The sequence below is a fragment of the Streptococcus cristatus ATCC 51100 genome, assembly GCF_011612585.1.
Lineage (GTDB): Bacteria > Bacillota > Bacilli > Lactobacillales > Streptococcaceae > Streptococcus > Streptococcus cristatus_H.
Window position 1 is genome coordinate 459,538 of the sequence record NZ_CP050133.1, and the last position, 57,671, is coordinate 517,208.

Genomic DNA, 57,671 nt, shown 5'->3' on the forward strand with positions numbered 1-57,671 from the left:
TGCCTCATCACCTGCTCAAGCTATGGAGGCTAGTGACGCTCTGACTCGTTCGATTTCTGGTATCTTTGCGGTTGCTGAAAATTACCCAGATCTTAAGGCAAATACAAACTACTTGAAACTTCAGGAAGAGTTGACAAATACAGAGAATAAGATTGCTTATTCTCGTCAGCTTTATAATTCAGTAACCAGCAACTACAATGTCAAAATGGAGACTTTCCCAAGCAATGTCATTGCAGGTATGTTTGGCTTCAAAGCAGCAGACTTCTTGAAGACACCAGAGGAAGAAAAGGCTGTTCCTAAAGTGGATTTTAGCGATTTGGGGTAGGTGGCCACTATGTTGTTTGACCAAATTGCCAGCAATAAAAGGCGCACTTGGCTTCTCCTCGTCGCCTTCTTTGCTCTTTTAGCTTTGATTGGGGCAGCTGTCGGCTATCTTTGGCTTGATTCTCCCTTTGGTGGGATAGCCATTGCTTTCATCATCGGTGGTATTTATGCTGTCAGTATGATTTTTCAGTCCACAGAGATTGTCATGTTGATGAACGGTGCGAGGGAAGTTTCCGAGGAGGAGGCGCCTGAACTCTATCACGTTGTACAGGATATGGCCATGGTGGCTCAGATTCCTATGCCTCGGGTCTTCATCGTAGAAGATGCCTCGCCCAATGCCTTTGCGACTGGCTCAAAGCCTGAGAATGCGGCTGTGGCTGCGACAACTGGATTGCTTGCCCTCATGAATCGTGAAGAGCTTGAAGGTGTAATGGGGCATGAAGTCAGTCACATTCGTAATTATGATATTCGCATTTCGACGATTGCAGTGGCGCTTACAAGTGCTGTCACGATGCTATCTAGCATGGCTGGGCGCATGATGTGGTTTGGCGGTGGTGGCCGTCGAAGAAACGATCGGGATGATGACAATGGCTTAGGAATTGTTTTGATGATTGTCTCTCTACTAGCTCTTCTTTTGGCGCCGCTTGCTGCAACATTGGTGCAGTTGGCTATTTCCCGTCAACGTGAGTATCTGGCAGACGCTTCAAGTGTTGAGCTGACCCGTAATCCTAAGGGCATGATCAATGCCCTGTTGAAGTTAGACAATAGCCAGCCCATGGAGCACCATGTAGATGATGCTAGTGCAGCCCTCTATATCAATGATCCTAAGAAGAAGGGTGGCTTGCAAAAGCTCTTCTACACTCACCCACCAATTTCTGATCGGGTAGAAAGATTGAAAAATATGTAAGAAGGAAGTCTAGGCTTCCTTCTTTTTTGTATGGAATTGCGACGATTTTTACTCTAGTTGTTTTTGAGACTGAGTAGAAGGCAGACACCGCTAAGTAGAGAGAAGACCAACCAAGCGCTTCCCATATTCCAAAGGCCGAGACTAGTGAAAAGCATGCTTCCTAGCGGAATGGAAAAGGTAAAGAGCATGGTGAGAAAGTTGGAGGTTTGGGCTAATACTTCTGGAGGAAGTTTACTCAGCAGCATGCTGTTGATTTTAGGATTGATTTTTCCAGAGATGTACATGAGAAAGGTAAGAAAGAAAATTCCCAAGAGAGCAGGAGCTTGGAGTAAATTGCTGATGCCTAAGAGGAGGAGAGCTAGCGAGCACCAAACGACGAGTCGCATCAGAGAGAGCTTGGAAAAATAATCATTTGAGAAGGCACTGGCAGAGATAATCCCAATCACTGTGCAGGACTCGATAATGAGCAGAGACTGGCTCAGGTTTAGTCCCCAAAATGGGTGATCCAATAAATAGAGATTGTAGAGTCCCATGATAGAGCCGGCCAGTGCATTTAAGAGGAGGACTTGAAGCAGCACTAGCAGGAAGTTTCCAATTTTTTCTTGTTCAAAAATCATTTGGACATTCTGGTAAAGGTCTTTCATCTGAGCCTTGAAAGGAAGCTTTTCCTCTGTAACAGCAGGGGCATCATGGGTGAGTTTTTGGCGAATCAGATAAAGAGTGCTTGAGGAAAGTAGGAAGCAGAGGGCATTAATGAGGGCAACCATAGCGAAATTCTGCTGGCTGATACTAAGTAACCAGACACCCAAGGCTTGCCCAGCAAAATTTCCTAAAAAAGTGAGAAGTTGAGTGAAGGAGTAAGCTTCCATCAAATCTTTCTCTTCTATATTTTTCTGTAAGATAGGCATCTGTAGGCCACTGCGATAGTCGCTGATAATGTCAGAAAAGATATTGAGAAAGCAGACGGTAGCAAAGGCGAGGTAGGAGGCGGACTTGGTTAGGAGGGCGACTAGGGTGAAGAGGAAGGCCTGCAAATAACCTAGATGAATAAGCCAGCGGGCCTTTTGAATGGTTTTGTCAGCTTTCATCCCGACAAAGACTGTGAAAAAGGTAGGAACAAGAACGATAAAATTGGCAATACCAACGGCAAACTTGGGTTGGGGCATGCTAGAAGCAAATACGATAAAGACGATATTATAGATAGAAGAGCCTAGGATATTAAAGATCCGTGACAGACTGATAAAGGCAAATAGTCTATTTCTTAAAGCAAGTTTCATAATAAATCTCCTTTGGGGACGAATCAATTTCGGAATGGTAAGAAATTCCAACTCGCAATGCATTGGTAGTTATGATTATAGCAAAATGTGGCATGCCCGCAAGGCCTTTTCGCTGACTGGTAGAAGCTCGTAGGCCAAGTGGTAAATATCTGAAAGTGACTTGCAAAAGCTATAAGGTAGCCTATCAAAAGCTGATATATTCTTTTAGATTTTTTTTTATACATGAATGTGATATAATAGATAGGATATGACAAAAGAATTTCATCACATTACTGTACTTCTTCACGAAACGATTGACCAGCTTGATGTTCAGCCAGATGGCATCTATGTTGATGCGACCTTGGGCGGAGCTGGTCACAGCGAGTATCTTTTGAGCAAGCTGGGAGACAAGGGGCATTTGTATGCTTTTGACCAAGATCAGACTGCGATTGACAATGCCAAAAAACGTCTGGCTCCCTACATTGAGCGGGGCATGGTGACCTTTATCAAGGATAATTTCCGCAATCTAAAGACTCGTTTGAATGAAGTAGGGGTCGAGAAGATTGATGGAATTTGTTATGACTTGGGCGTATCTAGTCCGCAGCTGGATGAGCGGGAGCGCGGTTTTTCTTATAAGCAGGATGCTCCGTTGGATATGCGGATGAATCAAGAAGCTGCCTTGACAGCTTACCAAGTTGTGAATCAATATCCTTATAACGACCTAGTCCGTATTTTTTTCAAATATGGTGAAGATAAGTTTTCCAAGCAGATTGCCCGTAAGATCGAGCAAGCGAGAGAAGTCAAGCCAATCGAAACGACGACAGAGCTGGCGGAAATTATCAAATCAGCCAAACCTGCTAAGGAACTGAAGAAAAAAGGTCATCCAGCTAAACAGATTTTTCAGGCCATTCGGATTGAAGTCAATGACGAGTTGGGGGCGGCCGATGAATCCATTCAGCAGGCTATTGACTTGTTGGCTGTAGGTGGTCGTATTTCAGTGATTACTTTTCATTCGCTGGAGGATCGTCTGACTAAGCAACTGTTTAAAGAAGCCTCAACCGTAGATGTTCCCAAAGGTCTACCCTTCATTCCAGATGATTTGCAGCCCAAGCTGGAGTTAGTTTCTCGCAAACCCATTTTACCAAGCAAAGAAGAATTAGAAGCCAATAATCGCGCCCATTCTGCGAAGTTGCGCGTGGCTAGGAAGGTGCATGAGTAAGTTTCATGGCAGAAAGAAAGCAACACCCTATTCAAAAACGGATTCGGAAATTTTCTCGAGTCGAAAAAGCCTTCTATGGCTCCATTATTTTAACAGCGATTATCCTTGCAGTCAGTATTGTGTTTATGCAGACTAAGTTACTGCAGGTCAATCATGATTTGACTGAAGTTAATGCTCAGATTGAGTCAGAGCAGGCTGAATTGGATAATATTAAGCAAGAAGTGAATGAATTGACACGTTATGAAAGGCTGTCCCAGTTGGCCAGCTCTCAGGATATGAAACTCCAAAAGGGAAATCGTAAGACAGTGAGTACAACCAATGAGTAATAGATTTTTAAAAAATATTCAGCGATATGCTTTAAAAAATAGACAAAGCCCAGAATACAATCGACGAAAAGTTGGAAAAAGTATGAGTGCCTTGGCCGTCTTTCTTTTTTTCATTTTCTTAATTAATTTTGCGACGATTATCGGGACAGATCAGAAATTTGGTGTTAATTTGTCAAAAGGTGCCAAGCAAGTACACCAAAAGACAGTTGTTGTCGCTGCCAAGCGAGGAACGATCTATGACCGCAACGGTGTCCCGATCGCTGAAGATGCAACAACCTATAACATTTATGCTGTTATTGATAAAAATTACAAATCCGCCGCTGGCAAGGTCCTCTATGTAGAAGAATCTCAGTATGAAAAGGTTGCTGAGATTCTTAATCAACATCTAGGAATGGATAAGGACTATGTTAAGCAGCAGCTTGCGCAAAAGGATTTAAAGCAGGTTTCTTTTGGTTCTCAAGGAAATGGGATCACCTATAGTACTATGAGCTCTATCCGGCAGGCGATGGAGAAGGAAAAGATAGAGGGAATTGATTTTACAACCAGCCCTAACCGCAGCTATAGTAACGGTATCTTTGCTTCGCAATTTATCGGTCAGGCTCAGATGCAAGAGGATAAAGATGGTAACAAAACTCTTGTAGGGAAATCCGGGATGGAGCAGTCGCTAGACCGTATCTTAGGCGGTCAGAATGGTCTGGTTACCTATGAAAAAGACAGCAAAGGCAACATTATCCCAGGTTCAGAGGAAGTTTCTGTTAAGACAGAAGACGGAAAAGATGTGTATACAACCCTCTCTGCCCAGCTACAGACATACTTGGAAACGCGGATGGATGCCTTCCAAGAAACAGCTAAAGGAAAATTTGTCAGTGCGACTTTGGTCAGTGCCAAGACAGGCGAGATTTTAGCAACAACTCAGCGTCCGACTTATAATGCGGATACCAAAGAGGGCCTGAATGTAGATCATTTGAAAACTTGGAATAGCTTCCTTTACCAGACGCAGTATGAGCCTGGATCAACGATGAAAGTTATGACTCTAGCCTCAGCGATTGATAATGGGTCCTTTAATCCAACCGGAACATACGATAACTCGGAATATAAGATTGCAGATGCTACCATCCGCGACTGGGATGTAAACATGGGGTTATCAACAGGACAAGTCCTGACCTATGCTCAAGGTTTTACTTACTCTAGTAATGTTGGGATGACACGCATTGAGCAAGACATGGGAGATGCCAAGTGGATAGACTATCTATCAAAATTCAAATTTGGCTTACCGACTCGTTTTGGTATGGGCTATGAAGAATATGGTGCCTTGCCTACAGACAATGCTGTAACCATTGCTATGAGTTCCTTTGGACAAGGGATTGGGGTAACCCAAGTGCAGATGTTACGTGCCTTTTCGGCTATTTCAAATGATGGTGTTATGTTAGAGCCGAAATTTATCTCTGCTATTTATGATTCACGAACAGGTAGTGCCCGTAAATCCCAGCCAGAAATCGTTGGTCATCCAGTTTCAGGAAAAGCAGCGAAAACGACTCGGGATTATATGATTCAGGTCGGAACGGTCCCTTATTATGGAACACTGAATATCGGCGGAGAACCGGTTATCAAGGTTTCTGGGCAAGATGTGGCCGTGAAATCTGGAACAGCCGAGATTGCGTCAGCTAAGGGCTATTTGGAAGGGGAGAATAATTACATTTACTCCGTAGTAGCCATGACACCAGCTGAAAGTCCAGATTTCATTATGTATGTCACTGTTCAGCAGCCTGAAGTTAAATTTTCACCACTTTTCTGGCAGGAAGTTGTTAATCCAGTCTTGGAAGAAGCTGTGGCACTTAAAGATAGCTTGAATCTAACTGGCGATAGCCCTGCTTTGGAATTGGTTGAAAAAGAAACAACCTACAAAATGCCATCTATCGATGGTTTGACCAAACAACTGAAGTTAAAAAATCAAATCAGCCCAGGAGGCTTGGCTGATGAGCTTCGCCGCAATCTAGTACAGCCAGTCATCCTAGGAACAGGCAGTGAAATCAAGAAGATTTCTGTAAAAGAAGGGCAAGAACTGAAAGCCAATCAACAGATTTTGATTTTAAGTGATAACTTTGAAGATTTGCCAGATATGTATGGCTGGACCAAGGAAAATGTGGAGCAATTTGCTGAATGGCAAGGGCTGGAAGTCAATTTTAAAGGCAAAGGCTCAAAAGTTGTCAAACAGAAGGAAAAGGTCAATACAGACCTGAAAAAATTGAAAAAAATAACCGTTACATTGGGAGACTAGCATGTTAACAGCAATTATTGCAGGAATTCTGACCTTTATCCTAACGCTTGTTGGGATTCCTGCCTTTATCCGTTTTTATCACAAGGCTCATATTTCAGGCCAGCAAATGCACGAGGATGTCAAGCAACATCAAGCTAAGGCTGGAACGCCGACGATGGGGGGAACCGTCTTTCTGGTTGCTTCTGTTTTGGCTAGTTTTGTGACAGCTTTGCTTTCTCAACAACTATCCAACGGTTTGATTATGATTCTCTTTATCTTGGTTCTCTACGGAATCGTTGGCTTTTTGGATGATTTCCTCAAGGTCTTCCGTAAGATCAACGAAGGCCTGAATCCTAAGCAGAAACTAGCTCTGCAGCTGGTAGGGGGAGTTATCTTTTACTTCTTCTACAATCAGCACGGGGCAGGTGACTCTCTCAATGTCTTTACGATTCCAGTGCAGCTAGGTTTCCTCTATATCTTCTTCGTCCTCTTTTGGCTGGTTGGTTTCTCCAACGCTGTCAATCTGACCGATGGAATTGATGGCTTGGCTAGTATCTCCGTTGCGATCAGCTTGGTGGCCTACGGGGTCATTGCTCTGGAGCAGAAGCGCTTTGACCTTCTGATTGTCATTATCAGCATGATTGGTGGTTTGCTGGGCTTCTTTGTCTTTAACCATAAGCCAGCTAAAATCTTTATGGGGGACGTGGGTAGTCTTGCTTTGGGCGGTATGCTTGCTGCCCTCTCCATTGCCTTGCATCAAGAGTGGACCTTGCTTCTCATCGGAATTGTCTATGTCTTTGAGACAACTTCTGTTATGATGCAGGTGATTTATTTCAAGCTGACGGGTGGCAAGCGGATTTTCCGTATGACGCCAGTCCATCACCACTTTGAGCTTGGTGGCTTTTCTGGTCATGGCCAGCCTTGGAGCGAATGGAAGGTCGACTTCTTTTTCTGGGGCGTAGGCCTCTTAGCTAGCTTGCTGACTTTGGCCATTCTATATTTGTAATATGAAGGTGGGTGTAAGCCCGCCTTTTCTTGTCCTGAGCCGAGCAGAAAAGATATTTTTTTGGTATAATAGGTAAGATTAAGAGTAAACAGAGGAAAAAATGAAATTTACAGAATTTAACTTTAAAGATTATATTCAGGCAGCCCTCAGGGACCTGAACTTTGTGGAAGCAACAGAGGTTCAAGAGAAGCTGATTCCGGTGGTGTTATCTGGCCGAGACTTGGTCGGGGAGTCCAAAACTGGATCAGGCAAGACCCACACTTTTTTGCTGCCTATTTTCCAGCAATTAGATGAAGAGGCGAACAGCGTCCAAGCGGTGATTACAGCACCCAGCCGAGAATTAGCAACCCAAATCTATCAGGCTGCCCGTCAGCTGGCTAGCTTTTCGGAGCAAGAGATTCGATTGGCCAACTATGTCGGCGGGACTGACAAGGCTCGTCAGATTGGCAAGCTAGAGTCTAGCCAGCCCCATATCGTCATTGGAACACCAGGGCGGATTTATGATTTGGTTGAGTCAGGCGATTTGGCTATCCACAAGGCTCATACCTTTGTTGTGGACGAGGCTGACATGACGCTTGATATGGGCTTTTTGGAGACGGTCGACCGGATTGCAGCTTGTCTGCCCAAAGACCTGCAGTTTTTGGTTTTCTCGGCCACCATTCCGCAGAAGCTCCAACCTTTCTTGAAAAAATACCTGTCTAATCCAGTCATGGAGCAGATTAAGACCAAGACTGTGATTGCTGATACCATTGATAACTGGCTCCTGTCAACCAAAGGGCGAGATAAGAATGCCCAGATTTATGAGATCAGTCAGCTCCTCCAGCCTTATCTGGCGATGATTTTTGTCAATACCAAGACTCGGGCGGATGAATTGCAGGCCTATCTAACTGCGCAAGGTCTAAAAGTGGCCAAGATTCACGGCGATATCCCTCCACGGGAGCGTAAGCGTATCATGAATCAGATCAAGAATCTAGACTTTGAATACATCGTAGCGACGGACTTGGCGGCTCGGGGGATTGACATTGAGGGCGTTAGCCATGTCATCAATGATGCCATTCCGCAAGATTTGTCTTTCTTTGTCCACCGCGTTGGTCGGACTGGACGAAATGGCCTTCCCGGCACAGCCATTACCCTTTATCAACCGAGTGACGATTCAGATATTCGAGAGTTGGAAAAGCTGGGCATCAAGTTTACTCCTAAGATGATCAAAAATGGGGAATTTCAAGATACCTACGACCGGGATCGCCGCGCTAATCGGGAGAAGACCAAGGAAAAGCTGGACACAGAAATGATTGGTCTGGTCAAGAAGAAAAAGAAAAAAATCAAGCCAGGCTATAAGAAGAAAATCCAATGGGCGGTTAATGAAAAGCGCCGCAAGACCAAGCGAGCTGAAAATCGTGCACGTGGTCGAGCAGAACGCCAGGCTAAGCGCCAGATATTCTAGCCATAAATTCTTTCTATGGACGATATAGAAAAATTATATTTTAAAGACCAGTGAAACTATGATAGACTAGGATTACTGGTCTATTTTATTGTCATTTCCCACTTAGCTATTAAAGGTTTAAAGATTATCTATTCTTGATGCCAAATAGTTTGCATCTGGGTCAAATTATGATAGAATAATGCATTATCGAGAAAGAGAAGTAATTAAAATGTTTACAACTTATATCCTAGCTGCAAACTGGTATGAAGAGCTCTTGAAGCTCCTTCCAGACGGCAAATTATTTAGTTTACGAGCTGTTTTTGATGCCATTCCAGCGATTCTAAAAACCTTACCTGTCACACTTTTGTTGACACTGGGTGGGGCATTTTTCGGCATTATCTTGGCCATGATTTTTGCAGTGGTCAAGATTAACCGCACAAGAATTTTGTATCCTATTCAGGCTCTCTTTGTGAGCTTCCTCCGTGGGACGCCCCTTTTGGTCCAGCTCATGTTGACTTATTTTGGGATTCCGCTCCTGCTAAAAGCCATCAATCAAAAGTATGGGACGGCTTTTAATATCAATGCTATTCCTGCCTCAGTCTTTGCCATTATTGCCTTTGCTTTCAATGAAGCGGCCTATGCTAGCGAGACGATTCGAGCAGCTATTCTTTCAGTGGATCCGGGTGAGATTGAGGCGGCTCGCAGTCTGGGCATGACCAATCGCCAAGTTTATCTGCTGGTCATCATTCCTAATGCAGCAGTTGTGGCAACACCGACTTTGATCAACTCCCTCATCGGCTTGACCAAGGGAACATCTCTGGCCTTTAGTGCGGGTGTCGTGGAAGTCTTCGCTAAGGCTCAAGCTATCGGTGGCTCCGATTATCGTTATTTTGAGCGCTTTATTTCCGTTTCCATTATTTATTGGATTGTCAATATCGTGATTGAGCAAATCGGTCGTGCGATTGAAAAAGCTATGGATATCAAGGCGCCAGCCAATCTGGAAAAAATGGAGCAAGCGCAAGGAGGTAAGATTTGATGATTAAAATTTCCCAGTTAAGTAAGGAATTTTCTGGACAAAAGGTCTTGGATAATCTAAGTTTGGAAATTCAAAAAGGCGAAGTCATTGCTCTAATAGGATCCTCAGGTGCTGGCAAATCAACCTTCCTGCGCAGCCTTAACTATCTGGAACAGCCAGACAGCGGAAGGATTGAAATTGATAACTTCAAGGTGGATTTTTCAACTATTTCACCAGATGAAATCTTGACTCTGCGTCGAAAATTGGCCATGGTTTTCCAACAGTTCAATTTATTTTCCCGTCGAACGGCTCTGGAAAATGTCAAGGAAGGTCTGCGAGTAGTCAAGAACTTGTCTGACCAAGAAGCGACTAAAATTGCCAAGGAAGAGTTGGCAAAGGTTGGCCTGTCTGACCGTGAGAATCATTATCCCAAGCATTTATCAGGCGGTCAAAAACAGCGAGTGGCTTTGGCACGGGCCTTGGCCATGAAGCCAGATGTTCTCTTGCTGGATGAGCCGACCTCAGCCCTTGACCCAGAGCTAGTCGGTGAGGTAGAGAAATCCATTGCTGACGCTGCTAAAGCAGGACAAACCATGATTCTGGTCAGCCACGATATCTCTTTTGTTTCTCAGGTAGCAGATCGGGTGCTTTTCTTGGATAAGGGGCATATTATCGAGTCAGGCAGTCCAGAGGAGATTATCAATCATCCTAAGGAAGCGAGAACCAAAGAATTCTTTGCTAGTTACAAACGGACTTATATTTGATATAATAGAAAAAGTGAAAGCTCAGTTGGCTAGACCAGCTGGGTTTGTTTTCGACTAAAACCTTTTTAAGGCAACTGATTATTGAGGAGCTGACATGTTAATTAAGATTTTTTCTCTCTATATCCAAAGTCTCATCTATACGACAATTCTGGTAGGCCTTGCCGATGGTTTGTGGCTTTTATTGCAGCGGCTCGGTCGCAAGGATCGGACGCTTGCGGTAGGTCAAAGCCAAATTTACGATCTTCTTTTGATTACAATTATGACGATTCCAATTTTGTCTTTTGCGATTTTTGGTTTACTGGTTGTTCTTAAAGCTTAAATACTTGTAAAAGATTAGTTAGTTTGTTAGAATAAAAGTAGTTACAACAAACAGAAAGGAAAAAGATGATGTTCGATACAATGATTATTGGAGCTGGTCCTGCGGGAATGACAGCAGCCCTCTATGCTGCTAGAAGTAATCTAAAAGTGGCCTTGCTTGAACGCGGTATTTACGGCGGTCAGATGAATAATACTGCGGAGATTGAAAATTATCCCGGTTATGCTCGTATCAGCGGACCAGAGCTGGCTGAAAAGATGTTTGAGCCCCTAGAAAATCTAGGCGTAGAGCATTTGTTTGGTCAGGTTGAAAAAATTGAAGACCATGGTAACTATAAGAAAATCATTACTGAGGATGGAGCCTTTGTGACCAAGACAGTGATTTTGGCTTCTGGCGCCAATCATCGTCATCTAGGAGTTCCTGGCGAGGAAGAATACAATAGCCGCGGCGTTTCCTACTGTGCGGTCTGCGACGGTGCTTTTTTCCGTGATGAGGATCTCTTAGTGGTTGGAGGCGGCGATTCTGCCGTTGAAGAAGCGATTTTCCTCACGCGCTTTGCAAAGTCTGTGACCATTGTTCACCGTCGTGACCAACTGCGGGCGCAAAAGCTCTTGCAGGAGCGAGCCTTTGCCAATGAAAAAATCAGCTTTATCTGGGATTCCGTCGTAAAAGAAATCAAAGGAGACGACCGTAGGGTAACCAATGTGGTTTTTGAAAATGTTAAAACGGGACAAAGCAGCGAGTCAGACTTTGGTGGCGTCTTTGTTTATGTCGGCCTAGATCCTGTTAGCGACTTTGTCAAAGATCTGGGTATTTGCGATGAAGCTGGCTGGATTGTGACGGATCAACATATGAAAACAGCTATTGACGGCATTTATGCTATTGGTGATGTTCGTCAGAAAGACCTACGCCAAATTACCACAGCCGTTGGAGACGGAGCAGTAGCAGGCCAAGAAGTTTATAAATACATCACAGAGCATTAAAGAGGAAGAGGATGGGAATCAGACCAAAAAATGATTGATTTTTTGGTCTGTCCCAGCTCTTTTTTATTTTTGTTTACGAATTACATAATAGAAAGAATAGGTTTCAAATCAGTTTTGGATTAAACGAAACAAATTTGTTACCAATTTGTAATAATTGTCCTATTATGCTACAATAAAGGTGTGCAACTCTAAAAAGGATGGAGAAAGCGTATGAAAACAAAAGGATTAGTTTATCTAGCTAGTACAGCTATTTTATTAGCAGCCAGTGCTAATAGCGTTTTTGCTGACGAAACAAATCAAGCAGCAAATGATAGACAGCAATCAGAGCCCTCAGTTGCTGTGACCAATCGAGATACTTCTAAACAGGCTGATCTAGCTAGTAAGCCTTCAGAAGTAGATTCTGAGACAAAGAAAGATAGCAGTACACAGGAAACCTCTTTAGGTAAAGATGAAAAGGTCGCTTCAAGTTCCTCTGAAAAGAATGGTAACTCGTCGCTTGAACAGTCTAAGAACGATTTGGTAACAGTCCCTTCAGAAGATCTTTCTTCAGGAAGAGCTTCATTTAGATCTGTGACAGCTTCTTCTGATAAGCCACAAGAAGCAGAAACAAGGGCAGAATCTGAGCCAAAAGCGAGAGTTTCTCGTGCAGTTGATGACAAGCCTCAAGGCACTATCAATATTACAAATGTCGATCCAAATGCTGGTACCTTCGATGTGCATGTAACCAACATTTCATCCCCTAAGCCCATCAAAAAAGTCGCCCTACCAACTTGGTCCAGTGTGAATGGTCAGGATGATATTATCTGGTACGATGCTAAACGACAAGTGGATGGCACCTATAAAATTAGCGTTACAGCTCGTGACCATAAGATGTCCACAGGTGAGTACAATATCCACCTCTATTATCTCTTGGAAGATAATCAGTTGGTCGGTGTAGGCGGTACAAAAACAACTGTTACCATCGGCAAACCACAAGGAAAAATTGATATTGTCAATAATAATCCAGACACAGGCAGTTTCGATGTTGTTGTCTCAGGAGTTTCTAATCCTTATGGTGTGAAAAAAGTTGTTGTTCCTGTTTGGTCTAGTGTCAATGGCCAAGACGATCTAGTTTGGTATGAGGCGCAGCGCCAGACCAATGGCAACTACACTGTCACAGTCAAAGCTTCCCACCACAAGAACTCTCTAGGTGAGTACAATATCCACCTCTATTATCTCTTGGAAGATAATCAGTTGGTCGGTGTAGGCGGTACAAAAACAACTGTTACCATCGGCAAACCACAAGGAAAAATTGATATTGTCAATAATAATCCAGACACAGGCAGTTTCGATGTTGTTGTCTCAGGAGTTTCTAATCCTTATGGTGTGAAAAAAGTTGTTGTTCCTGTTTGGTCTAGTGTCAATGGCCAAGACGATCTAGTTTGGTATGAGGCGCAGCGCCAGACCAATGGCAACTACACTGTCACAGTCAAAGCTTCCCACCACAAGAACTCTCTAGGTGAGTACAATATCCACCTCTATTATGTTCAGGATAATGGCCAGTTGGTCGGTGTAGGTGGTACAACGACTACAGTTTCTAAGGCTCAACCTAAAGGAACGCTGAAAATTGAAAACAATAATCCAGATACAGGTAGTTTCGATGTTGTTGTTTCTGGTGTTTCCAGTCCGTATGGTGTCAAGGAAGTCAAGTTACCGACCTGGTCCAGCGATAAAGGTCAAGATGACCTGATCTGGTATACAGCAGTCAAGCAGGCGGATGGTACTTATCGAGCAACTGTCAAAGCAGTGAATCATAAGAAATCAACAGGCGAATACAATGTCCATCTCTACTATATTCAAGATGACGGTCAGCTGGTTGGTGTAGGTGGCACTCGAACAACAGTTAGCCTATCTCAACCTAAAGGAACCTTGAAAATTGAAAACAACGATCCAGCTACTGGTAGCTTTGATGTCGTTGTCTCTAACGTTTCCAATCCTTTTGGTGTCAAGGAAGTCAAGCTGCCGACTTGGTCTAACGATAAAGGTCAAGATGATCTAGTCTGGCACACAGCAATCAAACAGTCTGATGGTACTTATCGAGCTCGCATTCAGGCTCGTGATCATAAATATTCTTTGGGAGACTATACTGTTCATCTTTACTATATCCAAGATGACGGTCAATTAGTCGGTGTAGCAGGCACTCAGTTTAGTTTAGCAGCCAAGCCTAAAGGAACCTTGAAAATTGAGAACAACAACCCGGATACGGGCAGCTTCGATGTTGTTGTCTCCGATGTTGTCAGTCCTTTTGGTGTCAAGAGCGTGCATCTGCCGATTTGGTCTAGTGATAAAGGCCAAGATGATATTGTTTGGTACACAGCGACCAAGCAGTCCGATGGCACCTACAGAGCCAGCATTCAAGCCCGCAACCATAAGATGTCCACTGGTGAGTATCATATCCACCTCTACTATCTTCAAGATAATGGTCAGATGATTGGGGTTAGTGGCACAACAACCACTGTGTCTGTCGCTAAACCAAAGGGAAATCTCACGATTGCCAATAACAATCCAACAACAGGTAGTTTTGATGTTGTCGTGAGCGGAGTGAGCAGTCCAGAGGGAGTTCGTGAAGTGCTTCTGCCAACTTGGTCTAGCACTAATGGTCAGGACGATATTATCTGGTATCGAGCAGTCAAGCAAGCTGATGGTACCTACAAGATGAATATTAAGGCAAGCGACCATAAATATTCTACAGGTGAGTACAATGTCCATCTCTATTATGTAGGGAATAATGGCCAGTTGGTCGGAGTTGGAGGAACCAAGACGACCGTATCTCTAGGAACTCCAAAAGGTAAGCTGACTATCCAGAATAATAATCAACAGACAGGTACCTTTGAAGTGGTGGTTTCTGAAGTTGAGAATGCTTATGGTGTCAAGGAAGTTAAATTGCCAACCTGGTCAAGTGCTAACGGTCAGGACGACATTATTTGGTACACAGCAGTCAAGCAAGCCGATGGTACTTACAAGGCGCAGGTCAATCTACGTGACCACAAGTATTCTACAGGCGAATACAATATCCACCTTTACTATGTTCAGAATGATGGCCGAATGGTTGGGGTCGGAGGCACGAAGACAACAGCAAATGTAGCTTCAGAACACATTAAGCCAACGGGTCAAATCACCATTAAAAATAATAATCCTCGATTAGGCACGTTCGAAGTTGTAGTCACTAATGTTTATAGTCCAAAAGGAGTCAGGGAAGTTAGCCTGCCGACTTGGTCAAGTGTTAATGGTCAGGATGACATTGTTTGGTATCGGGCTCAAAAGCAAGCCGATGGTAGTTATAAGGCCCTAGTACGCACCTCTAGCCATAAATATTCTACTGGGGAATACAATATTCACCTCTATTATGTTCAAAATGATGGTAGTTTGGTAGGCGTTGGTGGAACGACTACAACGGTCAGCAGAGGAGTTTATGATACGCCATATTATTCACAACGTGATCCTAGATGGGCTGGTTTATATTATGGGAAATATAATTTAGCAGCTACTGGCTGTGTTCCTACCACATTAGCGATGACTATTTCTGGTATTACAGGTCAAACTGTTTTACCAACAACCGTAGCGGACTACCTTTATCATCATACGGACTCCTTTAACAAAAATGGTCTATTTGGAACGTCAAGTAAGGGGATTGTCCAAGGGGCTCAGAACTGGGGACTGACCACAGATGTCTTGCATTCATCAGCAGCCCTTAAAGAAGCTTTGGCAGCAGGCCATCATGTCATGGCGGCTGTTGGCAATAGCGTCTTTGCTAGCTATCCTGTTACCCATGAGATAGTCTTAAGAGGCTATCAAAATGGCCAAACCCAGGTCTATGATCCTTATAATGCTAATAATAACGGTTGGTACTCAGTGGATTATATCTTTGGTTCAAAGAGCGGAGCGCCTGAAGATAATACAGAAGGCTCACCATTTATCTCTGTGAGAGCTTAGATTGCAGCTGATCACAAAATAATTTATAAGGGACTTTAGCACATGTTCGTATGCTAACAGTACCTACATTCAGGAGGTTTGGACAAAAGAGTCCTAGCCTCTTTTTTATGGCTAGATTGTAAATATCATGCAAGAAAAAAACTCACAGAGCCTCAACTAGTGTAAACTCTAAGTCGCTAGACACCAGCTCCACTAGGAGATTCTATGAGTTTTTATCGTCTTATCATATTGGAAGATGATTTGCGTATTCATCTTGAATGCTTTCAAAAGTGCCAGTTGCAACTTATGCTCTAACAAATGCCATTCCAAGCACACTTCCCCAATAATATTTCCATCTTGTTTTTTCAAGATATTTTTTAAATGAGGTTAATTCATCGGACTTATTCTTCAGCACCTCGTCACATACAAAAGGATACAACTTAAATGCCAAATAACTGATTTGGTCCCCCTTCTGCAGCCCTTTAGCACTAGTTAGGAGCTCTTCCCGTAACTTTGAGCTAATGATGATACTATCGTTATTATAGATTCTGTCAATCTGTTGGTAGTATTCATCTCTCTTCTTGCGATTTTTAGTAAACATCATAACTAACATCTCCTCACAACTCTAAATATATAATTGGTCGGGTAAAAACAAGAAAACTAGAAAGTGGAGCTTACAATCCTTGGATCGTATCATTCCACAGTGGATCACATAATAATAGCATTGTCCTAGCAGATTTGAGACTTTCCTGCACTTTATAAGACAGGTGTGAACACTTGATTTTATGTCATTATAGCAAATATTTCATTACTTATCAATTTTAAATGTGTAATCGCCAACTAAATTTTGATAATAGAAGCAATAGACCTATAGTGTTTAAGGAAAACAATTTGCTGGTCATTCGACGCTATCAAAAGCTAGTATAAACGAAGGAAAAAACGTTTTTAAGCTCCACAAGAAGATTTTAAAGAATTGGTCTGGATGGAGTGGATTGCGAATTGAGCAGAGTGATTTGGTCCATAAACCTTTTTCTCTAAGTGTGATTCCCTGCTTCTGCAATTAGCATTTTAAAAAATTATCTTTTAGTGGTATAATAAGGGTAATATCTTAGAGAAAAGAGTTCATTTATGACAAATTATGCCGTTATTTTGGCTGCGGGTAAGGGTACTCGCATGAAATCAGATTTGCCAAAGGTCTTGCACAAGGTAGCAGGGATTTCCATGCTAGAGCACGTTTTCCGTAGTGTTAGTGCAATTGAGCCTGAGAAGACTGTCACTGTTATCGGACACAAGGCGGAGCTGGTCGAGCAAGTCTTGGCAGGTCAGACCGAGTTTGTTCGTCAGACCGAGCAGCTAGGAACTGGTCATGCGGTTATGATGGCCGAGCCTGTTTTGGAAAATCTAACTGGTCAAACCTTAGTTATTGCTGGCGATACTCCCCTGATTACGGGAGAAAGCCTGAAAAATCTGATTGATTTTCATATCAATCACAAGAATGTTGCGACAATCCTGACTGCTGAAGCGGACAATCCTTTTGGCTATGGCCGGATCGTGCGCAATCAGCACGGAGAAGTCATCAAAATCGTTGAGCAAAAAGATGCTTCTGACTTTGAGCAGCAAATCAAGGAAATCAATACAGGGACTTATGTCTTTGACAATGCCCGTCTCTTTGAGGCCCTCAAGAATATCAATACCAACAATGCGCAGGGAGAATACTATATCACAGATGTGATTGGCATTTTCCGTGAAAATGGGGAAAAAGTTGGTGCCTATACGCTGAAAGACTTTGACGAAAGTCTCGGTGTCAACGACCGCGTGGCTTTGGCGACAGCTGAAAGCATTATGCGCCGCCGGATTAACCAGCAGCACATGATTAACGGTGTCAGCTTTGTTAATCCAGATGCGACCTATATTGATGTAGATGTAGAAATCGCACCAGAAGTGCAAATCGAAGCCAACGTGACTTTGAAAGGTCAAACCAAGGTTGGGGCAGAGACGATCCTGACCAATGGGACTTATATTGTAGACTCAGAAATTGGTCAGCGAGCTGTTATCACCAGCTCTATGATTGAAGAATCTATCGTTGCAGATGGGGTGACGGTCGGACCTTACGCTCACATTCGTCCAGGTTCTAGTCTGGCCAAGGATGTCCATGTCGGCAACTTTGTTGAAGTTAAGGGTTCTTCTATTGGCGAAAATACCAAGGCTGGTCATTTGACCTACATTGGAAACTCTGAAGTCGGTGCTAATGTCAACTTTGGTGCGGGTACGATTACGGTCAATTATGATGGTCAGAAGAAGTACAAGACTATCATTGGTGACAATGTCTTTGTCGGTTCCAACTCGACCATTATTGCCCCAGTTGAGCTGGGTGATAACTCACTGGTCGGTGCGGGTTCTACCATTACGAAGGACGTACCAGCAGATGCTATTGCTTTGGGACGTGGTCGTCAGATTAACAAGGAAGATTACGCTAAGCGACTTCCTCATCATCCTCAAAATAAGTAGGTTCAGCCATGAAATTTGAAGAAAAGACCGTCCAACGGACGGAAATTTATCAGGGACCGATTTTTAAAGTGGTTCAGGACCAGGTAGAGCTGCCAGAAGGCAAAGGTCAAGCCCAAAGAGATTTGATTTTTCATAATGGTGCAGTGGCTGTGATTGCTATCACTCCGGAAAATAAGATGATTTTAGTCAAGCAGTACCGTAAGGCCATTGAAGCGACTTCATACGAGATTCCAGCTGGGAAGTTGGAGCTAGGAGAAAATGCAGATCCGCAAGCGGCTGCCCTCCGAGAATTAGAAGAAGAGACGGGCTACACTGGGCAGTTGGAGTTGGTCTATGATTTCTACTCTGCCATCGGTTTTTGCAATGAAAAAATCAAGCTCTACAGCGCTAGCCATTTAACAAAGGTCGAAAACCCTCGTCCTCAAGACGAGGATGAAACATTGGAACTTTTTGAGGTCAGTCTGGAAGAGGCGGAGCAGTTGCTGCAAAACGGTGATATCTGCGATGCCAAGACCATCATGGCCCTTCAGTACTGGCAACAAAAAAATCTGAATAAATAGGAACGTAGATCAATGGGAAAAGCTTTATTAACAGATGAAATCATTGAGCGAGCCAATCGTGGAGAACATATTGATGGTCCCTTGCTGATGGACGATGAAGAAACTAAGGTCATTTCTATTGCTAGAAAAGGAACTTTCGGCTATGCTGCTCCACGGCAAGCTGTCAATCAGGATACTCTGCAGATTGAAGTTGAACCGACAGTTATCAAAAGTCGTCGAATCGAAAATCAAAAACGAAGTATTTTTCAGGCTAAATTAAACAAAATCCTGTTCTGGATTGTGCTTCTTTTGATTGGATTAATTGCGGCCATTATTTGGCTATGATAAAGAAGGGGAGTGACGGAAACGAGAAAATGAAACTCTGCTTCCTCTCCCTCTTTTTAATGTAAAAAAGGAAAGAATAAATCATGAAAATCGGAATTATCGCGGCTATGCCTGAGGAATTGAAGCTGCTGGTAGAGCATCTGGAGATGGCTGAGAAACACCAGCGCCTAGGGCATGTTTATTATACTGGTCGGATTGGCCATCATGAGGTTGTCCTGGTGGAAAGTGGAATCGGCAAAGTCATGTCAGCCATGAGTGTAGCTGTTTTAGCCAATGACTTTGAGGTGACGGCGGTCATCAATACGGGTTCCGCTGGAGCAGTAGCTTCGGGCTTAGAAATTGGAGATGTAGTGGTGGCAGATCGTTTGGTCTACCATGATGTGGATGTGACAGCTTTTGGCTATGACTACGGTCAAATGGCACGGCAACCCCTCTACTATGAAGCCAGTCGCTACTTGGTTGAGGAGATGAAAGCCGTGCTGGAAAAGACCCAGCAGACGAGCCGAGTTGGCTTGATTGCGACGGGAGATAGTTTTATCGCTGGACAGGATAAGATTGACCAAATTAAGGAGCATTTTCCTGATGTTTTGGCAGTTGAGATGGAGGGAGCAGCCATTGCTCAAGCCGCTCATTCTCTTGGTTTGCCTTTTATGGTCATTCGTGCGATGAGCGATACAGCCAGCCATGATGCCAATATCACTTTTGATGAATTTATCCTAGAAGCAGGCAAGCGTTCAGCCGAAACTCTGATTCAATTATTGAATAACTTAGAGTAAAAAAAGACTTCAGAATGATTATTCATTCTGAAGTCTTTTTTGTAGGATTAATTTATTTGACGATGGGTTGTTTGTTAGAGTCTAAGGTAAAGCCTTCTCCTAAGATTTCATGGGCTTCTGTAATGGTTGTAAAGGCAAATGGATCGATGTCATTGATGAGTTTCTTCATTTGCTGCATTTCGTTACGAGAGACAACACAATAAACGATTTGCAAATCTTGCTTGCTATAGAAGCCCTGTCCTTGCAGATAGGTAACGCCTCTTCCAAGTTTTTCATTGATCGCTTGAGCCAGTTCTATTGGTTTGCTTGTGACAATCAGGAAGCCTTTGCCAGCGAAGCCACCTTCAGCAATCAAGTCAATAACACGAGAGGTGATAAAGACAAACATGAGCGTATAAGAAACCATACGCAGATCTTTGAAGACTAAAAGAACCAGAGAGATCACGATAAAGTCCACTGTCAGCATGAGGCGGCCCATGGAGATGCTGGTATATTTATTGAAAATACGAGCTACAATATCGGTCCCACCAGTCGTTCCTCCAGCGTTGAAAATAATGCCTAATCCGACTCCCAGAATAATTCCCGTTCCAAGGCAGGCTAGTAAGACATCGCCATCCAAGGAAGAGAAGAAATAGTCTTGTAAATGTTTGGAAGCAGGTAGCAATTCGAATAGTTTAAGCCAAGCTGATACAGAGAAAGTCCCTAAAATACTAAGGTAAAGGGTGCGATTTCCCAGTAATTTCCAAGCGAGAATAAAGAGTGGAATATTGATGACCAAATTGGTGGTTGACACAGGAATCTTGAAGAGGTAGTAGACAATCAAGGTGATCCCCGTTGCTCCTCCCTCATATAAGTGAAAAGGAATTACCAAATAATGAATCCCAAAAGAAAAAATTCCAGCCCCCAGAATGATGGCCAGTATATTTTTAAATTTAAACATCAGACTCTCCTAAGAATTTTCTGACTCTATTTTATCAAAAGTTTTCATTTTTGAAAATAATATGAAATAGTTTTCGAGAAATTCTTCTATGGGCTTTTGGGATAATTTTTGGTACAATAAAGCATAGACTAAAATAGGGATTTCTGTATCCATTGGCAGAATGAATGTAAAAGGAAAACGATGAAAAAAGGTATTTTTATATCGCTAGAGGGACCAGAAGGTGCTGGGAAGACCAGTGTTTTAGAGGCCTTGCTTCCTCAGCTGAAAGAGATGGGCTGTGAGTTGCTAACGACGAGAGAGCCTGGCGGTGTGGCTATTTCTGAGAAAATCCGCGAGGTGATTTTGGATAAGGGGCACACAGCCATGGATGCTAAGACGGAGTTGCTGCTTTATATTGCCAGCCGACGTCAGCATCTGGCGGAGAAAGTTCTGCCTGCCCTAGAGCAAGGGACATGGGTCCTGCAAGATCGGTTTATTGATAGCTCGGTGGCTTATCAAGGCTATGGACGGGGCTTGGCAGTTGACGATGTGGAATGGCTCAACCAGTTTGCGACTGATGGGCTCAAGCCGGATTTGACCCTTTATTTCGATATTGATGTCAAGGAAGGTCTGGCTCGCATTGCTCGAAATAAAGAGCGCGAAGTCAATCGTTTGGATCTGGAAGGTCTCGACCTGCACGAGCGCGTGCGTCAAGGCTATCTGGCTATTTTAGAAAAGGAACCAGAACGTGTCGTTAAGATAGATGCTAGTCAGCCGCTAGAGCAAGTAGTGGCCGACAGTTTGGCAGTTATTAAAGAACGTTTTATTAAAGAAAAATGACAGTAGAAGAATTACGTCAGGCCCAGCCTCAGCTTACAGAAACTTTTCAGAAAATCCTAGAAGCAGGGCGGCTCAATCATGCTTATTTATTTTCGGGGAATTTTTCTAGTTTTGCCATGGCTTTGACCTTGTCTCAGAGTCTCTTTTGTGAGAACCGTCAGGGAGTTTGGCCCTGCGGTATTTGCCGGTCCTGTCGCTTGATTGAGAGTGAGGATTTCTCAGATGTGACGGTTGTGCGGCCAGTGAATGGTATTATCAAAACGGAGCGCATTCGTGAGTTAGTGAGAAATTTCTCCCAGAGCGGTATGGAGGGCAACAGACAGGTCTTTATCATCTGTGATGCAGATAAGATGCACGTCAATGCCGCTAATTCCCTCCTCAAAGTCATCGAAGAGCCCCAAAGTGAGATTTACATCTTTCTTTTGACAGCCGATGAGCATCTGATTTTGCCTACCATCAAGAGTCGAACGCAGATTTTTCACTTTCGGAAGAATCAGGTAGCTCTCCAGCACCAGCTGGAAGAGGCTGGCTTAATCAAAAGTCAGGCTGAGTTGCTGGCTGCATATAGCCAGACCCAGGAAGAGGCCGATCAGTTGGTTTCCAACAAGTCTTTCTTTGAGCTGGTCAGTGAGAGTCAGAGATTTGTTAAGGCTGCCTTGACCAATGAGAATCAGGCTTATCTCCAAGTGGCCAAGCTAGCTAAACTGGCTGAGGACAAGGATAAACAGGAGCAGATCTTTAAAATTTTGGAGGTCTTGCTAGCCAAGGAACTTGGAAACGAGGCAGGTCGCAAGAAACTGGAAGATCTCTTAGAAGCAAAGAAGATGTGGCGAGCCAATGTGTCTTTTCAAAATGTTCTGGAATACATGATTTTAAAAGCCAGTGCCCAAGCAAGATAGGAGCAGATAATGAATAAAAAAGAACTATTTGATGCCTTGGATGATTTTTCTCAGACGCTTTTAGTGACCCTTGCCGAGGTAGAGGCCATTAAGAAAAATCTCAAGAGTGTCGTGGAGGAGAATATCGTCCTCCAGTTAGAAAATGATAAGCTGAGAGAGCGGCTAGGTGAGGTAGAGCAAGCAGCACCGGTTAAAATCAATAAAAATCGGGACAACCTCCGCAAACTGTACTACGATGGTTTTCATGTGTGTACAGATTTCTATGGTCAACGCCGAGAAAACGATGCGGAGTGCATGTTCTGCGATGAGTTGTTATTCAGGGAGTAGAAATGCAGATTCAAAAGAGTTTTAAGGGACAGTCGCCTTACGGCAAGCTGTATTTGGTAGCGACTCCCATTGGAAATATGGACGACATGAGCATTCGCATGGTCAATACCCTCAAGGAAGTGGATGTTATTGCGGCTGAAGATACTAGAAATACGGGCCTTCTGCTCAAACACTTTGGGATTGAGACGCGGCAGATCAGCTTCCATGAGCACAATGCTCAAGAAAAGATACCGGTCTTGCTGGACTTGCTCAAGTCAGGGCAAAATCTAGCCCAGGTATCCGATGCTGGCTTGCCTAGCATTTCGGATCCAGGTCATGATTTGGTCAAGGAGGCTATTTCTGAGGACATTGCTGTGGTGACGGTTCCGGGGCCCAGTGCTGGGATTTCCGCTTTGATTGCCAGTGGTTTAGCGCCTCAGCCTCATATTTTTTATGGTTTCTTGCCTCGTAAGTCTGGACAGCAGAAGGAATTTTTCGAGAGTAAAAAGGCTTATCCAGAGACACAGATCTTTTACGAATCTCCCCATAGGGTCAAGGCTACGCTGGAAAATATGTTGGAAGTCTATGGGGACCGCCCGGTGGTCTTGGTTCGGGAATTAACCAAAATCTATGAAGAATACCAACGAGGAAGGATTTCTGAGTTGATAGACTATCTTGCGGAGACTGCACTCAAGGGCGAGTGCCTCCTGATTGTGGCTGGTGCAAGTCTAGAGAAGGAAGACAAAGCGGATGCAGATCTCTTGGCTGAAATTGACAGCTTGGTCCAATCCGGTAGCAAGAAAAATCAGGCTATCAAGGAAGTGGCCAAAAAATACGGGCGTAATAAAAGTCAGCTCTATGCCCTTTATCATGAAGAAGACAGAAACTAGTCCTATTCGACTAGTTTTTTGTTCAAAATCCTCCTTTTGTTCGGGAATTTCCCCAAAAGAAAAATATCTTTGAAAGAATTATAGAAATTTTCTGAACATTGTGATATGATAGACAAAATACATTTTTGGAGGTAGGATATGACCATTTACAATTTTTCTGCTGGACCGGCAGTATTGCCCAAGGAAGTCTTGAAAAAAGCTCAGGCTGAGTTTTTAGACTATGCCCAAAGTGGCATGAGCGTGATGGAGCTGTCCCACCGATCCAAGGAATTTGACGACATTATCAAAGAAGCGGAGAGCTTGCTGCGTGAGCTCATGGCTATTCCGGACAATTACCGCGTGCTCTTCCTGCAGGGGGGAGCTTCTACTCAGTTTTCCATGATTCCCCTTAATCTCGCCAAGGGAGGCAAGGCCTATTACCTAGTAGCCGGATCTTGGGGAAAGAAAGCTTACACAGAGGCAGTCAAGCTGGCTAAGACCGTGCCTTTTGAGCCTATTCTCTTGGCTTCGTCAGAGGACTTAAATTACACGGAAATTCCTTCTTTCGATGAAAAGGAGATTGATCCGCAGGCGGCTTATGTGCACCTGACAACCAATAATACTATCGAAGGAACGGCCATCTACGACCTGCCAGCGACTAATGGCGTGCCGATTGTGGCGGACATGTCTTCTAATATCCTGGCTGCTCAGTACCGAGTAGAGGATTTTGGTTTGATTTATGCTGGGGCTCAGAAGAATATCGGACCTGCCGGCGTGACAGTGGTCATCATTCGTGAGGATTTGCTCAATGATGAGCCTGTTCTGTCTAGTATGCTGGACTACCGCATTCAGGCGGACAATGACTCTCTCTACAATACACCACCAACTTTCGCCATCTATATGGCCAAGCTGGTTTTTGAGTGGGTCAAGGAGCTAGGTGGCGTAGCAGAAATGGAAAAGCGCAATCGTGAAAAATCTGGCCTTTTGTACGACTTCATTGAGCAGTCTGACTTTTACCGCAGTCCAGTCCGTTATAAGGAGCAACGCTCAGTAGCCAATATTCCTTTCGTTTCTCCAAGTCCAGAGCTGGATGCTAAGTTTAACAAAGAGGCCGCAGCAGCAGGCTTCAAGAATATCAAGGGGCACCGCAGCGTGGGCGGCATGAGAGCCAGTCTTTACAATGCTTTTCCGCTCCAAGGTGTCAAGGATTTGATCGCCTTTATGCAGAAATTTGAAGAAGAAAATTCTTAAGAGAGGGAAACTATGGTCTTTAGTGTCAAAACATTTAACAATATCAATCAAATTGGACTCAAGGAGCTGGGCAACGCTTTTCAGATTGACGGAGACAAGTCTGACAATCCGGATGCTTATATTCTGCGCAGTCAAAACCTGCATGGACAGGATTTTCCAAGTAATCTAAAAGCTATTGCGCGGGCAGGTGCAGGAACCAATAATATTCCTGTTGACCAAGCAACAGCTCAGGGAATCGTGGTTTTCAACACACCTGGAGCTAATGCCAATGCGGTGAAAGAAGCTGTCTTGGCTTCTGTCCTCCTGTCAGCGCGTGACTATATCGCAGCTAACAGCTGGGCTAATGGCCTCTCTGGCGACGATGTTCCTAAGCAAGTGGAGGCTGGCAAAAAGCAGTTTGCTGGGACAGAGATTGCAGAGAAGACTTTGGGAGTCATTGGTCTGGGAGCTATCGGCGGCCGTATTGCTAACGATGCCTATCGTCTGGGAATGAATGTCCTTGGCTATGATCCTTATGTATCTATTGAAACAGCTTGGAATATCTCTAGCCATGTCAAGCGGGTAGCAGACATTAAGGAAATCTTTGAAAAGAGCGACTACATAACTATCCATGTGCCCCTGACTGATGATACACGCGCTACTTTTGATCAGCCTGCTTTTGGTCTTATGCAAAAGGGAACAACCCTCATCAACTTTGCTCGTGGCGAGCTGGTGGATAACGTTGCCCTCTTTGAAGCCATAGAAGCTGGTGTTATCAAGCGCTATATCACAGACTTTGGTGTGGAAGAGCTACTCCGTCATCCGCAGATTACAGTCTTTCCGCATCTGGGCGGATCAACCGAAGAAGCTGAGCTTAACTGTGCCATCATGGCCGGCAAGACTATTCGTCGCTTCATGGAAACGGGAGAGATTATCAACTCAGTGAATTTCCCTAATGTCCGTCAGGCACTCTCAGCGCCTTATCGGATTACCCTGATTAATAAAAATGTACCGAATATTGTAGCTCGGATTTCAACGGCGGTCAGTGATTTGAATATCAATATCGACAATATCATCAATCGTTCCAAGGGTGATTATGCTTATACTTTGCTGGATCTGGATGAGTCGGACGAAGGTAAGATTCAGGAGCTGGTTGATAAATTTGAGAATAGCGACAATATTGTGCGCGTGCGTTTGATTAAAAAATAATCGAAAATAGAGGTGTTTCTTCATGGAATGCGTCTGTATCAGCCGATGAGCCTTTCGCTTGTCGGCTTTTTCTGACGATCCTTGGCTTGACAAGAAGAAGCTAGCTGGGCTATCATAGGGACGGAGGAAAAACAATGTTACAATTTATCGAATACCCAAAATGCTCTACCTGCCGCAAGGCCAAGGCTGAGCTCAATCAATTAGGAGTGGACTTTGAAGCGGTAGATATTGTCCAAAATACACCTAGCCGGGACCAGCTCCTAGACTGGATTCAGAACTCGGACTTTGAGCTCAAGGCTTTTTTCAATACTAGTGGTCTCAAATACCGTGAACTGCGTCTCAAAGAAAAAGTTCCGGATATGACAGCTCAGGAAGCTGCTGATTTATTATCGACAGACGGCATGCTGATTAAGCGACCACTGCTAGTCCAAGATGATCGGATTGTGCAAGTTGGTTACCGAACAGAATACAAAGAACTAAATCTTTAGTCCAAGATGGGAAATTTCCTGTCTTTTTATATTTTGCTGAAACAATTGAATTTGGCTAATCCATAGAGGCGCAGTATTTGATATGATTTCTAAGAAAGTCCCAATCAAAATCCTATAAAAGTTCTTCTTTTTATGAGAAAATAGAGGAAAAGATTGGAGGGATGTTTATGGCAGAAATTTATCTAGCGGGCGGTTGTTTCTGGGGCTTGGAGGAATATTTTTCTCGGATTGAAGGCGTTGAGGAGACGACAGTAGGCTATGCCAATGGACAAGTAGAGTCCACCAACTACCAGCTCATTCACCAGACGGACCATGCGGAGACGGTGCACTTGATTTATGACGAAGAAAAAATCAGCCTGCGGGAAATTTTGCTCTACTATTTCCGAGTCATTGACCCCTTATCTATCAACAAACAGGGTAATGATATTGGCCGTCAGTATCGGACAGGTGTTTACTATGTCCGTGAGGAAGATCGCACCACTATCGAGCAGGTTTTTGCTGAACAGGAGGAGCAATTAGGACAAAAGTTGGCTGTAGAGCTAGAGCCCTTGCGCCATTATATCTTGGCCGAGGATTATCATCAGGATTATCTCAAGAAAAATCCGACGGGTTATTGCCATATCAATGTCAAGGATGCTGAGCAGCCCTTGGTAGATGCGGGCCATTATCCTAAGCCTAGTCAGCAGCAACTCAAAGCAGTGCTAAGTGAGGAGCAGTATCAGGTGACCCAGCAGAGCGCAACGGAGCGCCCCTTCCATAATGCTTACAACGCGACTTTTGAGGCAGGGGTTTATGTTGATGTGACAACTGGCGAACCACTCTTTTTTGCGGCTGACAAGTTTGAATCTGGTTGTGGCTGGCCTAGTTTTGCCCGTCCTATCGCTCGCGAGGTTATCAAATATTATCAAGATTTGAGCCATGGCATGGAGCGAATCGAAGTACGGAGTCGTTCAGGAAATGCCCATCTGGGTCACGTCTTTACCGATGGTCCGCAGGAGTTAGGTGGCCTGCGCTATTGCATCAATTCAGCAGCTCTGCGATTTATTCCCAGAGAGCAAATGGAAGAGGAAGGCTACGGCTACCTGCTACCCTATATGGACTAATACTCATTTTTGTCGCTTGTCAACCTTTTCAAAATCTAGCTAAACTAGACAGAAATAATCAGCCAATTTCCTCTTTTCTAACGCTCCAAGCATTTATATATGTAAATACCATAGAAAAGTGTATAATGGTTAGGAAAAGATAAATGTTATGGAAGGAATGCAAAATGGAGAAATTGGATATTACTACAATGTCTGATTATAAAAAGGTAGAAGCTGTTATTCAATTACTAATCGATGGAGTTTTGACCAGCTATCGTGTGGCGACAGATGCCAATATCAGCAAAATGAGCATCTTGACACTGGTCAAAGGTAGCAGCAAGATTAAGAATATTACTTATCAAACGGCTATTGCTCTGATTAATTGGTACGAAGAAAATCATGAAAAATATGGTATTACTATTCAATAAGTAGCCGATTTTACAGGGAAATATATAACTAGAATTCTATGAGTGCTTGCTTGTGGGATTCTTTTACTGAAGGAAAGAATAGCCTTTCCATTATTGCAGGAAAGGCAAAAATTTCATATAATGGAAATAAGAAAAATGAGCGTAGGAATGTCTGCTGGTTGTAGCAGCCCGCTAAATTTTTTATAAGGAGAATTCAATGTCACAATTATCTGTTAATGCCATTCGCTTTTTAGGAATTGACGCAATTGAAAAGTCTAAGTCAGGTCACCCTGGTGTCGTGATGGGTGCTGCGCCAATGGCTTACGACCTATTTACTAAACAACTGCGTATCAATCCAGAAGAGCCAAATTGGATTAACCGCGATCGCTTCGTTCTGTCTGCAGGACACGGCTCTATGTTGCTTTATGCCTTGCTCCATCTGTCTGGCTTTAAAGATGTCAGCATGGAGGAAATCAAAAACTTCCGCCAATGGGGCTCTAAGACACCAGGTCACCCAGAGTTTGGTCATACGGCTGGAGTTGATGCGACGACTGGACCATTGGGACAAGGGATTTCTACAGCGACTGGATTTGCTCAGGCAGAGCGTTTCTTGGCTGCCAAGTATAATCGTGAAGGCTACCCGATTTTTGACCATTACACTTATGTCATCTGTGGTGATGGCGATTTGATGGAGGGAGTTTCAGCTGAGGCGGCTTCTTACGCTGGCCTGCAAAAGCTGGACAAGTTGGTTGTTCTCTACGATTCAAATGATATCAACTTGGATGGGGAAACTAAGGATTCCTTTACAGAAAATGTTCGTGCCCGCTATGAAGCCTATGGTTGGCATACTGCTTTAGTCGAAGACGGAACGGATATTGCAGCGATTGATGCAGCTATCAATGAAGCGAAAGCTTCTGGCAAGCCATCTTTGATTGAAGTTAAGACGGTTATCGGTTACGGTTCTCCAAACAAGCAAGGAACCAATGCAGTTCATGGTGCTCCTTTAGGAGCAGAAGAAGCGGAAGCCACACGTCAAGCCTTGGGTTGGGACTATGCGCCATTTGAGATTCCTGAGGAAGTCTATGCAGATTACCGTACAAATGTGGCAGAGCGTGGTGCAGCGGCATACGATGCTTGGAAACAGCTGGTAGAGGACTACAAGCAAGCCCATCCAGAATTGGCAGCAGAAGTAACAGCTATCATTGCTGGTCAGGATCCAGTAGAAATCAAACCAGAAGACTTCCCAGTGCTTGAAAATGGCTTCTCTCAAGCGACTCGTAATTCTAGTCAGGATGCCCTCAATGCAGCAGCTAAGGTGCTTCCAACTTTTCTCGGCGGTTCTGCTGACTTGGCTCATTCTAATATGACCTATATCAAGGAGGATGGCCTGCAAGATGATGCCCACCGTCTCAACCGCAATATCCAATTTGGTGTGCGCGAGTTTGCTATGGGAACAATTCTCAACGGTATGGCGCTTCATGGTGGACTTCGCGTTTACGGTGGTACCTTCTTCGTCTTCTCAGATTATGTTAAGGCAGCTGTCCGTTTGTCTGCTCTGCAAGGTTTGCCAGTGACTTATGTCTTCACTCACGATTCAATTGCGGTTGGTGAAGACGGTCCGACTCATGAGCCGATTGAGCACTTGGCTGGTCTGCGTGCGATTCCAAACTTGACTGTCCTTCGCCCAGCAGATGCACGTGAAACCCAGGCAGCTTGGTATTTAGCCCTTAAGAGCCAATCTACTCCGACTGCTCTGGTCTTGACCCGTCAAAATCTGACAGTCGAAGAAGGCACAGACTTTGACAAGGTCGCTAAAGGTGCTTATGTAGTCTACGAAACAGGAGCAGATTTCGATACTATCTTGTTGGCTTCTGGTTCTGAGGTTAATTTGGCTGTTGCAGCTGCTAAAGCACTTGCAGCAGAAGGCGCTAAAATCCGCGTGGTCAGCGTGCCATCAACAGAGCTTTTTGACGCTCAAGATGCAGCCTACAAAGAAGAAATTCTGCCAAATGCAGTTCGTCGCCGTGTAGCGATTGAGATGGCAGCTAGCCAGCCTTGGTACAAGTATGTCGGTCTAGACGGTGCAGTTATCGGAATCGACCAGTTCGGTGCATCTGCTCCAGCAGGCAAGGTTCTGGAAGAATACGGCTTTACAGTTGAGCACGTAGCAGAAGTTGTTAAAAATCTTGAATAAAAGACATAAAGTCAGGGTGCTAGGCATCCTGATTTTTTTGGAAAATATTTTCCTGCCTTGTCAAACGGGCCAAAATCTGCTATAGTAATTAGTAGATGAATTCCAAAGGAGAAGAGAAATGAATCCAACAATGATGATTATTTTTTTTGTTGTACTAGTAGGGATGATGTATTTCCAAGTACGGACACAGAAAAAGCAAGCTGAAAAACGTATGGAAAGCCTTAATAAACTGCAAAAAGGCTATGAAGTCATTACTATTGGTGGTCTTTACGGGACTGTTGATGAAGTTGATTCAGAGCGTAAGACTGTTGTCTTGGACGTAGACGGTGTTTTCTTGACATTTGAATTAGCAGCCATTAAGACTGTTTTGCCACTGACAGAGGGTATCCCAGCTGCTGCGGGAGTGGAAGGTGATATCGCTGTATCTGATGAAGATACTGCAATTGAAGAATAGAATATAGGACAGTCTAGAGGCTGTCTTTTTTATTTTAAGGACATATTGTAAACTCATCTTTTACAATATTATAGTTGTGCGATACAAGCGAAACCTGCCTGCATATACTACCAGCTATTCATCATCAGCTCTGATAGACGAAAAATCAGCTCTCCTGCCCACATTTAAAGGATTTATGATATAATGAAATGATAAAACTTTAAATAGGATAAAAAATATGTTTAGTTTTAAGAAAAAAGAAAAGCTCGATGAGGCCTTGCTTGTTCCCAAGCATATAGGCATTATCATGGATGGCAATGGTCGTTGGGCTAAAAAACGTATGCAGCCGCGCGTCTTTGGACATAAGGCAGGTATGGAAGCCTTGCAAGAAGTGACGATTGCAGCTAAGGAGATGGGTGTGCAGGTCTTGACAGTCTATGCCTTTTCAACGGAAAACTGGACGCGACCAGAAAAAGAAGTGTCCTTCATTATGAATTTGCCGGTTGAGTTTTATGACCGCTATGTGCCAGAATTACACAGAAACAATGTAAAAATTCAAATGATTGGCGACACGAAGCGACTTCCTAAAGCAACCTTTGAGGCCTTGGAGAAGGCTGAGGAGCTGACTCGCTTGAATACGGGGTTGATTTTGAATTTCGCCCTGAACTATGGCGGCCGAGCTGAAATCAATCAAGCGGTTCAGAAGCTTGCCCAAGATGTTTTAGATGCGAAAGTTCAGCCAGCAGATATTACAGAGGAAATGCTTGGAGATTACCTCTATACCAGCAGTTTGCCTGCAAGTTTACGGGATCCTGACTTGGTTATTCGTACGAGTGGCGAGCTGCGCCTTAGCAATTTCCTGCCTTGGCAGACAGCTTATAGCGAGTTGTATTTTACAGATATCCTTTGGCCGGATTTCGATGAGAGGGCTTTGAAGGATGCGGTTGTAGAGTATAATCGTCGCAATCGACGCTTTGGCGGTGTATAAAGGAGGGAGAAAAAGATGAGTTTAGATTTACAAAGACGTCTTCTTTTTGGAGGAATTGCTCTAGCAATTTTTATTCCTCTAGTGAAGATGGGAGGGATTCCCTTCCAGATCAGTGTTGGCCTTCTAGCTATGCTAGCAGTGCATGAATTGCTTAAGATGAAGGGGCTTCCGACAGCGACCTTAGAGGGCGGATTGGCTATGCTGGCAGCTTTCGTCTTGACCCTGCCACTTGAAAATTACTTGAAGTTTTTGCCCGTGGATGGCAATGTGATGGCTTATGGCTTGGTTGTTTTCGTCTTGCTAGGAGCGACTGTTTTAGGTTCCTCTTATAGCTTTGAAGATGCGGCTTATCCGATTGCTTCTAGTTTTTATGTTGGTCTAGGCTTTAATGCTTTGATCGATGCCCGTTTGGTGAATGTGGACAAGGTTTTGCTGGCTCTCTTTATCGTCTGGGCGACAGACAGTGGAGCCTACCTGGTTGGTACTCGCTACGGACGGAGAAAATTATTGCCAAAGATATCGCCAAATAAAACCATTGAAGGCAGTTTAGGAGGCATTATCTCAGCGGTGCTGGTTTCTGCGATTTTTATGTCTGTCCGTCCACAAGTTGCCACTCCATATAGCTTTGTGACCATGCTGCTCTTGACAGTTGTCTTTAGTATTGCTGGCCAATTCGGTGATTTGGTAGAGAGCGCTATTAAGCGTCACTTTGGTGTCAAAGACTCAGGGAAGTTTATTCCTGGGCATGGCGGTGTTTTGGATCGCTTTGATAGCTTGCTTTTTGTCTTTCCACTGATGCACCTCTTTGGCCTGTTCTAAGGAGTTTGGTGGCCAAGCAGCCGAAAGCCTTCTTGGCTTAATGAACAATCTTAAGAGAAAGATTAGACTTATGCAGATTATTACATTTATTATTATTTTTGGGATCATCGTGGTGGTTCATGAGTTTGGACATTTCTACTTTGCCAAAAAATCAGGCATTCTAGTTCGTGAGTTTGCCATTGGGATGGGTCCGAAAATCTTTGCTCATATTGGCAAGGATGGAACAGCCTATACGATTCGGATTCTGCCGCTCGGTGGTTATGTCCGCATGGCTGGCTGGGGCGAGGATTCGACAGAAATCAAAACAGGTACGCCAGCTAGTCTGACCTTGAATGAAGATGGGAAAGTCGTCCGCATCAATCTGTCTGGCAAGAAAATCGATCAGACAGCTCTGCCTATGAATGTGATCAGTTTTGATTTTGAAGAAAAGCTGGAGATTACAGGGCTGGTCTTAGATGAGACCAAGACTTATTCTGTTGATCACGATGCGACCATTGTTGAGGAAGACGGAACGGAAGTTCGGATTGCTCCGCTGGATGTCCAGTATCAAAATGCGACTATTTGGGGACGACTCATCACCAATTTTGCTGGCCCCATGAATAATTTCATTTTGAGCATTCTAGTTTTCATGCTCTTGGCCTTTCTTCAAGGCGGTGTCCAAGATGAAAATAGCAATCATTTTCGGGTGCTAGAAGGTAGCGCTGTTGCCAAGGCAGGGGTGAAAAGCAATGACCAGATTCTGAAAGTCAACAATTATGAGATTGCAAACTGGGACGACCTAACCAAAGCCGTGTCAGCAGCGACGAAGGATAAGGCAGATGCACCAACATTGACCATCACTTATAAGAGTGACGGTCAGACTCGTAAAGTGGACATTGAGCCTAAAAAAGAGGGTGACCGCTATCTATTGGATGTTTCACCTGCTATCAAGACTGGTTTTTGGGACAAGGTAGTCGGAGGCTTTACCGCTACTTGGACGACTACAGGTCGGATTTTGACAGCCTTGAAAGATTTGATTTTTAACTTTAATTTAAATAAATTGGGCGGTCCAGTTGCTATTTATAATGTCAGCAGTCAGGCAGCTCAGCAAGGTCTGCCGGCTATTCTGAGTCTCTTAGCTATGCTGTCTCTTAATATCGGGATCTTTAATTTAATTCCGATTCCGGCTTTGGACGGTGGAAAAATTGTCCTCAATATCCTTGAGGCTATCCGTCGCAAACCCTTGAAACGGGAAACAGAAAGCTATGTTACCCTCGCAGGGGTAGCTGTCATGGTTGTCCTCATGATCGCTGTGACTTGGAATGATATTATGAAATTGTTCTTCTAACATTTAAAAAATTGAAAAATATTCTATGAAGGAGTTTTGTTTTTATGAAACAAAGTAAAATGCTAATCCCAACGCTGCGCGAAATGCCAAGCGATGCTCAGGTTATCAGCCACGCCCTTATGTTGCGGGCTGGCTATGTTCGCCAAGTTTCTGCGGGAGTTTACTCTTACCTGCCACTGGCTAACCGTGTTATTGAAAAAGCTAAAAAAATCATGCGGGAAGAGTTTGATAAGATTGGTGCAGTTGAAATGCTGGCGCCTGCCCTGCTTAGTGCAGATCTCTGGCGCGAGTCAGGTCGTTACGAGACCTACGGTGAAGACCTCTACAAGCTGAAAAATCGCGAAAAATCAGACTTTATCTTAGGTCCGACACACGAAGAGACCTTCACTTCCATTGTCCGTGATTCTGTTAAATCTTACAAGCAATTGCCACTCAATCTCTATCAAATCCAACCTAAGTACCGCGACGAAAAACGTCCACGTAACGGCCTTCTTCGTACTCGTGAGTTTATCATGAAAGACGGTTATAGTTTCCATGCCAACTATGATAGTTTGGATGTAACTTATGATGAGTACAAATCAGCCTATGAGAAAATCTTCACTCGCAGCGAGCTAGATTTCAAAGCCATTATCGGTGACGGTGGTGCCATGGGTGGTAAGGACAGCCAAGAATTTATGGCAATCACACCTGCTCGTACAGATCTTGACCGTTGGGTCGTTTTGGATAAGTCAGTTGCCTCGTTTGATGAAATTCCTGCAGAAGTACAAGAAGAAATCAAGGCAGAATTGCTTAAATGGATGGTTTCTGGGGAAGATACCATTGCCTACTCTAGCGAGTCTAGCTATGCAGCCAACCTAGAAATGGCAACCAATGCTTACAAACCAAACAAAAAAGTAGTGACTGAAGCAGAGTTGGTGCGTGTAGAAACTCCTGACTGCAAGACCATTGATGAGGTAGCAGCTTTCCTACAAGTTGATACAGAAGAAACAATTAAGACCTTGGTTTACATGGCTGATGAAAAGCCTGTCGTAGCCCTCCTTGTCGGCAATGACCAACTCAACGAAGTCAAGCTGAAAAATCATCTGGGAGCTGATTTCTTTGAAGTCGCTAGTGAAGAGGATGTTCGTCAGATCTTGGGCGCAGGCTTTGGCTCACTAGGCCCAGTCAATCTGCCAGAAGATGTGACCATTATCGCAGACCGTAGAGTCCAAGACCTTTCTAACGCTGTAGCAGGAGCCAATGAAGATGGCTACCACCTGACTGGTGTTAATCCAGGCCGTGATTTTAGCCCTGAATATGTGGATATCCGCGAAGTTCGTGAAGGTGAAGTGTCTCCAGACGGTCAAGGTATCCTCAAGTTTGCTCGTGGGATCGAGATTGGGCACATCTTCAAGCTGGGAACACGCTACTCTGACAGTATGAATGCCAATGTCTTGGACGAAAATGGCCGTGCAGTGCCGATGATTATGGGCTGCTATGGTATCGGTGTCAGCCGTCTCCTCTCTGCTGTTATGGAGCAACACGCTCGTCTCTTTGTCAATAAAACTCCTAAGGGTGAATTCCGCTATGCTTGGGGTATCAACTTCCCTAAAGAACTGGCACCATTTGACGTTCACCTGATTCCGGTCAATGTCAAGGATGAGGAAGCTCTTGCTCTGACTGACCAAATCGAGGCTAACTTGTTAAACGCTGGTTATGAAGTCTTGGTGGATGATCGCAATGAGCGTGCGGGTGTTAAATTTAGCGACAGCGATTTGATTGGTCTCCCAATCCGTGTGACAGTTGGTAAGAAAGCCGCAGAAGGCATCGTCGAAGTCAAGATTAAGGCTACGGGTGATACCATTGAAGTCCATGCTGATAATCTGCTAGAAACTCTGTCTATTTTGACAAAATAAAAACAACTGCCAGTTTTGTCTGGCAGTTTTCTTTTGCTTATTGGACCTGAAAATGCTATAGTAGGGAAAAATGGATTGGAGGAATGAATGATGGGATTATTCAGTGGTTTATTGGGCAATGCTTCTCAGAAAGATATTGAAAAAACAGAAAGAGAATTGGAGAATATTCTGACGCCAGCAGAAAATGTGGAGTTGGCTTTCAGTCTTATTCGTGACTTGATTGTCTTTACAGATAAGCGCTTGATTTTGGTGGACAAGCAGGGAGTGACAGGTAAGAAAACGGCTTATAAGTCTTATCCTTATCGCTCCATTTCTCGTTTTTCAGTGGAAACGGCTGGCCACTTTGACCTAGACGCTGAGCTGAAAATCTGGGTTTCCAGTGCTGAGGAACCAGCCGAAACCTTAACCTTCCGAAGTGATAAAAGTGTCATTGCCATCCAAAAAGCGCTGGCGGAAGCAGTATTGAGATAAAAAGCGGTTTCAACCGCTTTTTTTGCAAACAAAAACTAACCATAGCTTATTAGCTTGGTTAGTTCATAAATAAAGTTTGACGATCTGGAATACTTCCTATCTAGTTGTCTTCACTAGGGAAAGTTTCACCAAAATGCAGCTCAGAGTATGGAGTTTCAAAATGACCTCCGTCATAAGTTACCTTGACTGAAGTTATTCCAAAGTCAACGATTATTGGTTTTGTAGCTGTTATAAAGACATAGCGATTAGCGTTTTGTTTTATATCATAGACTTTTGCTGCTCCGTAAATGGAATCGGAAGCATAGATATCTCCATTTTTAGTCGATTTGCTTATTTCAATGGTCTTCTTAACAGGAGAGTAGGATAGATTATAAGCTTCTTTTTTTCCAATGCCTTGTGTAATAAAAGTTTCGTTGTCATCACTTTTAGCTTGAAAGTGAATAAAATTTTTATCAAAACTTTTCTGAGCGTTGTTCATAACGAGAAATACATTTACTCCCCATGCAGCTAAGCCCAAAATAAGAAGAGAAGCGATACCAATAAAAACAGTTTTTTTAGTTAAGCGCATAAAAGCTCCTTGAAAATCATGCTATTGGAGAAGTGAAAGCCAATAGCTTGCTCTAAAAAATTTTTTCTACGTTTTTTCTTGCTGGTGAACTAAGGACTTGGCTAGCAAGACAGGATAGTTTCTAAAGTAAAAAATAAGTCAGAAAAGATTTCATTCTTCTGTGAATCCTTGAGATAGCAGAAAAGCAAAGAAATCTTCGGGCTTTTCCTTAAGTTTTTTGAATAGGTTATCTTTAGTTGTTTCCCCTAAAGCAGCCATGACTTGTTTTTCTTTTGCTTTGCTGAGATCAAAGTGGGCAACTTGTGCAACGGTTTTCTTGTCCTCTGAAACTTTGACTTCAAGTGTGACTCCATCTAACTTGCTGAATTTATCATAAAAGTCACCAGCTTTTAATTCTTCTTGATAAATGTTGCTGATTTCTTCAGGACTCTTACTTTGTTCGTCCTCTTGAGTCGGTTTCGTAGCCATAAAATCGAAGGCTCGAATCTTATCTTTTTGATAATAAGCGACAATTTTATTATTGTATCCGTTAGGCATGTTGTAAGCAAAAGTCTTAGTTTTTACTTTCTCTTCTTTTTTTGGCTTGCTTTGGCTCTGACTTTGGTTGGGTTTGTTTTCGTGCTTAGTTTGCTTAGGCATGCTGCAGGCAGTCAAAGCCAGCAGACAGGCGCTAGCTAGTAAAATTTTCTTCACAGTTAAGACTCCTTTTGATAAATGTTTTTTCTATTATATCATAACTTAGTTTTAAGACAAGAAAACATATAAATATATAGACGTCAACAACTTTACTCCGCTCTTTTTCTATCGAAAAAAGTGCTGATTTATGGTAAAATAGGGTCACTACTGTACGAGGAAATGTCATGTCAAACAAGTTTGAAATTTTAATGCATCAACTGGATATGCCACTGGAAATGAGAAATTCAGAGGCCTTTTTGAATGCTGAAATTGAGAAAGTTCTGGTCCATAAGGTTAGTCGGGTCTGGGAGTTTCATTTTTCTTTTGCGAATATCCTGCCCATTGAGATTTTTCGGGAATTGCAGAAGCGCTTAGCTCAAGAGTTTTCTAAGACAGGTAATCAAGCTGTTTTTGAAATTCATTGTCAGACTCCTCAGGTGTCGGATGAGCTCTTACAGGCTTATTACCGGCTGGCCTTCGAGGAAGGTCCATGTGCCAGTCATGGCTTCAAGAGCCTGTATCAGGATTTGCGGGTCCATTTGGATGGGGACAAGCTGCTGATTGAGGGGGCTTCGACCATTGATACGGAGCATTTTCGTAAGAATCACCTGCCCAATCTCAGTCGTCAGCTGGTCAAGTACGGCTTTCCACATCTGACCTGTCAGGTTCAGCACAGCGATGAGCTGACCCAGCAGCAAGCAGAGAATTTCCAGGCGGAGAATGATAAGATTGTCCAGGCGGCCAATGAAGAAGCACTAAAAGCCATGGAATCCCTGCAGCAGATGGCGCCGCCGCCAGAGGAAAAGCCAGTCTATGACTTCCAAGCTCGCAAGGCTGCGGCTAAACCAAATCTGGATAAGGCAGAGATTACTCCTATGATTGAAGTTCAGACTGAGGAAAATCGTCTGGTCTTCGAGGGAATGGTCTTTGACTTAGAGCAGAAGGTCACTCGGACAGGCCGGGTCTTGCTCAACTTCAAGATGACAGACTATACCTCCAGCTTCTCCTTACAGAAATGGATGAAAAACGAAGAAGAAGCCAAGAAGTTTGACATGATTAAGAAAGGCGCCTGGCTGCGCGTGCGGGGAAATGTGGAGATGAACAATTTCACCCGCGACCTGACCATGAATGTGCAGGATGTCCAGGAAGTTACCCACTATGAGCGCAAAGACTTGATGCCTGAGGGGCAGAAGCGGGTTGAGTTTCACGCCCATACCAATATGTCTACTATGGATGCCCTGCCTGAGGTAGAGAAAATTGTTGCAACAGCGGCCAAGTGGGGCCACAAGGCTGTCGCTATTACCGACCATGGCAATGTGCAGAGTTTTCCCCATGGCTACAAGGCTGCCAAGAAAGCTGGTATCCAGCTGATTTACGGTATGGAGGCCAATATTGTAGAAGACCGGGTGCCCATCGTCTACAATGAAGTGGACATGGAGATGAGCGATGCGACCTATGTAGTCTTTGACGTGGAAACGACAGGCCTTTCAGCGGTTTACAATGACTTGATTCAAGTTGCTGCCAGCAAGATGCACAAGGGCAATATCATCGCTGAGTTTGATGAGTTTATCAATCCTGGGCATCCCCTGTCGGCCTTTACTACGGACTTGACTGGGATTACAGATGAGCATGTCCGCAATGCCAAACCGCTAGAGCAAGTGCTGAAAGAGTTTCAGGAATTTTGCCAGGACAGTGTCCTCGTTGCCCATAATGCCACCTTTGACGTGGGCTTTATGAATGTCAATTATGAGCGTCATGGCCTGCCGAAAATTACCCAGCCGGTCATTGACACGCTGGAATTTGCCCGCAATCTCTATCCAGAATACAAGCGTCATGGTCTAGGGCCTTTGACCAAGCGTTTCCAGATTGCTCTGGAGCACCACCACATGGCTAACTATGACGCGGAAGCGACGGGCCGCCTCCTCTTTATCTTTATCAAGGATGTGGCTGAAAAGCATGGTGTGACCAATCTCAAGGATTTGAATACGGATCTGGTCGATGAGAATTCCTACAAGAAGGCTCGGGTCAAACATGCGACCATTTATGTGAAAAATCAGACGGGGCTCAAGAATATTTTCAAACTAGTCAGTCTGTCCAATACTAAATATTTTGAAGGTGTCCCGCGGATCCCACGGACCGTGCTGGATGCCCATCGTGAAGGACTGATTTTAGGCTCAGCCTGTTCAGAAGGTGAAGTCTATGATGCCGTTGTCTCTCAGGGGGTGGATGCGGCTGTCGAAGTGGCCAAGTATTATGACTTTATCGAGGTCATGCCACCAGCTATCTATGAGCCGCTGATTGCCAAGGAGCAGATCAAGGACCAGGAAGAACTGCAGACCATTATTCGCAATCTGATTGAGGTCGGCGATCGCTTGGGCAAGCCTGTCCTTGCGACGGGGAATGTCCACTATATTGAGCCGGAAGAAGAAATCTATCGGGAGATTATCGTCCGCAGTCTGGGTCAGGGAGCCATGATTAACCGGACTATTGGCCACGGTGAAAATGCCCAGCCAGCTCCGCTTCCTAAGGCTCACTTCCGGACCACCAATGAGATGCTGGACGAATTTGCATTCTTGGGTGAGGACTTGGCTAAGAAGCTGGTCATCACCAATCCGAATCAGCTGGCGGAAACCTTTGAGCCGGTCGAGGTAGTCAAGGGTGACCTCTATACACCTTTCATTGACAAGGCCGAGGAGACAGTTGCCGAGCTGACCTATCAAAAGGCCTTTGAGATTTATGGCAATCCGCTGCCAGATATCGTAGACTTGCGGATTGAAAAAGAGCTGACTTCTATCTTGGGGAATGGTTTTGCCGTGATTTATCTGGCTTCTCAGATGCTGGTGCAACGATCCAATGAGCGGGGTTATCTGGTAGGTTCACGGGGGTCTGTCGGATCCAGCTTTGTCGCGACCATGATTGGGATTACCGAAGTTAATCCTCTGTCACCCCACTATGTCTGTGGCAAATGTCAATACAGCGAGTTCATCACGGATGGATCTTATGGTTCTGGCTTTGATATGCCGGATAAGGACTGTCCAGAATGTGGTCACAAGCTGAGCAAGAATGGTCAGGATATTCCTTTTGAGACCTTCCTTGGATTTGACGGGGACAAGGTACCTGATATTGATTTGAACTTCTCGGGGGAAGATCAGCCTAGCGCTCACTTGGATGTGCGTGATATTTTTGGTGAGGAGTATGCATTTCGGGCTGGAACCGTTGGTACCGTTGCGGCTAAGACGGCTTATGGATTTGTCAAGGGCTACGAGCGCGACTATGGGAAGTTCTACCGAGACGCCGAAGTTGAGCGTTTGGCGCAGGGAGCCGCTGGAGTCAAGCGGACGACTGGACAACACCCGGGCGGAATCGTTGTAATCCCTAACTACATGGATGTTTATGACTTTACACCGGTCCAATATCCAGCTGACGATGTGACGGCCGAGTGGCAGACCACCCACTTCAACTTCCATGATATTGATGAAAATGTTCTCAAGCTAGACGTTCTGGGACACGATGATCCGACCATGATTCGGAAGCTTCAGGACTTGTCTGGCATTGATCCAAATGACATTCCTATGGATGATGCCGGTGTCATGGCCCTCTTTTCTGGAACAGACATTTTGGGGGTGACTCAGGAGCAAATCGGTACGCCGACTGGTATGCTGGGGATTCCGGAGTTTGGGACCAATTTTGTACGGGGCATGGTTGATGAGACCCATCCGACGACCTTTGCTGAGCTCTTACAGCTATCTGGTCTCTCTCATGGTACGGACGTTTGGCTGGGCAATGCTCAAGACTTGATCAAGCAAGGGATTGCTGACCTGTCCACCGTTATCGGCTGTCGGGACGACATCATGGTTTACCTCATGCACAAAGGCTTGGATCCTAAGATTGCCTTTACGATCATGGAGCGCGTGCGGAAGGGCCTTTGGCTGAAGATTTCTGAAGAAGAGCGTAACAGCTACATCGCAGCTATGAAGGAAAATAATGTGCCAGAATGGTACATTGAGTCCTGTGGAAAGATCAAGTACATGTTTCCCAAGGCCCATGCAGCAGCCTACGTTATGATGGCCCTGCGGGTAGCCTACTTCAAGGTGCATCATCCGATTTATTACTATTGTGCTTATTTCTCCATCCGGGCTAAGGCCTTTGATATCAAGACTATGAGTGGTGGCCTTGATGCCGTCAAACGCCGGATGAGCGAAATCGCTGAAAAGCGCAAGAACAACGAAGCTTCCAATGTAGAAATTGACCTTTATACGACTCTGGAAATCGTCAATGAAATGCTGGAGCGGGGCTTCAAATTCGGCAAGCTAGATCTTTACAAGAGCCACGCGACCGAGTTTCTCATCGAAGGAGATACCCTTATCCCGCCTTTCTCTACCATGGACGGTCTGGGTGATAACGTTGCCCGCCAATTAGTTAGAGCGCGGGAAGAAGGTGAATTCCTTTCTAAGACGGAGCTCCGCAAGCGTGGCGGTCTCTCTAGCACCCTAGTTGAAAAAATGGACGACATGGGCATTCTGGGTAATATGCCAGAGGATAACCAGTTGAGTTTGTTTGATGAGTTTTTCTAAAATATAGAAAGAGGTTTTTATGAAACTTACCATTTCCGCTCAGGATAAGCCTGCGCAAAAGGTGTTTGATTACCAGCTGGAGTTTGACCCAGATACGATTTTGAAAATGACCGCTTTGATTTGCGGTACGGTGGCAGCGATTAGTCTGCTGTCCCTGTTTAAAGAGAAATAACGAAAGAAAAGAGAAAACAAAATGGTTTTACCAAATTTTAAAGAAAACTTAGAAAAATACGCTAAACTCTTGGTTGCCAATGGTATCAACGTGCAGCCAGGTCATACGGTGGTGCTCAATATTGATGTGGAGCAGCGTGAGTTGGCTCACTTGATTGTCAAGGAGGCCTATGCCTTGGGTGCGCATGAGGTTATCGTTCAGTGGACAGATGATGTGATCAACCGTGAGAAATTCCTCCACGCACCAATGGATCGTTTGGATAATGTGCCAGAATACAAGATTGCTGAGATGAACTATCTCTTGGAGAACAAAGCCAGCCGTCTTGGGGTTCGCTCATCTGACCCAGGTGCCTTGAACGGAGTGGATGCGGACAAGCTTTCAGCTTCTGCTAAAGCGATGGGACTTGCGATGAAGCCAATGCGGATCGCAACTCAATCCAACAAGGTCAGCTGGACTGTAGCAGCGGCAGCTGGACTTGAGTGGGCTAAGAAGGTCTTTCCAAATGCTGCGAGCGACGAAGAAGCAGTCGATCTCCTTTGGGATCAAATCTTCAAAACTTGCCGTGTTTACGAAGAAGATCCCGTTAAGGCTTGGGAAGAGCATGCGGCCATCCTCAAGAGCAAGGCAGAAATGCTCAATAAAGAACAATACTCAGCCCTTCACTACACAGCGCCGGGGACAGATTTGACACTTGGCTTGCCAAAGAACCACGTCTGGGAATCAGCTGGTGCCATCAACGCACAGGGCGAAGGATTCTTGCCAAATATGCCGACAGAAGAAGTCTTTACAGCGCCTGACTTCCGTCGTGCAGATGGTTATGTAACCTCTACAAAACCGCTTAGCTATAACGGAAATATCATCGAAGGTATTAAGGTAACCTTTAAGGATGGCCAGATTGTGGACATTACTGCTGAGAAAGGGGACCAGGTCATGAAAGACCTTGTCTTTGAAAATGCGGGTGCGCGTGCCTTGGGTGAATGTGCCTTGGTACCAGATCCAAGCCCGATTTCTCAGTCAGGTATTACCTTCTTTAACACCCTTTTCGATGAGAATGCTTCAAACCACTTGGCTATCGGAGCAGCCTATGCGACTAGTGTGGTTGGCGGAGCAGAGATGAGCGAAGAAGAGCTTGAAGCTGCGGGCCTCAACCGTTCAGATGTTCACGTGGACTTTATGATTGGCTCTAATCAAATGGATATCGATGGTATCCGTGAGGATGGAACACGCGTACCACTCTTCCGTAATGGAGATTGGGCAATCTAAGATTTTAAGTTGTTTTGACGGGCACTTTTAATCTGACAGCTCCCACCTGTTTCTTGAAAAGTATTCTTAGAAACATAGAAAGAAGGATCCTATATGATTGGTAGTATGTTTGTCGGTTTTATTATTGGTCTCATGGCTGGGGCTATCACCAGCCGCGGGGAACGTATGGGCTGTATCGGAAAAATCCTCTTGGGCTGGTTTGGTTCATGGCTTGGGCAATTGCTTTTCGGCCACTGGGGACCAATGTTAGCGGACACAGCTATTCTTCCCTCAGTCTTGGGCGCTGTGATCCTTTTGGCTCTTTTCTGGGATCGAGGTACTTAGAATAGTGTAAAAGAAATACCTAGACGTGAAAACGTCTAGGTATTTTTGATTGCAATATATGATCGTTTATTCCAGTACCAGCATGCCGTCTTTCACTGCGAATGGATCTTTTTCATTGATACGATCGTAAAACATGATGCCGTTGATGTGGTCGATCTCGTGTTGAACCACGATAGAATTGTAGCCTTTGAGTTTGATGCGGTGTTTTTGACCGTCCTTGTCAAAGTAATCCACGGTCACTCGTGCATGACGCACAACATAGCCTGGTACCTCTCGGTCAGCGGATAGGCAGCCTTCTCCATCAGCCAGAGCAGCATCTTGCACAGAGTGGGCAACAACTTTAGGATTGTACATGACCTGAGCTAGGGAGTAGGCTTCTTTAGGCGGATTTCCTTCTTCGTCCTCCAGATTTGGCACTAGCACAGCGATAATCCGCTTAGAAATATCCAGCTGAGGCGCTGCTAGACCAACTCCGCCACGGAGCCCCATTTTTTCAGCCATGACAGGATCTTGAGAATGTTTCAAAAACTGCATCATTTTCTCACCTAAAATGATTTCCTGATCAGATAGGGGAAAGCTGACTTCCTCAGCCACCGCACGCAAGGTAGGATTTCCCTCGCGAATAATATCGCTCATATCAATCAAATGAGCTGCCTTGGTTAATTTATCCATAACCGATTTTTTTTCACTAACAGACATGATTCTCTCCTTTTTCTTTCTTTCATCATAACACAAATCCCGCCAGAAATAAAGAAAGGGCTTGTCCTTTTATCAGAGGAGAAATTTTTCGAAAGAATACTCTTTTTAATGGCTAATTTTTCAAGAAAAGATGATTGCGTCTTTTTCTAAAAAGCTGTATGATAGAATGAGTGTGATTTTTAAAGGAAAATAGAATGAAAAAGTTTATGGAAAAAGTGAGTATTCTCTCACTTTCTTTAGTGTTGACGACCTCCTTTTCGATTTCCAGTGCCCAATCGGCTATGTTTGCTTTTTATAAAGACCTGCCGGAAAGCTGGATTGAACTGCTGATTTCTCTCCCATCGGCTGGGATTATGCTCATGCTAGTTTTAAATGGCCTAGTGGAGAAATATTTATCGGAACGAAAGATGATTGTGACAGGGCTCTTGATTTTCGCTCTTTGCGGCTTTGTTCCTCTCGTGAATAAGGAATATTGGGTGATTTTTGCCTCGCGCCTGATCTTTGGTATGGGAGTTGGTTTGCTCAATGCTAAGGCCATCTCGATTATCAGTGAGCGTTATGAGGGCAAGGAACGGATTCAGACCTTAGGTCTGCGTGGATCGGCTGAAGTTGTTGGGACAGCCCTCCTGACGCTTGGAGTGAGCCAGTTGCTTCGCTTTGGCTGGGAAATTTCTTTCTTGGTCTATGCGTCGGGTTTGATCGTTCTAGCCCTCTACCTGCTCTTTGTTCCCTATGGCAAGGAGGAGAAGCATCATGAGGCTCATCAGGAAGGAAAGGGTCTGACAGCTGCACAGTGGTTTCTGACAATCGGCCTAGCCCTAGTAGCAGCGGTGATTGTCTTGACGAATGTGGTCATCAACGTGCGCGTGCCCGGACTGGTTGAAAAGTCTGGTATGGGGAATGTTCAGACAGCAGGTTTGATTCTTTCAACTATGCAGTTGATTGGTATTGCCGCAGGCTTGTCCTTTGCACCTCTTCTTCATTATTTCAAGGAAAATCTATTGACAGTTGCAGGAGTGGCCTTTGGCCTTACTTCGATCATGATTGGCCTAGCACCAAATCTCTTGCTCTTGAGTGTGGTTACCATCGCTTCTGGCTTTGTTTATAGTGTCAGTCTGACAGCGATTTTTCATATTCTTTCAGAGAGAATCCCTAGCAAATCCTTGAATCAAGCAACCTCGATTGTGATTTTAGGCTGCAGTGCTGGAGCTACCGCTACAACTTTCTTTTTGTCCTTGATTAGTCAATTTTCAAGTCAAGCTTCCTTTATTTTTGGCGTTTTGGGAAGTCTGATGGTTTTAATGGCAGTGCTGGCATTCGGAATTCTCAAGAAAAAGTCTGCTTAGGAGGAGATATGCGTCTGGATAAATTTTTAGTGGAAAGTGGACTTGGCTCGCGCAGTCAAGTCAGGCAACTATTGAAAAAAGGTCAAGTCTGGGTCAATGGGGCAGCGGTCACGTCGGCCAAGACACAGATTGATGAGCGGTCAGATCAGATTGTGGTGGATGGTCAGCCCCTTGTTTATGAGAAATTTGTCTATTATCTCTTAAATAAACCTAAGGGTGTCATTTCTGCAACTGAAGATGACCGCCATAAAACGGTTTTAGATTTATTGGACGATACTGCCCGTCAAAAAGAAGTCTTTCCTGTGGGGCGGTTAGATGTGGATACGCATGGCCTTCTACTTTTGACCAATAATGGTCAGCTATCGCATGCTATGCTGTCTCCCAAGCGCCATGTGGCTAAGGTTTATCAGGCTCATGTTGCCGGTCTGATGGATCAGGCAGATGTTGAGCGTTTTGCTCAAGGAATCGAGCTTAAAGACTTCACTTGTCAGCCTGCACAGCTCGAAATTATCGAAAGAAATGAAGGAGCGAAGACTAGTCTGGTCCGTATCACGCTCTCAGAAGGCAAGTTTCATCAGGTGAAGCGGATGGTTCTAGCGTGTGGGAAGGAAGTCACCGACCTTCAACGCTTGTCTATGGGGCCTCTCCAGCTTGATCCAAGTCTGGAACTGGGCCAATGGCGGCGCTTGACAGAAGAAGAAATGCAGAGCTTGGAAATCTTTCAAGTTGAACTATAGAAAACCAGGAAAGTGGAGCAATATATTGCTTCACTTTTTTGCTTTATTTGACAGTTAAGCCTTGATATGATAAGATTTAGGTAACTATATCTAGAAAAAGTTTCAGAGGAAATTATGGCAATTGAAAAGACAGTCAGCGAGCTGGCCGAGATTTTAGGAGTCAGCCGTCAGGCAATCAATAATCGTGTCAAGGCTCTGCCGCCAGAAGATACAGAAAAAAATGAAAAAGGGGTCACAGTCGTGACCCGCAGTGGCCTGATTAAGCTAGAAGAAATTTATAAAAAGACCATTTTCGAAGATGAGCCAGTTAGCGAAGAAGTCAAACAGCGCGAGTTAATGGAAATCTTAGTGGATGAAAAAAATGCTGAGATTTTGCGTCTTTATGAGCAACTCAAGGCTAAAGATAACCAGCTGGCTAAGAAAGACGAACAACTCCGTGTCAAGGACGTGCAGATTGCTGAAAAAGATAAGCAGCTAGACCAGCAGCAGCAGTTGACAGCCAAGGCTATGAGCGAGCGGGAAACCCTTCTTTTGGAGCTGGATGAAGCCAAGGAGAAGGTACAAAAGCAGGAAAACAAAGGATTTTTCGCCCGTTTATTTGGTAAATAAGAAAGAAAATCTCAGTTGAAAAGCTGGGATTTATTTTTCAAAGAAGGGGTGGTGCCAAGATGGCAATAACAGGAGCGGACTCACTGTAGCCACTGTAACTTGACTACCCTGTTTCGCCTAAATTTTTGAAAGAAGAATAAGATGAAACCAGAAAAACTTAGCTTTAAGCGCTTTTATCATAATTTAGACAAGATCCTAGTTCTCTTTTTCATGGTCTTCATGATGATGGAGTATGCATGGATCCCCTTTAATTCCTACGCAGCAGAATACCTACTCAAACAGACAGGATATCTTTTTTTGTCTTACAACAATGTCTGGGCAGTCCTCAGTTCCAACTGGCTAGTCGGTCTAGGCTTTCTAGTCCTTGTTGTGGTCAATCTCTTTGTCGCCTATTTCCAGAGCGGCATGATTTTCATGGGGATTCGCAATCTCTTGGATAAAGAAAATCGACCAGTATTCGCTTTTCTTGGAAAAACATTTAGGGATAGTTTTGCTATTGTCAAGAAGGCTGGTCCAGGGAAAATGCTCTTTATCGTACTTTATATGGGCTTTCTCTTTCCTTTTTTGCGCCAAATTATGAAAATCTACTATCTCAATAAAATTTTGGTTCCGGATTTTATTGTCACCTATTTGGCAAATAATATTGTGTTCGCTGTTTTCATGGGGCTTCTTGTGGTCGGCATGCTTCTAGTGGCAGTGCGACTAATGTTTGCCCTACCACAGCTCTTTTTTGAGCACGCAACAGTTCCTCAGGCAATTCGCTTTAGTCTGGCCAAGACCAAGAACCGCCTTTTCTTTTACACTAGGCATCTTTTTTGGATTATTATCAAAAGCTTTCTGCTTTATACTTTTCTCTCAGCTCCAGCTATACTGGGACAGCGATACGCGAACACTCAACCAAATGAGGTTGTCCTCTTTAGCGGTATTGTAGCTTTTGTCCTGATTAAGTTTGCCTACTATGCTATGTTGTCCTATTTCCTTCTCAAATTTGTCTCCTTCCTGACAGATCGTACCTTAAATGACTATCCGACGAAAAAAGGCCTGTCTCTAATGCGTTGGTTTGTTCTGACTATTGCCAGCTTAAGCTTTGCATTAGAAGGTTATGTCTATCTAAATTTCCCTTTGGAGAACGTTCCGATTACGATTTCCCATAGAGGGGTTTCGAGGGAAAATGGAATCCAAAATACCGTAGAAGCATTGGAAAAAACAGCCTTGCTCAAGCCTGACCTAGTAGAAATGGATGTACAGGAAACCAAGGATGGGCAATTTGTTATGATGCATGATGCAAACCTGAAGCAGTTGGCAGGTCTGGATGCCCAACCTCAAGACTTAACCTTGGCCGAACTAACTTCGCTAGTGATTTCAGAAAATGGCTATCGAGCTAAGATTTCTAGTTTTGACGATTACTTTACTCGTGCCAATCAACTTGGCCAGCGCCTCTTGATAGAAATCAAGACCAGCAAGAAAGACTCCAAGGATATGATGGAGCGATTCTTGAGCAAGTATGGTGCCAAAATCAAGGTTTATCAACACCAGATTCAGTCTTTAGACTACCAAGTTATCGATCAGGTTGTCAAATATGACTCCTCTATCCCCAGTTTCTTTATCCTGCCTTATAATACAATCTTTCCACGAACTAAGGCTTCTGGCTACACCATGGAGTATTCAACCTTGGATGAAAATTTTGTCAATAAACTCTGGCAATCCGACAAACGTCTCTATGACTGGACCATTAATGATGAGGATAGCATCGTCAAATCTTTTCGCTTAGGAGTGGATGGGATGATTACAGATGATTTGGAGTTGGTTCAGACTTCCATCAAAGAACTCAAGGATGATCCGGACTATACTACCCTTCTATTAAATAAGTCTATAGACTTGCTAAGTTTTTCTTAGAATAGCAGTAGAAAATGAACCCGAGTAATAGAGTAGAGTCATTGCATGTCTACCATAATATTCAGAAAATTTAGTTTACTTTTTTCCTTTCTTGTGCTATAATCCTAAGTAAACCTAAAAAACAAAATTGGAGAATTCGTATGAAAAAAAGCAAAGTATTAGCTTTAGCTGGGGTTAGCCTTCTTTCAGTAGGCGTTTTAGCTGCTTGTTCTGGTTCATCAAAAGGAAACAGCGCATCTAAAGCTTATAATTATGTCTATGTTGCTGATCCAGAAACATTGGACTATGTGACATCTGGTAAAGCTTCAACAGTTGACCTCGTGACAAACGGTGTGGACGGTTTGTTGGAAAATGACCAATATGGTAATTTTGTACCGTCTATTGCAGAGTCTTGGACTGTTTCTAAAGATGGTTTGACTTATACTTATAAAATCCGTAAAGATGCTAAATGGTACACTTCAGAAGGTGAAGAATACGGCGATGTGACAGCTCAGGACTTTGTGACTGGTCTCAAGCATGCTGCCGACAAGAAATCTGAAGCCCTATACCTTGTTCAACAATCTGTAAAAGGCTTGGATGACTATGTGACTGGTAAGACAACTGACTTCTCTACTGTCGGTGTCAAAGCAGTTGATGACCACACTCTCCAATATACTCTGAACCAACCTGAACCACAGTGGAATTCAAAAACAACTTCACAAGTTCTTTGGCCAGTTAACGCAGATTTCCTTAAGAAACAAGGGGACAAATTCGGTCAATCTACTGACCCATCTTCTATCCTTTACAATGGACCATTCTTGATGAAGTCTATCACTGCTAAGTCTGCTGTTGAGTATCAAAAAAATGAAAACTACTGGGATAAGAAAAATGTTCATGTCGATACTATCAAGTTGTCTTACTTTGATGGACAAGACCAAGATGCCCTTGCTCGTAACTTTAAAGACGGCGCCTACACAGTAGCTCGTCTCTACCCTACCAGCTCAAACTATGCTGGAGTAGAAAAAGACTTTAAGGACAACATCTACTTTACTGCACCAGCTGCTACTGTAAATGTGATGAGTATCAACCTTGACCGCCAAGCTTACAACCACACAAGTAAAACAACAGATGCTCAGAAGTCTGCTACTAAGAAAGCAATTCTAAACAAAGACTTCCGTCAAGCCTTGAACTTTGCTATCGACCGTAAGTCTTATTCAGCACAAGTTAATGGTGAAGAAGGTGCTCCTTACGCTGTTCGCAATACTTTTGTACCGCCAACCTTTGTTCAAGCCGGTGATAAGTCTTTTGGCGATCTAGTCGAAGAAAAAGTGGCTACATTGGGCGACGAATGGAAAGGTGTTAAACTTGAGGATGGTCAAGACGGACTCTATAATGCTGAGAAGGCAAAAGCAGAGTTTGCAAAAGCAAAAGCTGCCTTGCAAGCAGAGGGAGTTGAATTCCCAATCCATCTAGATCTTCCAGTTTCTCAAACATCGAAACCATTGATCAACCGTGCTCAATCCCTTAAGCAATCTGTTGAAAAGGCTTTGGGATCTGAAAATGTGGTGGTAGATATCCAACAAATGTCAGAAGATGACCTCTTCAATATTACTTACTACGCACCAAATGCTGCCGCTGAAGATTGGGATATTTCAATCCTCGTTAGCTGGGGTCCTGACTATCAAGATCCATCAACATACACAGACATTCTGAAAACTTCAGCAGCTGAAACAACAAAAACCTACCTTGGCTTTGAAGGAGCAGATAATGCTGCAGCTAAGCAAGTTGGTTTAGATGAATATGACCGCTTGGTAGATGAAGCTGGTAAAGAGACTTCAGATGTTGCTACTCGTTACGAAAAATATGCAGCAGCTCAGGCTTGGTTGACAGATAACTCTATTATTGTTCCATTGATGGCAAACCAAGGAGCAGCACCATTTATCTCACGTGTCGAGCCGTTCTCAGGCGCTTATGCCCAAACTGGTAATAAGACAAGTTCTACTTACTTCAAACGTATTAAAGTGAAAGATGAAGTAGTAACGAAGAAAGACTACGAAGCAGCTCGTAAGAAATGGCTGAAAGAAAAAGAAGAGTCAAATGCGAAAGCACAAAAAGATCTCGAAAGTCATGTAGAATAAATCGTTCACTAGAACTTTCTCTAATAACGAGAGAAAGTTCTTTTGAAATTTAAAGGAAACGATAAATGAAGAAATACATTTTTATGCGTATTTTACGCTCAATTGTGTCGATTTTCTTGGTAACGACCTTGACCTATACCATTATTTATACAATGGTTCCGAGAAGATTGATTTTCAAACAAGACCCGAACTATAATAAGATAGCCACAACCGAAGATAAAAAGACAAACTATGAAAATACAGTCTATGAACGGATGGGTTATATTGATTATTATGATACAAAAGAGTTGCAGGAAAAAGCCAAGAAGGAAAATAAATCTGTAACTACTGAGGCAACCGATGAGAATAAAAAAATCTACGAAGCCTACGTTGAAAAACTTGGCAAAGGTTGGAAATTGTATCAATTCAAAGAAAGCAAAGAATTCTATGCTGTTCGTGAAGTTCCAGTTTACGAGCGCGTACTTGAGTTCTATGCTAATCTGATTCAGATTGATCATCCAAATGTGATTCAAGATGAGGAAAATCCAAATCTTAAGCGCTATATCCGTATCGAAAATGACCCGGCCATTGGTTGGTCAGTCGTAGGTTCTGGTACTCGTCATAAATATCTTCTATATTTCAATGGCCAATTCCCATTTGTTCACCAAAACTTTGTTAGTTTGAACCTAGGAAATTCTTATCCTACTTATGCGAATACGCCTGTATTGCAAGTTATTTCCCAAGGACAAGGACAAACAAAATCATCAGAAGTTCAATTCCCAACAGGTAAGAAAACTTCTGCTGTAGATATTTATTCTCGTACCTACAAGACTCCAAGTAAGGCAGACTCGCAGGATATTGCTAAATATGGCAAGGGAGATGCTTACACTGCAACCAAGAATAACTATCAAAACCCATCGATGATTGTAAGCTCATCTATTATTGGTCTGATTGGTGTGGCGCTTTCTTATTTGATTGCTGTTCCGCTTGGTTCTTATATGGCTCGCTTGAAGAATACTTGGTTTGATAGTATTTCAACAGGTGCCTTGACCTTCATGATGTCACTGCCAACCATCGCTCTTGTTTATATTGTTCGTTTGGCTGGTTCAGCTATTGGACTTCCAGATTCCTTCCCAATTTTGGGAGCGGGCGACTGGCGTTCGTATGTTCTGCCATCCTTGATTCTTGGACTTCTGAGCGCACCTGTGACAGCGGTCTGGATTCGTCGTTATATGATTGACTTACAATCCCAAGACTTTGTTCGCTTTGCTCGTGCCAAAGGTCTTTCTGAGAAAGAAATTTCGAACAAGCACATTTTCAAAAATGCTATGGTGCCATTGGTGTCTAGTATTCCAGCTTCTATCGTTGGTGTTATTGCAGGTGCGACCCTGACAGAAACTGTCTTTGCCTTTCCTGGTATGGGTAAAATGCTGATTGATTCCGTTAAGGCATCAAATAACTCAATGGTGGTTGGTCTTGTATTCATTTTCACCTGTCTTTCAATTTTTGCCCTCTTAGTTGGTGATATCTTGATGACAATGCTTGACCCACGTATTAAATTAACATCTAAAGGAGGTAAATAATGGCTACAATTGATAAAAGTAAATTCCAATTTGTCAAACGTGACGATTTTGCCTCTGAAACGATTGATGCTCCAGCTTATTCATACTGGCGCTCCGTTATGCGTCAGTTCTTGAAAAAGAAATCAACGACGATCATGTTAGGAATTCTGGTTGCCATCGTTTTGATGAGTTTCATTTATCCAATGTTCTCGAATTTCGATTTCAATGATGTCAGCAAGGTAAATGACTTTAGTATGCGTTATATCAAACCAAATGCTGAACACTGGTTTGGAACAGACAGTAATGGTAAATCTTTGTTTGACGGTGTTTGGTTTGGTGCGCGGAATTCTATCTTGATTTCCATTATTGCAACACTCATTAACCTGATTATCGGAATTATTATTGGTGCTATCTGGGGAATTTCCAAAGCGGTTGACCGTGTCATGATGGAAGTCTACAATGTTATTTCAAATATTCCAGCACTCTTGATTGTCATTGTCTTGACTTACTCTATCGGTGCTGGTTTCTGGAACTTGATCTTCGCCATGACCATCACTGGCTGGGTAGGGATTGCTTATACGATCCGTATTCAAATTATGCGTTATCGTGATTTGGAGTATAACTTGGCATCGCGTACCTTGGGAACTCCAACATATAAGATTGTGACCAAGAATATCATGCCCCAGTTGGTATCTGTTATTGTGACGACAACTTCTCAAATGCTTCCAAACTTTATCTCTTACGAGGCATTCCTATCCTTCTTTGGGCTTGGTCTTCCTGTAACAGTACCAAGTTTGGGACGCTTGATTTCCGACTATTCACAAAACGTAACAACCAACGCTTACCTTTTCTGGATTCCATTGACAACCCTGATCTTGGTATCCCTGTCCTTCTTCGTAGTTGGTCAAAACTTAGCTGATGCAAGTGATCCACGGACACATAGATAGGAGTAAATATGACAAAAAATAAAAATGTAATATTGACTGCTCGCGATATTGTCGTGGAATTTGACGTTCGTGACAGAGTATTGACTGCCATTCGAGGCGTTTCCCTTGACCTAGTTGAAGGTGAAGTTCTAGCTCTGGTTGGAGAATCTGGCTCTGGTAAATCTGTTTTGACAAAAACATTTACTGGAATGTTGGAAGAAAATGGCCGTGTAGCTCAAGGAACGATTGATTACCGAGGAACCGATTTGACTGCCCTAAAGAGCAACAAGGACTGGGAACCCATTCGTGGTGCTAAAATTGCGACTATTTTCCAAGATCCGATGACTAGTCTAGATCCGATTAATACAATCGGAAGTCAAATTACCGAAGTTATCATAAAACACCAAGGAAAAACAAGCAAAGAAGCCAAAGAAATGGCAATCGACTACATGACTAAAGTTGGAATTCCAGACGCTGAAAAACGTTTTGAAGAGTATCCCTTCCAATATTCTGGTGGGATGCGCCAACGGATTGTTATCGCGATCGCCTTGGCTTGTCGTCCAGATATTCTGATCTGTGATGAGCCAACAACGGCCCTCGATGTGACGATTCAAGCCCAAATTATTGACTTGCTTAAGTCATTGCAGGCAGAATACCATTTCACGACTGTCTTTATCACCCACGACCTTGGTGTTGTAGCAAGTATTGCTGATAAAGTGGCGGTTATGTATGCTGGCGAAATCGTTGAATATGGAACAGTTGAAGAAATCTTCTACGATCCAAAGCATCCATATACATGGAGCCTGCTATCTAGCTTGCCTCAGTTAGCTGAAGCAAATGGTGAACTTTACTCGATCCCAGGTACACCACCATCGCTATATACTAGCATTAAAGGGGATGCTTTTGCACTTCGTTCGGACTATGCAATGGCTATCGATTTCGAAGAAAAGGCTCCTGCCTTTCAGGTTTCCGATACGCATTGGGCTAAGACCTGGCTCTTGCACGAAGATGCACCAAGAGTTGAGAAGCCAGCTATTATCGAAAACCTTCATGATAAAATTCGTTCAAAAATGGGCTTCAATCACTTAGAAGCTTAGGAGGAAGGAAATGACTGAAAAATTAGTTGAAATTAAAGATTTAGAAATTTCCTTCGGCGAAGGAAGTAAGAAATTTGTTGCTGTAAAAAATGCGAATTTCTTTATCAATAAAGGAGAAACTTTTTCCCTAGTAGGTGAATCTGGTTCTGGTAAGACAACCATCGGCCGTGCTATCATCGGCTTGAACGATACTAGTGCAGGTGAGATTTTATACGAAGGTAAAAAGATCAACGGGAAGCAATCTAAAGCTGAGGAAGCTGAATTGATCCGTAAGATTCAGATGATTTTCCAAGATCCAGCTGCTAGCTTGAATGAGCGTGCTACGGTTGACTATATCATTTCAGAAGGTCTTTATAACTATCATCTTTTTGAAAATGAAGAAGACCGTCAGCAAAAGGTTAAGAATATCATTCGTGAAGTTGGTCTTTTAGCTGAGCATTTGACACGCTATCCCCACGAATTTTCTGGTGGTCAACGTCAGCGGATTGGGATTGCTCGTGCCTTAGTCATGGAGCCAGATTTCGTTATTGCGGACGAGCCAATCTCTGCCTTGGACGTTTCCGTCCGTGCGCAAGTCTTGAATCTTTTGAAAAAATTCCAAAAAGAACTTGGCTTGACCTATCTCTTTATCGCCCATGACCTATCGGTAGTTCGTTTTATTTCAGATCGAATCGCTGTTATCTATAAAGGGGTTATCGTCGAGGTTGCAGAGACGGAAGAGTTGTTTAACAACCCTATCCACCCTTATACGCAATCCCTTTTGTCTGCTGTGCCAATTCCAGACCCAATTTTGGAGCGTAAAAAGGTCTTAAAGGTTTACGATCCAGAGCAGCATGACTACTCAGTGGATCAACCTAGCATGGTTGAGATCCGTCCTGGTCACTATGTCTGGGCTAATGACGCAGAAGCTGACCGCTATAAAAAAGAATATAAATAAAAAAGAAGCTGTAGAAACATAGAATTGAATGTTTCTCGGCTTTTTTATTGTCATTTCAGCAAATTTATGGAAATATACGCAATCGCTTGCATACTAAAACTTCACCTTATTCTATATATTATTCCACTAAATATAGGAAAAAGTCGCAAAATAATTTTTATAAAAGCCTTTACAAAATTAAAAATAGTGGTATAATAGTATTATTCAATGCAAACGATTTCATCAAGGGATGGTTTGTGAAAATATAAGGAGGTCTGGATGATGAAAGATTCATTCAAAAACATTTTTAGCTTTGAATTTTGGCAAAAATTCGGTAAAGCTTTGATGGTGGTTGTTGCGGTTATGCCCGCAGCAGGTTTGATGATCAGTATTGGTAAGTCAATTCCGATGATCAATCCTGAGCTAGGTTTTCTAGTGACTACTGGTGGCGTTTTAGAACAAATTGGTTGGGGGGTTATCGGTAACCTGCATATCCTCTTTGCTCTTGCTATTGGAGGTAGCTGGGCGAAAGAACGTGCTGGTGGTGCCTTTGCGGCAGGTTTATCCTTCATTTTGATTAACCGTATCACTGGGGTTATGTTTGGTGTATCAAGCGATATGCTGAAAGATTCTAAAGCAGTGGTTAGCACTTTCTTAGGAGGAAGCATCAAGGTTTCTGATTACTTTATCAGTGTTCTTGAGTCTCCTGCTTTGAATATGGGGGTTTTCGTCGGAATCATCGCTGGTTTTGTCGGAGCAACAGCTTATAACAAATATTACAACTTCCGTAAATTGCCAGATGCTTTGTCATTCTTTAATGGTAAGCGTTTTGTACCATTCGTTGTTATCTTGCGTTCAGCGATCGTAGCAATTGTTTTGTCATTCGTATGGCCAGTTGTTCAATCAGGTATCAACAACTTCGGTGTTTGGATTGCAAATTCACAAGATACTGCACCAATCCTCGCACCATTCATCTATGGTACTTTAGAACGTCTCTTGCTTCCATTTGGTTTGCACCACATGTTGACTATCCCAATGAACTATACTCAACTTGGGGGAACTTATGAAGTATTGACTGGTGCTGCTAAAGGAACTCAAGTATTTGGACAAGATCCACTTTGGTTGGCTTGGGCAACTGACTTAGTTGGTACTAAGACAGCTGATCCTACTAAGTACCAATATTTGCTTGACACATTCCACCCAGCTCGCTTCAAAGTTGGACAAATGATCGGTTCATTTGGTATCCTTATGGGTGTTGCTGCAGCTATTTACCGCAATGTAGATGCTGACAAGAAACACAAATACAAAGGTATGATGATTGCGACTGCTTTGGCAACCTTCTTGACAGGGGTTACTGAACCAATCGAGTACATGTTCATGTTTGTTGCAACACCGCTGTATATCATCTATGCTTTTGTACAAGGTGCTGCATTTGCAATGGCTGATATCGTCAACCTTCGTGTACACTCATTCGGATCAATCGAATTCTTGACTCGTACTCCAATGGCAATCAATGCTGGTTTGGGTATGGATGTCATCAACTTTATCTGGGTTACAGTTCTCTTTGCAGTGATCATGTACTTCATTTCTAACTTCATGATCAAGAAATTCAACTATGCAACTCCAGGACGCAACGGTAACTATGAAACAGCAGAAGGTTCAGATGAAGCTTCTTCATCAGAATCTGGTAATGGCAAAGTTGCTGCAGCTTCTCAAGCCGTTAATGTTATCAATCTTCTAGGTGGTCGTGCTAATATCGTTGATGTAGATGCATGTATGACTCGTCTGCGTGTAACTGTCAAAGATGCTGAAAAAGTTGGAACAGCAGAACAGTGGAAAGCTGAAGGCGCTATGGGCTTGGTTATGAAAGGCCAAGGCGTTCAAGCTATCTACGGACCAAAAGCTGACGTTCTTAAATCG

52 protein-coding genes (2 of these 52 only partly in view) are annotated in these 57,671 nt (G+C 43.6%); 46 read left to right on the forward strand and 6 right to left on the reverse strand.

What is annotated here, in order from left to right; genetic code table 11:
• A protein-coding gene (locus HBA50_RS02375; RefSeq protein ID WP_045500951.1) for a LemA family protein crosses the window boundary here: on the forward strand, positions 1 to 325 show its 3' portion. It extends 233 nt beyond the left edge of the window; the window shows 325 of its 558 coding nt (coding positions 234-558); its start codon lies beyond the left edge, outside the window; the stop codon is at positions 323 to 325.
• Between the two features lie 9 nt (positions 326 to 334).
• Complete coding sequence (gene htpX, locus HBA50_RS02380; RefSeq protein ID WP_045500810.1) at positions 335 to 1,231, forward strand: zinc metalloprotease HtpX; 897 nt, start codon at positions 335 to 337, stop codon at positions 1,229 to 1,231.
• Between the two features lie 53 nt (positions 1,232 to 1,284).
• On the opposite strand, the gene HBA50_RS02385 is transcribed toward htpX, so the two are convergent.
• The gene (locus HBA50_RS02385; protein WP_045500812.1) at positions 1,285 to 2,508 is read right to left on the reverse strand and encodes an MFS transporter; all 1,224 of its coding nucleotides are present in this window, start codon (positions 2,506 to 2,508) and stop codon (positions 1,285 to 1,287) included.
• A 247-nt stretch (positions 2,509 to 2,755) separates the two neighbouring features.
• Between HBA50_RS02385 and rsmH the strand changes: the two genes are divergently transcribed.
• The 10 genes from rsmH (at position 2,756) to HBA50_RS02435 (ending at position 15,768) form a co-directional block, all read left to right on the forward strand.
• Positions 2,756 to 3,706 carry a 16S rRNA (cytosine(1402)-N(4))-methyltransferase RsmH gene (gene rsmH / locus HBA50_RS02390; RefSeq protein ID WP_045500814.1) on the forward strand — a complete coding sequence of 317 codons (951 nt, stop codon included), beginning with the start codon at positions 2,756 to 2,758 and terminating at the stop codon, positions 3,704 to 3,706.
• Between the two features lie 5 nt (positions 3,707 to 3,711).
• Positions 3,712 to 4,032: a cell division protein FtsL gene (gene ftsL / locus HBA50_RS02395; RefSeq protein WP_005591835.1), complete on the forward strand. Its 321-nt coding sequence runs from the start codon at positions 3,712 to 3,714 to the stop codon at positions 4,030 to 4,032.
• Positions 4,025 to 6,310 (forward strand): penicillin-binding protein PBP2X, encoded by a 2,286-nt coding sequence (gene pbp2x / locus HBA50_RS02400; RefSeq protein ID WP_045500816.1) that lies wholly within the window; start codon positions 4,025 to 4,027, stop codon positions 6,308 to 6,310. The genes ftsL and pbp2x overlap by 8 nt, the downstream gene beginning before the upstream one ends.
• A 1-nt stretch (position 6,311) precedes the next feature.
• The gene (gene mraY, locus HBA50_RS02405) at positions 6,312 to 7,295 is read left to right on the forward strand and encodes a phospho-N-acetylmuramoyl-pentapeptide-transferase (protein ID WP_045500817.1); all 984 of its coding nucleotides are present in this window, start codon (positions 6,312 to 6,314) and stop codon (positions 7,293 to 7,295) included.
• A 100-nt stretch (positions 7,296 to 7,395) separates the two neighbouring features.
• Entirely contained in the window at positions 7,396 to 8,739 is a 1,344-nt protein-coding gene (locus tag HBA50_RS02410; RefSeq protein WP_045500819.1) for a DEAD/DEAH box helicase, read from the forward strand.
• 208 nt (positions 8,740 to 8,947) lie between these two features.
• Positions 8,948 to 9,754, forward strand: coding sequence for an amino acid ABC transporter permease (locus tag HBA50_RS02415; protein ID WP_045500821.1), 807 nt, complete (start codon positions 8,948 to 8,950; stop codon positions 9,752 to 9,754).
• A complete protein-coding gene (locus HBA50_RS02420; protein ID WP_045500823.1) occupies positions 9,754 to 10,497 on the forward strand; it encodes an amino acid ABC transporter ATP-binding protein in 744 nt (247 codons plus the stop codon). The genes HBA50_RS02415 and HBA50_RS02420 overlap by 1 nt, the downstream gene beginning before the upstream one ends.
• A gap of 94 nt (positions 10,498 to 10,591) precedes the next feature.
• Positions 10,592 to 10,816, forward strand: coding sequence for a DUF4059 family protein (locus tag HBA50_RS02425; protein ID WP_045500825.1), 225 nt, complete (start codon positions 10,592 to 10,594; stop codon positions 10,814 to 10,816).
• Positions 10,817 to 10,884: 68 nt separating this feature from the next.
• Positions 10,885 to 11,796: a thioredoxin-disulfide reductase gene (gene trxB, locus HBA50_RS02430; RefSeq protein ID WP_045500827.1), complete on the forward strand. Its 912-nt coding sequence runs from the start codon at positions 10,885 to 10,887 to the stop codon at positions 11,794 to 11,796.
• A gap of 210 nt (positions 11,797 to 12,006) precedes the next feature.
• Positions 12,007 to 15,768 carry a GBS Bsp-like repeat-containing protein gene (locus tag HBA50_RS02435; protein WP_045500829.1) on the forward strand — a complete coding sequence of 1,254 codons (3,762 nt, stop codon included), beginning with the start codon at positions 12,007 to 12,009 and terminating at the stop codon, positions 15,766 to 15,768.
• 283 nt (positions 15,769 to 16,051) lie between these two features.
• On the opposite strand, the gene HBA50_RS02440 is transcribed toward HBA50_RS02435, so the two are convergent.
• Positions 16,052 to 16,351, reverse strand: a complete 300-nt coding sequence (locus HBA50_RS02440) for a bacteriocin immunity protein (RefSeq protein ID WP_052687630.1) — start codon at positions 16,349 to 16,351, stop codon at positions 16,052 to 16,054.
• Positions 16,352 to 16,875: 524 nt separating this feature from the next.
• Here HBA50_RS02440 and glmU point away from each other — a divergent pair.
• From glmU to HBA50_RS02460, 4 genes are all read left to right on the forward strand, one after another.
• Positions 16,876 to 18,255 (forward strand): bifunctional UDP-N-acetylglucosamine diphosphorylase/glucosamine-1-phosphate N-acetyltransferase GlmU, encoded by a 1,380-nt coding sequence (glmU, locus tag HBA50_RS02445; RefSeq protein ID WP_045500831.1) that lies wholly within the window; start codon positions 16,876 to 16,878, stop codon positions 18,253 to 18,255.
• A gap of 8 nt (positions 18,256 to 18,263) precedes the next feature.
• Positions 18,264 to 18,815, forward strand: coding sequence for an NUDIX hydrolase (locus tag HBA50_RS02450; protein WP_045500833.1), 552 nt, complete (start codon positions 18,264 to 18,266; stop codon positions 18,813 to 18,815).
• Positions 18,816 to 18,827: 12 nt separating this feature from the next.
• On the forward strand, positions 18,828 to 19,139 hold the full coding sequence (macP, locus tag HBA50_RS02455) for a cell wall synthase accessory phosphoprotein MacP (RefSeq protein WP_045500835.1): 312 nt from the start codon (positions 18,828 to 18,830) through the stop codon (positions 19,137 to 19,139).
• Between the two features lie 83 nt (positions 19,140 to 19,222).
• Positions 19,223 to 19,915 carry a 5'-methylthioadenosine/adenosylhomocysteine nucleosidase gene (locus tag HBA50_RS02460; protein WP_045500837.1) on the forward strand — a complete coding sequence of 231 codons (693 nt, stop codon included), beginning with the start codon at positions 19,223 to 19,225 and terminating at the stop codon, positions 19,913 to 19,915.
• A gap of 52 nt (positions 19,916 to 19,967) precedes the next feature.
• Here HBA50_RS02460 and HBA50_RS02465 read toward each other — a convergent pair whose 3' ends face one another.
• Positions 19,968 to 20,855 carry a YitT family protein gene (locus HBA50_RS02465; RefSeq protein ID WP_045500839.1) on the reverse strand — a complete coding sequence of 296 codons (888 nt, stop codon included), beginning with the start codon at positions 20,853 to 20,855 and terminating at the stop codon, positions 19,968 to 19,970.
• A 180-nt stretch (positions 20,856 to 21,035) separates the two neighbouring features.
• On the opposite strand from HBA50_RS02465, the gene tmk reads away from it, so the two are divergent.
• From tmk to HBA50_RS02545, 16 genes are all read left to right on the forward strand, one after another.
• Positions 21,036 to 21,674: a dTMP kinase gene (gene tmk / locus HBA50_RS02470; RefSeq protein ID WP_045500841.1), complete on the forward strand. Its 639-nt coding sequence runs from the start codon at positions 21,036 to 21,038 to the stop codon at positions 21,672 to 21,674.
• Positions 21,671 to 22,573, forward strand: a complete 903-nt coding sequence (locus HBA50_RS02475) for a DNA polymerase III subunit delta' (protein WP_045500843.1) — start codon at positions 21,671 to 21,673, stop codon at positions 22,571 to 22,573. Before tmk ends, HBA50_RS02475 begins: the two co-directional genes overlap by 4 nt.
• 9 nt (positions 22,574 to 22,582) lie before the next feature.
• Positions 22,583 to 22,900: a DNA replication initiation control protein YabA gene (yabA, locus tag HBA50_RS02480; protein WP_005591852.1), complete on the forward strand. Its 318-nt coding sequence runs from the start codon at positions 22,583 to 22,585 to the stop codon at positions 22,898 to 22,900.
• 2 nt (positions 22,901 to 22,902) lie between these two features.
• Complete coding sequence (gene rsmI, locus HBA50_RS02485) at positions 22,903 to 23,769, forward strand: 16S rRNA (cytidine(1402)-2'-O)-methyltransferase (RefSeq protein ID WP_045500845.1); 867 nt, start codon at positions 22,903 to 22,905, stop codon at positions 23,767 to 23,769.
• 138 nt (positions 23,770 to 23,907) lie between these two features.
• The gene (gene serC, locus HBA50_RS02490; protein ID WP_045500847.1) at positions 23,908 to 24,999 is read left to right on the forward strand and encodes a 3-phosphoserine/phosphohydroxythreonine transaminase; all 1,092 of its coding nucleotides are present in this window, start codon (positions 23,908 to 23,910) and stop codon (positions 24,997 to 24,999) included.
• Between the two features lie 12 nt (positions 25,000 to 25,011).
• Positions 25,012 to 26,187: a 3-phosphoglycerate dehydrogenase family protein gene (locus HBA50_RS02495; protein ID WP_045500849.1), complete on the forward strand. Its 1,176-nt coding sequence runs from the start codon at positions 25,012 to 25,014 to the stop codon at positions 26,185 to 26,187.
• Between the two features lie 134 nt (positions 26,188 to 26,321).
• Positions 26,322 to 26,675 carry an arsenate reductase family protein gene (locus tag HBA50_RS02500; protein WP_045500851.1) on the forward strand — a complete coding sequence of 118 codons (354 nt, stop codon included), beginning with the start codon at positions 26,322 to 26,324 and terminating at the stop codon, positions 26,673 to 26,675.
• A gap of 167 nt (positions 26,676 to 26,842) precedes the next feature.
• The gene (gene msrB / locus HBA50_RS02505; protein WP_045500853.1) at positions 26,843 to 27,778 is read left to right on the forward strand and encodes a peptide-methionine (R)-S-oxide reductase MsrB; all 936 of its coding nucleotides are present in this window, start codon (positions 26,843 to 26,845) and stop codon (positions 27,776 to 27,778) included.
• 164 nt (positions 27,779 to 27,942) lie between these two features.
• Positions 27,943 to 28,185 (forward strand): hypothetical protein, encoded by a 243-nt coding sequence (locus tag HBA50_RS02510; protein WP_005592291.1) that lies wholly within the window; start codon positions 27,943 to 27,945, stop codon positions 28,183 to 28,185.
• A 196-nt stretch (positions 28,186 to 28,381) separates the two neighbouring features.
• Positions 28,382 to 30,358, forward strand: a complete 1,977-nt coding sequence (gene tkt, locus HBA50_RS02515) for a transketolase (protein ID WP_045500856.1) — start codon at positions 28,382 to 28,384, stop codon at positions 30,356 to 30,358.
• 118 nt (positions 30,359 to 30,476) lie between these two features.
• Positions 30,477 to 30,812: a preprotein translocase subunit YajC gene (gene yajC, locus HBA50_RS02520; protein WP_005591861.1), complete on the forward strand. Its 336-nt coding sequence runs from the start codon at positions 30,477 to 30,479 to the stop codon at positions 30,810 to 30,812.
• A 217-nt stretch (positions 30,813 to 31,029) separates the two neighbouring features.
• Positions 31,030 to 31,779: an undecaprenyl pyrophosphate synthase gene (gene uppS / locus HBA50_RS02525; protein ID WP_045500858.1), complete on the forward strand. Its 750-nt coding sequence runs from the start codon at positions 31,030 to 31,032 to the stop codon at positions 31,777 to 31,779.
• A gap of 15 nt (positions 31,780 to 31,794) precedes the next feature.
• On the forward strand, positions 31,795 to 32,598 hold the full coding sequence (locus tag HBA50_RS02530; protein WP_045500860.1) for a phosphatidate cytidylyltransferase: 804 nt from the start codon (positions 31,795 to 31,797) through the stop codon (positions 32,596 to 32,598).
• A 70-nt stretch (positions 32,599 to 32,668) separates the two neighbouring features.
• On the forward strand, positions 32,669 to 33,925 hold the full coding sequence (gene rseP / locus HBA50_RS02535) for an RIP metalloprotease RseP (RefSeq protein ID WP_045500863.1): 1,257 nt from the start codon (positions 32,669 to 32,671) through the stop codon (positions 33,923 to 33,925).
• A 44-nt stretch (positions 33,926 to 33,969) separates the two neighbouring features.
• Positions 33,970 to 35,820: a proline--tRNA ligase gene (locus tag HBA50_RS02540; protein WP_045500865.1), complete on the forward strand. Its 1,851-nt coding sequence runs from the start codon at positions 33,970 to 33,972 to the stop codon at positions 35,818 to 35,820.
• A gap of 87 nt (positions 35,821 to 35,907) precedes the next feature.
• Positions 35,908 to 36,291: a PH domain-containing protein gene (locus tag HBA50_RS02545; RefSeq protein ID WP_185760303.1), complete on the forward strand. Its 384-nt coding sequence runs from the start codon at positions 35,908 to 35,910 to the stop codon at positions 36,289 to 36,291.
• 100 nt (positions 36,292 to 36,391) lie between these two features.
• On the opposite strand, the gene HBA50_RS02550 is transcribed toward HBA50_RS02545, so the two are convergent.
• The gene (locus tag HBA50_RS02550; protein WP_045500869.1) at positions 36,392 to 36,859 is read right to left on the reverse strand and encodes a hypothetical protein; all 468 of its coding nucleotides are present in this window, start codon (positions 36,857 to 36,859) and stop codon (positions 36,392 to 36,394) included.
• Positions 36,860 to 37,009: 150 nt separating this feature from the next.
• Positions 37,010 to 37,552, reverse strand: a complete 543-nt coding sequence (locus tag HBA50_RS02555; RefSeq protein WP_045500872.1) for a hypothetical protein — start codon at positions 37,550 to 37,552, stop codon at positions 37,010 to 37,012.
• Positions 37,553 to 37,719: 167 nt separating this feature from the next.
• On the opposite strand from HBA50_RS02555, the gene HBA50_RS02560 reads away from it, so the two are divergent.
• The 4 genes from HBA50_RS02560 to HBA50_RS02575 all read left to right on the forward strand — a co-directional run bounded on the left by HBA50_RS02560 (position 37,720) and on the right by HBA50_RS02575 (position 43,867).
• Positions 37,720 to 42,108, forward strand: coding sequence for a PolC-type DNA polymerase III (locus HBA50_RS02560; protein WP_045500873.1), 4,389 nt, complete (start codon positions 37,720 to 37,722; stop codon positions 42,106 to 42,108).
• Between the two features lie 19 nt (positions 42,109 to 42,127).
• Entirely contained in the window at positions 42,128 to 42,280 is a 153-nt protein-coding gene (locus HBA50_RS02565; RefSeq protein WP_045500875.1) for a hypothetical protein, read from the forward strand.
• 21 nt (positions 42,281 to 42,301) lie between these two features.
• Positions 42,302 to 43,543, forward strand: coding sequence for an aminopeptidase (locus HBA50_RS02570; RefSeq protein ID WP_045500877.1), 1,242 nt, complete (start codon positions 42,302 to 42,304; stop codon positions 43,541 to 43,543).
• 93 nt (positions 43,544 to 43,636) lie between these two features.
• Positions 43,637 to 43,867 (forward strand): GlsB/YeaQ/YmgE family stress response membrane protein, encoded by a 231-nt coding sequence (locus HBA50_RS02575; RefSeq protein ID WP_005591872.1) that lies wholly within the window; start codon positions 43,637 to 43,639, stop codon positions 43,865 to 43,867.
• 66 nt (positions 43,868 to 43,933) lie between these two features.
• On the opposite strand, the gene def is transcribed toward HBA50_RS02575, so the two are convergent.
• Positions 43,934 to 44,566, reverse strand: coding sequence for a peptide deformylase (def, locus tag HBA50_RS02580; protein ID WP_045500879.1), 633 nt, complete (start codon positions 44,564 to 44,566; stop codon positions 43,934 to 43,936).
• A 194-nt stretch (positions 44,567 to 44,760) separates the two neighbouring features.
• Here def and HBA50_RS02585 point away from each other — a divergent pair, with 194 nt between their 5' ends.
• The 10 genes from HBA50_RS02585 to HBA50_RS02630 all read left to right on the forward strand — a co-directional run.
• Positions 44,761 to 45,912: an MFS transporter gene (locus tag HBA50_RS02585; protein ID WP_045500881.1), complete on the forward strand. Its 1,152-nt coding sequence runs from the start codon at positions 44,761 to 44,763 to the stop codon at positions 45,910 to 45,912.
• A gap of 8 nt (positions 45,913 to 45,920) precedes the next feature.
• Entirely contained in the window at positions 45,921 to 46,649 is a 729-nt protein-coding gene (locus tag HBA50_RS02590) for a pseudouridine synthase (protein ID WP_045500883.1), read from the forward strand.
• Positions 46,650 to 46,763: 114 nt separating this feature from the next.
• Positions 46,764 to 47,258, forward strand: a complete 495-nt coding sequence (locus HBA50_RS02595; RefSeq protein ID WP_005591876.1) for a DUF536 domain-containing protein — start codon at positions 46,764 to 46,766, stop codon at positions 47,256 to 47,258.
• A 141-nt stretch (positions 47,259 to 47,399) separates the two neighbouring features.
• Positions 47,400 to 49,154 carry a glycerophosphodiester phosphodiesterase gene (locus HBA50_RS02600; protein WP_045500885.1) on the forward strand — a complete coding sequence of 585 codons (1,755 nt, stop codon included), beginning with the start codon at positions 47,400 to 47,402 and terminating at the stop codon, positions 49,152 to 49,154.
• Between the two features lie 140 nt (positions 49,155 to 49,294).
• A complete protein-coding gene (locus tag HBA50_RS02605; RefSeq protein WP_045500887.1) occupies positions 49,295 to 51,271 on the forward strand; it encodes a peptide ABC transporter substrate-binding protein in 1,977 nt (658 codons plus the stop codon).
• A gap of 65 nt (positions 51,272 to 51,336) precedes the next feature.
• On the forward strand, positions 51,337 to 52,833 hold the full coding sequence (locus HBA50_RS02610) for an ABC transporter permease (protein ID WP_045500889.1): 1,497 nt from the start codon (positions 51,337 to 51,339) through the stop codon (positions 52,831 to 52,833).
• Positions 52,833 to 53,759: an oligopeptide ABC transporter permease OppC gene (gene oppC, locus HBA50_RS02615; RefSeq protein WP_045500891.1), complete on the forward strand. Its 927-nt coding sequence runs from the start codon at positions 52,833 to 52,835 to the stop codon at positions 53,757 to 53,759. The genes HBA50_RS02610 and oppC overlap by 1 nt, the downstream gene beginning before the upstream one ends.
• An 8-nt stretch (positions 53,760 to 53,767) precedes the next feature.
• Positions 53,768 to 54,835: an ABC transporter ATP-binding protein gene (locus HBA50_RS02620; protein WP_005591881.1), complete on the forward strand. Its 1,068-nt coding sequence runs from the start codon at positions 53,768 to 53,770 to the stop codon at positions 54,833 to 54,835.
• A gap of 10 nt (positions 54,836 to 54,845) precedes the next feature.
• Positions 54,846 to 55,772 carry an ATP-binding cassette domain-containing protein gene (locus HBA50_RS02625; RefSeq protein ID WP_045500894.1) on the forward strand — a complete coding sequence of 309 codons (927 nt, stop codon included), beginning with the start codon at positions 54,846 to 54,848 and terminating at the stop codon, positions 55,770 to 55,772.
• A gap of 258 nt (positions 55,773 to 56,030) precedes the next feature.
• A protein-coding gene (locus HBA50_RS02630) for a PTS transporter subunit IIBC (RefSeq protein ID WP_045500896.1) crosses the window boundary here: on the forward strand, positions 56,031 to 57,671 show its 5' portion. 552 nt of this gene lie beyond the right edge of the window; the window shows 1,641 of its 2,193 coding nt (coding positions 1-1,641); its start codon is at positions 56,031 to 56,033; its stop codon lies beyond the right edge, outside the window.

Excerpts from the sequence above, each read along its gene's own strand:
- HBA50_RS02545 (WP_185760303.1), top strand. The coding sequence starts at position 35,908 with ATGATGGGATTATTCAGTGGTTTATTGGGCAATGCTTCTCAGAAAGAT.
- trxB (WP_045500827.1), top strand. The coding sequence starts at position 10,885 with ATGTTCGATACAATGATTATTGGAGCTGGTCCTGCGGGAATGACAGCA.
- serC (WP_045500847.1), top strand. The coding sequence starts at position 23,908 with ATGACCATTTACAATTTTTCTGCTGGACCGGCAGTATTGCCCAAGGAA.
- msrB (WP_045500853.1), top strand. The coding sequence starts at position 26,843 with ATGGCAGAAATTTATCTAGCGGGCGGTTGTTTCTGGGGCTTGGAGGAA.
- HBA50_RS02465 (WP_045500839.1), bottom strand. The coding sequence starts at position 20,855 with ATGTTTAAATTTAAAAATATACTGGCCATCATTCTGGGGGCTGGAATT.
- HBA50_RS02585 (WP_045500881.1), top strand. The coding sequence starts at position 44,761 with ATGAAAAAGTTTATGGAAAAAGTGAGTATTCTCTCACTTTCTTTAGTG.
- HBA50_RS02385 (WP_045500812.1), bottom strand. The coding sequence starts at position 2,508 with ATGAAACTTGCTTTAAGAAATAGACTATTTGCCTTTATCAGTCTGTCA.
- HBA50_RS02435 (WP_045500829.1), top strand. The coding sequence starts at position 12,007 with ATGAAAACAAAAGGATTAGTTTATCTAGCTAGTACAGCTATTTTATTA.
- HBA50_RS02450 (WP_045500833.1), top strand. The coding sequence starts at position 18,264 with ATGAAATTTGAAGAAAAGACCGTCCAACGGACGGAAATTTATCAGGGA.
- HBA50_RS02590 (WP_045500883.1), top strand. The coding sequence starts at position 45,921 with ATGCGTCTGGATAAATTTTTAGTGGAAAGTGGACTTGGCTCGCGCAGT.
- pbp2x (WP_045500816.1), top strand. The coding sequence starts at position 4,025 with ATGAGTAATAGATTTTTAAAAAATATTCAGCGATATGCTTTAAAAAAT.
- ftsL (WP_005591835.1), top strand. The coding sequence starts at position 3,712 with ATGGCAGAAAGAAAGCAACACCCTATTCAAAAACGGATTCGGAAATTT.
- HBA50_RS02570 (WP_045500877.1), top strand. The coding sequence starts at position 42,302 with ATGGTTTTACCAAATTTTAAAGAAAACTTAGAAAAATACGCTAAACTC.
- glmU (WP_045500831.1), top strand. The coding sequence starts at position 16,876 with ATGACAAATTATGCCGTTATTTTGGCTGCGGGTAAGGGTACTCGCATG.
- HBA50_RS02510 (WP_005592291.1), top strand. The coding sequence starts at position 27,943 with ATGGAGAAATTGGATATTACTACAATGTCTGATTATAAAAAGGTAGAA.
- yabA (WP_005591852.1), top strand. The coding sequence starts at position 22,583 with ATGAATAAAAAAGAACTATTTGATGCCTTGGATGATTTTTCTCAGACG.
- HBA50_RS02600 (WP_045500885.1), top strand. The coding sequence starts at position 47,400 with ATGAAACCAGAAAAACTTAGCTTTAAGCGCTTTTATCATAATTTAGAC.
- HBA50_RS02550 (WP_045500869.1), bottom strand. The coding sequence starts at position 36,859 with ATGCGCTTAACTAAAAAAACTGTTTTTATTGGTATCGCTTCTCTTCTT.
- tmk (WP_045500841.1), top strand. The coding sequence starts at position 21,036 with ATGAAAAAAGGTATTTTTATATCGCTAGAGGGACCAGAAGGTGCTGGG.
- mraY (WP_045500817.1), top strand. The coding sequence starts at position 6,312 with ATGTTAACAGCAATTATTGCAGGAATTCTGACCTTTATCCTAACGCTT.
- HBA50_RS02595 (WP_005591876.1), top strand. The coding sequence starts at position 46,764 with ATGGCAATTGAAAAGACAGTCAGCGAGCTGGCCGAGATTTTAGGAGTC.
- HBA50_RS02475 (WP_045500843.1), top strand. The coding sequence starts at position 21,671 with ATGACAGTAGAAGAATTACGTCAGGCCCAGCCTCAGCTTACAGAAACT.
- HBA50_RS02610 (WP_045500889.1), top strand. The coding sequence starts at position 51,337 with ATGAAGAAATACATTTTTATGCGTATTTTACGCTCAATTGTGTCGATT.
- yajC (WP_005591861.1), top strand. The coding sequence starts at position 30,477 with ATGAATCCAACAATGATGATTATTTTTTTTGTTGTACTAGTAGGGATG.
- HBA50_RS02560 (WP_045500873.1), top strand. The coding sequence starts at position 37,720 with ATGTCAAACAAGTTTGAAATTTTAATGCATCAACTGGATATGCCACTG.
- HBA50_RS02495 (WP_045500849.1), top strand. The coding sequence starts at position 25,012 with ATGGTCTTTAGTGTCAAAACATTTAACAATATCAATCAAATTGGACTC.
- tkt (WP_045500856.1), top strand. The coding sequence starts at position 28,382 with ATGTCACAATTATCTGTTAATGCCATTCGCTTTTTAGGAATTGACGCA.
- rsmI (WP_045500845.1), top strand. The coding sequence starts at position 22,903 with ATGCAGATTCAAAAGAGTTTTAAGGGACAGTCGCCTTACGGCAAGCTG.
- def (WP_045500879.1), bottom strand. The coding sequence starts at position 44,566 with ATGTCTGTTAGTGAAAAAAAATCGGTTATGGATAAATTAACCAAGGCA.
- HBA50_RS02425 (WP_045500825.1), top strand. The coding sequence starts at position 10,592 with ATGTTAATTAAGATTTTTTCTCTCTATATCCAAAGTCTCATCTATACG.
- rseP (WP_045500863.1), top strand. The coding sequence starts at position 32,669 with ATGCAGATTATTACATTTATTATTATTTTTGGGATCATCGTGGTGGTT.
- uppS (WP_045500858.1), top strand. The coding sequence starts at position 31,030 with ATGTTTAGTTTTAAGAAAAAAGAAAAGCTCGATGAGGCCTTGCTTGTT.
- rsmH (WP_045500814.1), top strand. The coding sequence starts at position 2,756 with ATGACAAAAGAATTTCATCACATTACTGTACTTCTTCACGAAACGATT.
- HBA50_RS02460 (WP_045500837.1), top strand. The coding sequence starts at position 19,223 with ATGAAAATCGGAATTATCGCGGCTATGCCTGAGGAATTGAAGCTGCTG.
- macP (WP_045500835.1), top strand. The coding sequence starts at position 18,828 with ATGGGAAAAGCTTTATTAACAGATGAAATCATTGAGCGAGCCAATCGT.
- HBA50_RS02530 (WP_045500860.1), top strand. The coding sequence starts at position 31,795 with ATGAGTTTAGATTTACAAAGACGTCTTCTTTTTGGAGGAATTGCTCTA.
- HBA50_RS02575 (WP_005591872.1), top strand. The coding sequence starts at position 43,637 with ATGATTGGTAGTATGTTTGTCGGTTTTATTATTGGTCTCATGGCTGGG.
- HBA50_RS02625 (WP_045500894.1), top strand. The coding sequence starts at position 54,846 with ATGACTGAAAAATTAGTTGAAATTAAAGATTTAGAAATTTCCTTCGGC.
- HBA50_RS02605 (WP_045500887.1), top strand. The coding sequence starts at position 49,295 with ATGAAAAAAAGCAAAGTATTAGCTTTAGCTGGGGTTAGCCTTCTTTCA.
- HBA50_RS02500 (WP_045500851.1), top strand. The coding sequence starts at position 26,322 with ATGTTACAATTTATCGAATACCCAAAATGCTCTACCTGCCGCAAGGCC.
- HBA50_RS02620 (WP_005591881.1), top strand. The coding sequence starts at position 53,768 with ATGACAAAAAATAAAAATGTAATATTGACTGCTCGCGATATTGTCGTG.
- HBA50_RS02565 (WP_045500875.1), top strand. The coding sequence starts at position 42,128 with ATGAAACTTACCATTTCCGCTCAGGATAAGCCTGCGCAAAAGGTGTTT.
- oppC (WP_045500891.1), top strand. The coding sequence starts at position 52,833 with ATGGCTACAATTGATAAAAGTAAATTCCAATTTGTCAAACGTGACGAT.
- HBA50_RS02410 (WP_045500819.1), top strand. The coding sequence starts at position 7,396 with ATGAAATTTACAGAATTTAACTTTAAAGATTATATTCAGGCAGCCCTC.
- HBA50_RS02540 (WP_045500865.1), top strand. The coding sequence starts at position 33,970 with ATGAAACAAAGTAAAATGCTAATCCCAACGCTGCGCGAAATGCCAAGC.
- HBA50_RS02420 (WP_045500823.1), top strand. The coding sequence starts at position 9,754 with ATGATTAAAATTTCCCAGTTAAGTAAGGAATTTTCTGGACAAAAGGTC.
- HBA50_RS02415 (WP_045500821.1), top strand. The coding sequence starts at position 8,948 with ATGTTTACAACTTATATCCTAGCTGCAAACTGGTATGAAGAGCTCTTG.
- HBA50_RS02440 (WP_052687630.1), bottom strand. The coding sequence starts at position 16,351 with ATGATGTTTACTAAAAATCGCAAGAAGAGAGATGAATACTACCAACAG.
- htpX (WP_045500810.1), top strand. The coding sequence starts at position 335 with ATGTTGTTTGACCAAATTGCCAGCAATAAAAGGCGCACTTGGCTTCTC.